We start from the raw sequence: 54,847 nt of genomic DNA, 5'->3' as shown, positions 1-54,847 counted from the left end.
GACCGTTCGCGACCACTGGCGGAATTCTTTGCTATCCATGTCTCACTCCCTTGTCGGCATTGGTTCTTCTCGGCGCTCGGCCGTCGATTTGCAATGCCCGTCAGGGGGCGATGATCGGTTGCGCCTTCAGGGGTGAATCCGTGACCTCGGTGCCGGCAAACAAGCTGCCATGTTCGAACCAGGATTTTGGCGCGGGCGAGCCCCACAGCGTCTGGCGCTGCGGGTCTTTCAGGTCCCATTTGATGGGTTCGAGGTCCGGGTCCACCGTCTGGTAATCCGAGCAGTAGATCTCGATGCGGTGGCCGTCCGGATCGAGGATGTAGAGAAAAAAGGCATTGGAAATGCCGTGCCGGCCGGGGCCGCGCTCGATGTTGGAGACCCAGCCGGTCGTCGCCATCAGGTCGAGCAGGTCGATGATGTTGAGCGGTGTGGGCACCCAGAAGGCGGTGTGGTGCAGGCGCGGGCCGCGGCCGTTTGTGAAGGCGATGTCGTGAACGCCGCCCTTGCGGTGCGTCCAGGCCGCCCAGAGCCGGCCCGACTCTGCGTCCTCGGTATATTCCGTCACGCGAAAACCGATCTCGTTGTAGAAGGCGACGCTGGCGTCGACATCCGGCGAGAAGCAGTTGAAATGGTCGATGCGCAGCGGTTTGACGCCGCGATAGAGCGCGTATTTCTGGTGGATCGGCGGCAGGCGGTCCATCTTCGTGTAGAATTCCAGCGGAATGCCCTGCGGATCGCGCGTGCGAAAGGTGCGGCCCTGGTAGGGGCGTTCGACCCATTCCACCGGCAGGCCCTTGCCCTCGAAGAAATGCACGGCCTTTTCGAGATCCTCCTCGTCAAACACCTTGAAGCCGAGGTCGCGGGCTTCCGGCTTGTCCGATTTTTTCAGCACGATGCAATGGTGGCCGCGCTCTTCCATCGCACGCAGATAGATCGTGTCCGCCGTCTCGTCGGTCACCTGCAGGCCGAGCGTATCGACATAGAAGGCGCGGGATTTTGCTAGGTCCGTCACGCCGAATTCGACATGGGAGAGCCGCACGATGTTGAACGGCGGGTAGAGGTTTGGCTGGGGTACGGGCATGGGGTCCTCCTCAAGCGCAGTCTTATCGGGCGGTCAGCCGCCGAGTTTCGGAATGGCGTGGGCGCCGGTGGCGAAGGCGATGTTCTTCGTCTCCATGTAGAAATCGAAGGACCAGTCGCCGCCATCGCGGCCGATGCCGGAATTCTTCACGCCGCCGAAGGGCGTCGGCAGGTGGCGCACGTTTTCCGAATTCACCCAGATCATGCCGGCCTCCAGATGATCGGTGAAGCGGAAGGCGCGGGTGACATCCGCCGTCCAGAGATAGCCGGTGAGGCCATACTGGACGTCGTTGGCAAGCGTCAGGGCTTCGGCTTCGTCCTTGAAGGGAATGGCGGTCAGTACCGGGCCGAAGATTTCCTCCTGTGCGATGCGCATGCCATTGTTCGCCTTCGTGAAAAGCGTTGGCGAGACGTAACATCCGCCGCCCGGCCCCTCGAATTTTTCGCCGCCGGCAGCGACCGTCGCGCCTTCGGATTTGCCGATCGCGATATAGTCCAGCACCTTTTTCTCATGCACCGGATGGATCAGCGGGCCGACGACGGTTTCGGGATCAAGGGGATGGCCGACCTTGATGCGCTTGGCCTTCTCCGCAACGAGGGCGGTGAAGCGCTCGTAGATGCTCTCCTCCACCAAGAGGCGCGAGGAGGAGGTGCAGCGCTCGCCGTTCAGCGAGTAGATCATGAAGACGGCGGCGTCGGCGGCGCGTTCGAGATCCGCATCGGCGAAGACGATGACGGGGTTCTTGCCGCCGAGTTCGAAATGCACGCGCTTCAGCGTGTCGGCGCCCTGTTTCATGATCATCGAGCCGGTGCGGCTTTCGCCGACGAAGCCGATCGCCCTGATCAGCGGATGTTCGGTGAGCGCCTTGCCGGCATCCTCGCCAAAGCCGTTGACGAGGTTCCACACCCCCTTCGGCAGGCCGGCCTCTTCGGCGATCTCGACAAGCAGCCGCGCCGTCAGCGGTGAAAATTCGGCCGGCTTGTGCACGATGGTGCAGCCGGCGGCAAGCGCCGGGGCGATCTTCCACGTGGAGAGCATGAAGGGCGTGTTCCACGGCGTGATGATGCCGACCGGGCCGATCGGCACGCGGGTCGTCATGTTGACCTGGCCCTCGGTGCGCAACGTCTTGCCGTCGCGCGCTTCCGGCGCGCGGTCGGCGAAGAAGCGGAAGTTTTCCGCCCCGCGCAATGCGGCCTTCGCCATGAAGCGCAGCGACTGGCCGGTATCCATGCATTCGACGAAGGCGATTTCCTCCGCCCGTGCCACGATGGCGTCGGCGATCTTGTGCAGCAGTTTTTTGCGCGCGTCGCCGGGCATCGCCGCCCAATCGGCGAAGGCGGCCTTGGCGGCTTTTGCGGCGCGGTCGATATCGGCGGCCCCGCCCTTCGCGACGGTTGCGAGCGGCTTCAGGTCGACGGGCGAAATGGTCTCGAAGGTCGCGCCGTCTTCGGCGGACAGGTCCTCGCCGCCGATGCGGTTCAAGACGCCCTTCTCCTTGAAGCGGGCGAGATAGGCCTCCGCCTTCGCGCTGTTTTCCTGCAGTTTCGACATGGGATTTCCTGTTACTTGCCGCGCAGGCGCGGATGGATGGCGTTCTTCTTCCAGCTCAGCTCCGCGTCGATCTCGCGAATTTCCAGCGAAAGCGCGAAGTGCGGCGTCTCGAAGAGGGGGGCGAGCAGCCGGCTCGCCGTGGCGAAAAGCGCCTCGCCGGTGTGCTTTTTCTCCTCTGCGCTGCGGCCCTTGCCGATGCGGAAGTTGAGGTCGACGAAGGCGTTTTCGGCCAAGCGGTCGGCAATCGCGTAGTGATCGGCCCGCAGCGCCCGCACGCGGACGGCGCCGACCTCGAAAAGGCCGGTTGCGAGCACCGTCTCCAGCAGCGCGGCGCAGAGCGCATCGAGATCGGTGCGGCCTTCCAGATTGGCCGAATATTCGACGGTCAGGTGCGGCATAGTTCCTCCCGGCGCAGCTTTTTATTTAACGTGTTAAATATAAGGCCGCTTGTCAAGAGGCATCAGCCGCCGAAACTGCCGGTCTGGGTCGGCACGTGCACATAGTTGCGGTCGAAATAGATCAGCGCATGCCCATCGCGCCGGCAGCGGATGTCCACGACCTCGCCGATGAGGATGTTGTGCGTGCCCACAAGCCGCGCCTCCGTCAGCCGGCAATCGAAGGAGACGATGGCGTCTGCGAGCGCCTGGTTGCCGGAGGGCAGGTCCGTCCAGGCGGCATCGGCATAACGCGCCTCCATGTCGGCTTCACGCCCGGCGAAGGAGGCGGCGAGTGCCTTGTGCTCCTGTGTCAGCACGTTGACGCAGAAGCGGCGGTTCTCGATGAAAAGCCCCGTCTGCGCCGAGCGGCTGTTCATGCAGACAAGCAGTGTCGGCGGCTCGTCGGTCACCGAGCACATGGCGGTGGCGGTAAAACCGCCGCGGCCGGCGGCTCCCTTGGTGGTGATCACGTTGACGGGCGCGCAGACCCGGGCCATCGCGTTGCGGAATTCGGTCTTCGAGACATTGAGGTCCATGACACGGCCCTCATTCGGCAGCATTGCTGAGGGCGTCGTCGTCCCGTGGCGGCAGCCAGGTGTCGCCCGTCCAGCCGGTCTCGTCATAGTCGGCCATGCACTGGTCGACCAGCGCTTCCATCTCCTTGAGGCGTCCGCCACGCTCCGCACCCTTCAGCACCTGGAGGCGGACTTCCTCCGGCGCGCCGGCATAGTTCAGTTCGTAAAGAGCATGGCGGCCGCCGAATTCCGTGCCGGTCGCATCCCAGAGCAGCTTCATGATCTTGATGCGCTCGATATGGCCCATGTCGTTCGAGCCGCGGACATATTGCGCGAGGTAGCGGTCGATCTCTGGGTTGGCGAAATCCTTGGTCGAGGAAGGCAGGTAGATGAGGCCGGAGGCGACGGTGCGGCGCACGATGTCGATCACCTTCGGATAGGCCTCCGACATGAAGGTGCGGTAGCAGAGCGCCGCTTCGAGGTTCGGCAGCACCGCGCCATTCGCCCAGGGGATCGGGTTGTAGGCCATGGCGTTGGAGAAGGACCAGAACTGGTGGCGGATGGCGATCACCTCGCCGAGCAGCGCCTGATTGCCGCGAAAGGCATCGCCGCCGGTGGCGCGCAGGGCTTTCGCCAGCAGGCCGGCCAGAAAATCCATCTTCACCGCTAGCCGCGTGCAGCCCTGGAAGCAGTAGCCGTGCATGAAACCTGACGCCGGATGAAAGGAGAGGATCTTTGCCGCATCGCGCAGCACCAGCACGTCCTCCCAGGGGATGAAAACATTGTCGAGTACGAGGATCGCGTCGTTCTCGTCGAAGCGGGAGGAGAGCGGGTAGTCGAAGGGATGAGCGGCGGTCGCCGCCGTCTGCTCATAGGAGGTGCGGCAGAACATTTTTACCCCCGGCGCATTCATCGGCACGATGAACATGACGGACAGCGACGGGTCTTCGGTGACGGTCGCCGAACTCTGGGCGAGGAAATTGTAATGTGTCAGCGCCGAGGAGGTGGCGACGACCTTGGCGCCCGAGACGTAGATGCCGGCATCCGTCTCCCTGGTGATATGCACGAAGACGTCCTTCACCGCATCGGCCGGCTTGTGGCGGTCGATCGGCGGGTTGACGATGGCGTGGTTCATGAAGAGCACGCTTTCCTGCGCGCGTTTGTGCCAGGCGAGCGCATTGGCCTTGAAGGGGCCGTACCAGTCGGCATTGGCGCCGAGCGTGTTCATCAGTGCCGCCTTGTAGTCGGCGGTGCGGCCCATCCAGCCGTAGGACATGCGCGCCCAGTCGGCGATGGCGCCCTGCTGGGCGACGAGATCTGCGGCGGAATGGGCGACGCGGAAATATTTGTGCGTGTAGCCGCCGGAGCCCGTATCGGTCGGCGATGTCAGTCGATCCTTACGCTTCGGGTCGTGCAGCGCATCGTACATGCGGGCAAGCGAGCGGGCCGAATTGCGCATCGCGGGATGGGTCGTCACGTCGGCGATGCGCTCGCCGTTGATATAGACCTCGCGCCCGTCGCGCAGGCTCGCGAGATATTCGGCGCCGGTGAACGGCCGTGTCTTGTCGCTGCGATGGTCTTCGGCGCGCATGGTGATCCTCCCAAAAAATCCTGACAAAGGCTAAGTCCGCCGGGTGGCGGGCGCCATGGACAAACCGGGCAATTCGCTGGTACTTTTTCCGGCCATGAGCGCACGCAACGATGTCCCCGCCTTCTTCGTCTACGGCGAGCCGAGCCGCGCGCTCGACGTCGGTTTCCTGCATGTCGAAACAGTGATGGAGCGCAAAAGCCTGCATTTCGGCCACGTCGCGCCGCACAAACATCCGCTGATGGGGCAGGTCACCTATTGGTTCAAGGGTGAGGGCCGCTACCGGATCGAGGATCGCACTTGGAATTTTTCGGCTCCGGCGATCAGCTTCGTGCCGAGCAATGTCGTGCATGGTTTCGATGTCGGCGAACAGTCGGATGCGATCGTCGTGTCGATCTCCGACGACCTGCTGAGGGCGATGGCGCCGCAGGTGGACCTGGCGCTCGATGCGCCGGTGCTGCTCGAAGGCGATGCGGAGGCGCCGGGCTGGATGCGGATCGGCACGCTGCTCGAGATGGTGATGGAGGATTATCGCGGCGGTGCTGCCGCAAGCGAGCGGGTGCTGGCGGGGCTGATCGGCGTGGTCCTGTCGCTGATGGCCCGGCTCGGCGGCAATGTCGGTTTCGAGGGCGCGTCGCCCGCAGTGGCGCTGGGGCTGGACCTACGGCGCGCGATCGACCGGCACTATCGCGAGGATTGGCCGGTAAGCCATTATGTCGAGCGTCTGGCGACGACGCCGCACCTGCTCGACAAGGCGGCGCGCACGGTGTTCGGCCAGACGGTGAAGGACATGGTGCTCGAGCGGCGCCTGCTGGAGGCAAAACGCCTGCTCCGCTTCACCATCCGCCCGGTGGAGGATATCGGCCGGGAGACCGGCTTCGAGGACCCGGCCTATTTTTCGCGTTTCTTCCGCAAGCGCACGGGTGTTTCGCCGACGGTTTGGCGCCGGCAGAATTCGGAAGCCGCCGGTGCCGGTTGATCATGTGTCGATCACGCCGCCCCGCAAGGGGACTACGAGACCGGGCCGGCTATATGTGCAAGAAGATCGACGATTAATCGTCGATCGCCACCATCACATCCGATGCCTTGATCACCGCATAGGCCTCGTGGCCGGCGGCAAGGCCGAGTTCGTTCACCGCGTCGTTGGTGATCGACGCGGTGATGACCTGCCCGCCGATATCGATGCGGACATGCGCCGTCGTGGCGCCGAGAACGACTTCGACGATCTTGCCCTTGAGGCGATTGCGTGCGCTGATCTTCATACATTTTCTCCTGTTGTTCGAAGGGAAACCTAGAGGGAAGGTCCCGAAATGGAAGGCGTGGCGGTGCGATGGCCTGAACGCAATTCGTATTTGAATGGGTCATTCTTCTGTGGCAGTGTCCGAACCGTCTGGAGGAGGCCCGCATGATCATCGACACGCACCTGCATCTCATCTACCGCGATCGGCTCTCCTATCCCTGGCTGTCGGGCGTGCCGGCGCTCGATGCGGATTTCACCCACGAGGCCTACGCGCGCGAAGCCCGCCGGCTCGGCATCGTCGCGGCGCTGCATATGGAAGTCGATGTTGCGGCGGCGGACATCGCCCGCGAGACGGCGATGATACAGGCGCTCGCCGGTGAGGAGGGCAGCCTGCTTGCCGGCGCCATCGCGTCGTGCCGTCCCGAATCGCCGAAGTTTCCCGCCTATCTCGAAAGCATACGCGTCAATTCCTTCGTGCGCGGTTTTCGCCGTGTGCTGCATGTCGTGCCGGACGATCTGTCCGAAGGTGTTCTCTTCCGGGAAAACATCAAGCGGCTCGCAGGCACCGGGCTCAATTTCGATCTCTGCGTGCTGCCGCACCAGATTAGCAAGGCGATCGCACTTGCCGATCTCGCGCCCGACGTCTCCTTCGTGCTCGACCATTGCGGCGTACCGGATATCAAGGGTGGCGGCTTCGATGTGTGGAAGGGGCCGGTCGCGGAGATCGCGCGCCGGCCGAATGTGACGGTGAAACTCTCCGGCATTCCGGCCTATGGGGCGGAAGACTGGACGCTGGAGGACCTGAAGCCCTATTTCGCCCATGTGGCCGAGAGTTTCGGTTTCGACCGCATGGTCTGGGGCAGCGACTGGCCGGTCTCAACGCTCGGCGGCGGGCTTTCCACCTGGATCGGCGCGACACAGGCCCTGCTCTCCGGCGTCAGCCTGGAGGACAAGACCCGCGTGTTTGCGGAAAACGCCCGTCGGCTGTGGAAGGTCTAACGCCAGCGCGCTGTGCGCTCGATCCATTCGCGCGTGCGCGCTTCCGGATCGGCATTCAGCGTGATGTCGGTCACCACGGCCGCGCTGTCGGCGCCGTTTTCGAAGACGGCCTCCAGGCGATCCGGGTTGAGGCCGCCGATTGCGACGAGGGGAATGGCGGCGATGCGCGCCTTCCAGTCGCGCAGCCGCTCGACACCCTGCGGCGCCCATTTCATCTTCTTCAGGATCGTCGGCCAGACCGGGCCGAGCGCCACATAGTCCGGTTTTTCCCTGAGGGCGATGTCAAGTTCGGCCTCGTCATGGGTGGAGAGGCCGAGTTTCATTCCGGCCGCGCGGATGGCGGCGACGTCGGCTTCTGCCAAATCCTCCTGGCCGAGATGCACGAAATCGCAACCTTCCTCGATGGCGATCTGCCAGTAGTCGTTGACGATGAGCTGGCAACCGTGCTCGGCACATACGGTTTTGGCGCGGCGGATTTCGGCGCGCAGCCGCTCGTCCGGCAAATCCTTCATGCGCAGTTGCACGAGCTTGACGCCGATCGGCACGAGGCGCTCGATCCAGTCGGCGCTGTCGACGATGAGATAGAAGGGATCGAGCCTCATGAGAAGACGGCCTTTCCGATGACGGGGGTGGAGGGAACGGCCATGTCGCGCGGCTCCAGCGGTACGGCCTCGTGCGCGAGGCGGCCGGCATCGATGGCGAGCGCAAAGGCCTCGGCCATCGCGGCCGGGTCGCCGGCGCCGGCGACGGCGGTGTTGAGCAGCACGGCGTCGTAGCCGAGTTCCATGACGCTGGCCGCATGCGAAGGCCGGCCGATGCCGGCGTCGACGATCAGGGGGGTATCCGGAAAATGCGTCCGGAAGGTGCGCAGCGCCATCGGGTTCACCGGCCCCATTGCGGAGCCGATCGGCGCGCACCAGGGCATCAGCACGCGGCAGCCCGCTTCGAGCAGCTTCTCTGCGACGATGAGGTCGTCGGTTGTATAGGGGAAGACCTGGAAGCCCTCGCCGGTCAGGATGTGCGCCGCCTCGACGAGGCCGAAGACATCGGGTTGCAGCGTATCGTGATGACCGATCACCTCCAGCTTGATCCAGTCGGTGCGAAAGACCTCTCGCGCCATCTTCGCCGTCAGCACGGCCTCCTGCACGCTGTGGCAGCCGGCGGTATTGGGCAGCACGCGCACGCCGAGCTCGCGGATCAGCTCGAAGAACGCGCCGCCGCCCTTGCCGCCGGCCGTCTCGCGCCGCAGCGACACGGTGACGATCTCCGCCTTCGAGCGCTGCACGGCTTCCGCGAGGATGGTGGGGGAGGGATAGCGGGCGGTGCCGAGAAGGAGGCGGGATTGCACTTCCACGTCGTAGAGCTTCAGCATCTCAGCCTCCCTGCATGGGCGAGAGGATTTCGATCCGGTCGCGCGCGCCGAGCGTGAAGGCGTCGCGGTCCTCGCGGTGCACCAGTTCGCCGTTCACCGCTGTCGCCAGCCAGTCGCCCTCGTAGTCGAGGGCGCAGAGCAGGTCGGCGAGCGTCGCGGCCGCGACGTCCTGCTCCTCGCCGTTGATGATGAAGGTCATGACGCCCTCCTTTCCGGTTGTTGCTGTTGCGCGACGAGCCGCCGCGCGACTTCTCCCGCCATGGCCGGCGCCAGCAGGAAGCCGTGGCGGTAGAGGCCGTTGACGTGGATGGTGTTGCCGTCCTCCGTCACGCGGGGAAGATTGTCGGGGAAGGCGGGGCGCACGCCGGCACCGGTTTCCGCAAGCCTCGCCTCACCGAAGGCGGGGTGCAGGGCGTAGGCGGCGTTCAGCAGTTCCATCAGTGAGCGGGCGGTGATCGGGCCGGCATCCTCGCTCTCGATCATCGTCGCGCCCACCATGAAGCGATTCTTCTCGCGCGGGACGATGTAGATCGGGTGGCGCGGATGCAGCAGGCGGACGGGACGGGAGAGTTTTATCTCGCCGGTTTCGAGAGTGAACATCTCGCCGCGCACGCCGCGCAGCTCCGGCATGTGGCCGATCCGCGAGGCGCCGGTGCAGTCGATCACCCGGTCATAGCGGCCCTCGTTCGGTTCCCCGGCCTGGCCGAAGAGGAACCGCATGCGACCGTCCTCAAGCCCGGCTGTCAGGGCGGAAAGCGCCTTTCGCGGATCGAGATGCGCCTCCTGCCGGAAGAACAGCGCCTTGCGGAAACGGCCGGCGAGATCCGGCTCCAGTGCCGAAATCCCCGCATCGTCCAGCCATTCCCAGCCGCTGGTGCGGCCGGCGAAACGGTCGAGCTCGCCGGCATCGCGCCCGCCGGCGACGACCAGCGTTCCCCGGCGGTGCACGTGGCCGGGGACTGCCGCCTCCCACCAGTCGGCGGCGAGCCGGCCGAGCGTCAGCACCGGCTCTTCCGCGCTTTCCCGCTCGCACCAGGGCGCCAGCATGCCGCCGGCAAAACCGGAGGCACCGGCGCCGGCCTTTTCGGCGCGCTCCCTGATGGTGACGTCGAAACCGTGGCGATAGAGCTGCCAGGCGACCGTGAGGCCGGCAACGCCGGCCCCCTTGACGAGGATGCGCATGGTCATTCTCCGGCTGTTGTTTCGAGCGGCATGTAGAGATCGCCGCCCTCGCGGAATTTTGCGGCCATCGCCTCCAGCCCCTCCTTCTGCGCCTCGGCGCGGATATCGTGCGAGATGCGCATGGAGCAGAATTTCGGGCCGCACATGGAGCAGAAATGCGCCACCTTGTGCGCCTCCTTGGGCAGCGTTTCGTCATGGAAGGAGCGCGCCGTCTCCGGGTCGAGCGAGAGGTTGAACTGGTCCTCCCAGCGGAACTCGAAACGGGCGCGCGACAGGGCGTCGTCGCGCAGTTTTGCCGCCGGATGGCCCTTGGCGAGATCGGCGGCGTGCGCCGCGATCTTGTAGGTAATGACGCCGACCTTCACGTCGTCGCGGTCGGGGAGACCCAGATGCTCCTTCGGCGTGACGTAGCAGAGCATGGCGGTGCCGAACCAGCCGATCATGGCAGCGCCGATGCCCGAGGTGATGTGGTCGTAGCCGGGCGCGATGTCGGTCGTCAGCGGCCCGAGCGTGTAGAACGGTGCCTCGCCGCAGACCTTCAGCTGCTTGTCCATATTTTCCTTGATCTTGTGCATCGGCACATGGCCGGGGCCTTCGATCATGACCTGGCAGTCCTTTGCCCAGGCGATCTTGGTGAGTTCGCCGAGCGTCTCGAGTTCGGCGAACTGCGCGGCGTCGTTGGCGTCCGCAATCGAGCCGGGGCGCAGCCCGTCGCCGAGCGAGAAGGTGACGTCATAGGCGCGCGCGATATCGCAGATTTCGTCGAAATGCTCGTAGAGGAAGCTTTCGCGGTGGTGATGAAGACACCACTTCGCCATGATCGAGCCGCCGCGCGAGACGATGCCCGTGACGCGGTTGACGGTGAGCGGGATATAGGCGAGCCGCACGCCGGCATGGATGGTGAAATAGTCGACGCCCTGTTCGGCCTGTTCGATCAGCGTGTCGCGATAGACCTCCCAGGTGAGGTCCTCGGCGATGCCGTTCACTTTCTCCAGCGCCTGGTAGAGCGGCACGGTGCCGATCGGGACCGGCGCATTGCGGATGATCCATTCGCGGATATTGTGGATGTTGCGGCCGGTCGACAGGTCCATGACCGTATCGGCACCCCAGCGGATCGCCCAGACCATCTTTTCCACTTCCTCGGCCATGGAGGAGGTAACGGCGGAATTGCCGATATTGGCGTTGATCTTCACCAGAAAATTCCGGCCGATGATCATCGGCTCGGCTTCCGGATGGTTGATGTTGGCGGGGATGACGGCGCGGCCGCTCGCGACCTCATTCCGCACGAATTCCGGCGTGACGAAATCCGGAATATGCGCGCCAAAGCTCTCGCCGTCGCGGACGAGCGCTTCCTTCACGGCCTTGCGGCCGAGGTTTTCACGGATGGCGATGAATTCCATCTCCGGCGTGACGATGCCCGCGCGAGCGTAGGCAAGCTGCGTCACCGCCTTGCCGTCCTTCGCCCGGCGCGGGTGGTTGCGGATGGGGAATTCCGGCGTCAGCCGTTCGCCGGTGGCAAAGCCGTTGTCCTCCGGGCGGATATGGCGGCCTTCGTAATCCTGCACGTCGCCCCGGGCGGCGACCCAGCTTTCGCGCAGCCGCGGCAGGCCGCTTTCGATGGAAACGACATGGGTGGGGTCGGTATAAGGGCCGGAGGCGTCGTAGACCACGACCGGCGGTTCTCCGGCAGTCGGGTGCAGGGCGATCTCTCGCATCGGCACGCGGATATCCGGGTGCTGTTCGCCGGGAATATGGATTTTCCGCGAGGCGGGCAGGGCACCGGTGGTGACGGTCGGGGTGAGCTTTTGGGCGGCAATATTCATCGTGAGGCTCCAAGGTTCAAAGTTGGAGACCCAGTCCTAGAGCCGGAATGATGGAAAGACGCCGACACGGAATCCGGGGAGCGGAATACGAGTCTACAGCGCTTGCACCGTCCCTACGCCAGTATGAACTGGATCAGGTTCAACGGGTCACTGCGCTGCGAAAGCCAGCAGTATCTCAGCCCCTTGTCGGGACCCCCCTGGTGAATGCTTTAAGCAAAGACGCTCGGGGATGATTTGTCAACATGGTAAAATGTGTAAGTGTATTCTTACCTTGTATTGTGCGGAAAACCTCTCGTCCGTCATCCTCGGGCTTGACCCAGGATGACGCCAGGGAAGGGGAGTGCAGGCTTCCGACAAACGAAAACGGCGGGGTTTTGCCCCGCCGTTCCCTTTGAAATCACTTGCGAAAACTATTCGCGTTCGCCGGTGAAGTTCAGCAGGAGCTGGAAGATGTTGACGAAGTTCAGGTAGAGCGAAAGCGCGCCGAACACGGCCATCTTCTGCTGCGATTCCTGGTCGATGTTTTCGGCATACTGTTCCTTGATGTTCTGCGTGTCCCAGGCGGTGAGGCCGACGAACACGACGATGCCGATCACGGAGATCGCGAACTGCAGCGCGCTGGAGCCGAGGAAGATGTTGACGATCGAGGCGATGACGACGCCGATCAGGCCCATGATCAGGAACGATCCGAACTTCGACAGGTCACGCTTCGTGACATAGCCGTAGAGGCTCGTCGTGCCGAACATCGTGGCGGCAATGAAGAAGGTGCGCGCGATGCTCATGCCGGTGAAGACGAGGAACACCGAGGCGAGCGACAGGCCCATGACGGCGCAGAAGGCCCAGAAGGTCATCTGTGCGGTGCTGGCCGACATCGTCTGGATCTTGAACGAGAAGAAGAAGACGAAGGCGAGCGGTGCCAGCATCACCACCCACTTGAGCGGGGAGGAGAAGATCGGCACGTAGAGCGCCGGCGTCGAGCCGACGAAGAAGGCGATGAGGCCGGTGATGACCAAGCCTGCGCCCATGTAGTTGTAGACGCGCAGCATGTGCTTGCGCAGGCCCTCGTCGAAGAGGGCGGCCGACTGCGCCTGTGCGCCGTAGCCAAATCGCTGTTGTACGGGTTCCATGGATGTCTCCTTTGTGGAAGCGGTTGATCAGTAAAGCGTGCGCGAGAGGTCTCGCGCGGTGTCCGTCAGGTCGTCGGCCTTGCGGCTTTCCGACACCAGCGCATAGGCGACATCGCCGATCTGCCAATAGGCGGCACGGGCATTGTCGGCGTGGAAGAGCAGCACGTGCTGCACGGAAAACGAGCCCGGCCGCACGGCGAAGAGCGACAGGCGTTCGTCCTTCTTCGGCTCCAGCACCAGCTCGACGCTCGGGCCATAGGCGGAGGGGAAGACCTGGGTGTCGACCACGGCCCAGCCCTTCGGCAGGTCCGGCAGGACGATCGCCGTCGCGGAGCGGATTTCGGCCGGGTCGAAGACGGCGGCCTCCGGCTGCGACGTCATCGCATCGCGGATGAGCGTGGTCTTGTGCGCCCGCACGGCCTCTTCCACGAAGGCCGGCGGCGGGGTGGAGGCCACGACTTCGGTCGCGCCGAACGGACCGAGCACGGCATGCGCCGTCCAGCCGGCGGCAACGAACAGGGCGATCGCCGCGGCGCGGCGGAAGACGGAGAAGATGCGGCGGCGGGAAAGCGAGCGCTCCAGCAGGCGCGCCGCCTCGCGCGTCGCCTGGCGGGTTACCGCGCGGTGGTCGGCCAGCGCCAGGCGCAACTCGTCGCGCACGCGCAGGTCCTTCATGATCTGGGCCGCGATCTCCGGCCGTTCCGAAAGATAGGCCTCGACCTCGATGCGCCGGCCGACGGCGAGCTGGTCGTCGACATAGGCGTTGAGATCGGATTCGAGGATCGGGTCATTGCTGGTCATCGCCAGTGCCTCCGACGATTCTGAGATGGGGGACGGGTGCGTTGGCGCCGTTCTCTTCGAAGGCGCGCAGGCGCTCCCGGGCGCGTGCGACACGCGACATCAGCGTGCCGACCGGAATACCGAGCGCATCGGCCGCCTCCTGATAGGAAAGTTCCTCGATCGCGACGAGGTGGAGTGCGGCGCGCTGCTCTTCCGAGAGCGCGAAGAAAGCGTTGCGCAGTTGCGTGAGGCGCACCGAATGGTCCTGGTTCGCCGGCACGGAGGTCTCGCCCAGCTCCGCCGCCGCGTCGTGGCGGCGCTGTTGGGAGCGGCGCTGGCGCAGGCGGTCGACATGGGCATTGTGCAGGATCGACATCAGCCAGTTGCGCACATTGGCGCCGGTGCGGAAGGTCGACTGACGCTCATAGGCTTTCACCAGCGCGTCATGCACGAGGTCTTCGGCATCGTCCGGATTGCGGACGAGCGACAGCGCATAGCGCCTGAGCGCTGCGAGTTGTCCGATCACGTTGAAGCCGGGTGTCTTTCCGTTCATGACCCAGTATACGAGAGCCGAACGATCCTCATTCCATCGCCCGCATAAAAAAGTTTACAGCCAGTGCAGCACGATGGCGGCCAGCGCGATGTAGCGGCCGAACTTGGCAATCGTGACGACGAGAAGGAAGCGCGGGAACGGCTCGCGCATGATGCCGGCGGCAACCGTCAACGGATCGCCGATGATCGGCATCCAGCTTAAAAGCAGGCTCCACCAGCCATATTTGCGATACCAGCGCCCGGCGCGGTCGAGGTTTTTGGCATTGACGGGAAACCAGCGGGCATCGCGAAAACGCTCGACGCCGCGGCCGAGCAGCCAGTTGATGACGGAGCCCAGTACATTGCCGATGCCGGCGACGATGATGAGCAGGACTGGCGAATAGGTTTCGGTTGCCAGCAGGCCGGCCAGTACCGCTTCCGACTGGGCGGGAAGGATGGTCGCGGCGATGAGCGCCGCCAGGAATAGGCCGCCATAGGCTGCGAGCGTGGTCATTGAATATGGGCTAGGGGCAAGGCAACCGGTCCGGAAGGTCAGGCGAAGGCACACGCATGTCGACGCCGAGGCCGGCGCCGCCGCTCGAAAGCGTGGTGATGATGCCGATCTTCACCGCTCGGCCTGCGCCGCGCCTGCGGTCAGCAACGCAAGGGCCGCCACGCCCGTCAAAATCGTCCGCATGCGGCTCTCCTCGCCCGGATTTTTCGCCCTGTTTGCCGGGCGTTTTCGGAAGGGAACTTTTCAGAGTTCCGCGATCAGCGCAACCGTGTGTTTTCGTTTCTCAATCGGAGAATTTCAAGACGATCGGCGGCGGCCCGCAGGTCCGGGCCGCACGCGCGATCAGCGCCGTGGAGGAGGACGGCGGCTACTGTTCGACAGGCCTGCCAGTGCGGCCGGTCGATCCCTCTCCGGTCAGCAGAGCGCCGACCGGTTCATCAGCATGATGTCGCTCGACGTCAGCGTCATGCGTGACGGTTCATCGATCTGGTCCAGCACGGCGCGCAGCGCCTTGTCCAGGCAGAATTCCACCACCTCGGCGTCCAGCGATTTGGCGGATTCCAGCGCGAAGGCGACGAGCCGTGCCAGCGCCATCATCTCCGTGCCGCGGTCTTCCATTTCCATGGTTTCTATTTTCATGTCCTATGCCCCCGGAGCAATGCTCACTCTCAGCCCCTGCTTCGCAGTATAGGCGCGACATTCGGATGGTGCGCGTGACTCCAGCGTGACACACGCGGAATGGGAAACTGCTCGTTTTATGAGGTTTCAGGTTGATCCGCGACGGAACGCCAGAGGCTCGTCGCCCGGAACGACCAGTTTCCCCGTTTTGCAGGGCTTTGCGGCGTGAAGTCGGTCAGGATGCGCACCAGCATGAGGGCGTCCTCGCGCTTCCGGTTCACGCTCGTTGCGTGGAGAAGTTGCAGCAGTTGTGGCCGCTCCGCGGCCTTGCCGGCCGCTTCAATGATCGCGGACCACGTCCGGTCCTTGTAGAAGAGCTGCCGGGCGACATCTCGAAAGCGCGATAGCGTCGGTTTATCAAGGGCCTCGTCGGCCTCCAGCCGGTCGAGCGCCGCATCGACATTGACGAGCGGCAGCGAGAGGGCGGGATAGCCGAGTTCGGCCGGGCCATGCAGCAGGGCGACGTCGGAATCGTCGACGCGGCGGCCGCTGGCATAATCCTCATAGATGCGGCCGATGCCGACCATGCCGAACGCGTCGCATTCGGCGGCGCGCAACGCACCCATGCTGGCCGCGCCGAAAACCGCCACGCCCTGGTCGAGCGCATGGAGGATTTCCTTGTGCCAGACGGGCGCCACATGCTCGAAATTGCCGTCGATGATGCCGATCGCAATGGCACCGTCGCGCACCGCGGCCAGCACGTCACCATGTGCAGCCGGCGGGCGCACGCGCATGGCGTCGCCGCAAAGCCTGGCGGCATCGGGCAGGCTGGGTCCGGCGAAGAGGATTTTCATGAGGTTCCGAACAGCATGCGGGAGAGCGCGCGGGAGCCGACGGCATGGCGACGCGCGCCCTCGGGGTTTTCCAGGGCGGGCACGACCATCTTGACCACCGAGACGGGCAGCGACGCATCGGTCAGCGGCACCGCGACGATGGGTGTGATGCCGGACGCGGCGAGCGCCTCCAGGCAATGGGCGAGCAGGGCCGCGGCGTCTCCCGACGGTGCGGCATAGGCTTTTGGCGTTGTCGGCAATGCCTCGAAGAGGGCGCGCGTTTCCGGTGCCAGCGGTCGGATGAAGCTTTCGGCAAAAAGATCGTCCCGCGCGCCGCTGATATAGGTGAGGCGCGATTGCGCGACTTCGGTCAGCGCGCGGATGACGGCGCGCGCGGCGACGGGATGGGTGCCGTAGCCGACCGTCGCATCGTGGAAGAGCGGCGCCTTCTTGTCGAGGATGCCCGCATCACCGAGCACCGCGGCATAGGTCGGGATGGCGAGGTCGCTTGTAATATCGAAGAGACGCAGGGCGAGCCCCGCGTCGCGAAAACGGCCGACGAGCGCATTGATGACCGGATCGCCGAAGCCTGTCGGGTCGATGGCGGTCGCGAGGCGTTTTTCACGCGGCAGCAGGCGCCAGAGCCGGTCGGCATCCCGCTCGATGCGCTCCAGCAGGCCATGCAGGATCGCCTCGGTCTCGGAATTGCCGGAGGCGAGACCATCGGAAGACTGCCAGAAGCGTGGCGCACGATCGGTCCTGTCGAGGCAGATTGCGTCGCGCGGCACCCAGACGCGGTCGCCGCTCACGAGGTCGTGGCCCGTGAGCCAGCCGAGCTTCTCCTCCTCGGCGAGAAACGCCTGGCCGGCCGCAACGAAAATGTCGAGCGGCAGGCAGGTTTCGCCGGCCTCCGTGAAATCGCGCCGCGATGCGTGACGCGTCACAACCAGCGGTTCGCCGGCCACGGCCCGCTCGAGCGCCTCCATGGCGGCGGAGACCTTTGCGTCGATATCGGTGATGCCCTTGCCCTGATTGATGACGATCGAGCGGGCATTGGGGCTGACGGCATTCCAGACCGGAATGCCGATGCGGTCGAGCCCCGTCAGCCGCGAGAGCCGTGTGATGCCGAACCGAGGCAAAAGCGCCTCGATCCGGCTCCAGGTCTGTTCTGGGCCGCAGATGCGGTCCGAATAGGCGGTCATGGGTTGAGCCGCCAGGCGGTCACTTGTCCAGGAAGCCGCCGGAGAGCGGCTCTGCTGTTTTAGCGATCGCGGCAAAACTGACGCCGCGCGATGTAATGTCGCCCGCTTTGCGCAGGCCATCTGCAACATCGGCTGCAACCGCCGTAACGGTGCCCGCTTCCAGATCGGCGACCCAAAGACCATTTTCACCTTCGAGTCCGAGAACGACGATTTTCGACATTTCACTTCTCCTCTGGTTGAAGATTCTTGACCTGAATGAACGTTTACTTGTCCATGTATCCGCCATCGGCATCCATATAGCCGCCACTGGCATCCATGTAGCCACCGGAAGCGGCATCTATCGATGTAGCGAGTGCTGCGAGATTGACGCCTTTCGTGATGGTAGCACCGGCTTTGCGGAGATCATCCGCCGTCTTTAGCGCCCCGGTTGATGGCACGGGAAGTGCTGCCACGGTGCCTGCATCAAGATCGGCTATCCACAAGCCGTCTTCACCTTGCACGCCCAGCACAACTATTCTTGCCATGTCGTCATTCCTTTCGATGGAGAGTTGATGATCAGAAACCGGCCTTCTTCAATCCCTCATAATAATGCTGACGCTGCCATTCCTCCTTGAAGGGGACAATCGCCATCCAGCTATCAAGATCGAAGTTGGGATGGACGTCGTAGGTGCGGCGGATGAACTGCCGAGCCTTCTTGGTATCGCCCAGCATGCCCCAACTCGCCGCCGCTAGGCGATCTGTCGGAAGGCGGTCTTTCATGCGCGCGATATAGTCTAGTGCCTGTTCGTATTGGCCTATGGAGTAGCTGGCGCCGGCAGCGATCCAGAAATAATCGTCCGGTGGCAGAGGATTGAGATCGATCGCGCGCTGGATTTTCTGAAGACCAAGATCCGGTCGTGAGCCCTGAACCAGCGTATCGGCATAGCTCGCGACAACATTTGCATGGTTCGGGCTCAAAGTTTCGGCCCGTTCCAAATGTTCGGCGCTTTCGTCGAATTGGCGGGAATAGAGCTTTGCGACGCCCAGTTCGCGATGGCCGGAGGCAAGGTGGTCGTCCGTGCGAATTGTTTCTTCCGCCTTTTGCTCCGCCTTTCTTAGAAGGTCTGCGTCACCGCGTGCCGTCACCAGCCACTCGAGGAAATAGCTGCGCGAGAGCCCGCTCATGCTTGGCGCGAAATCGGCTCTCAGTTGTAAGGAATCGCGGAAGCTTTTGCGGGCGCGGCGGATGTCGCGCAAGTCGAGTTTTTTGAGGAGACTCTGGCCGATCAGGAAGCTGTGATAGGAGCCGGCGTCGCGCTCGTAGTCGCCGCGCACCAGTTCGTTGCGCTCGACCTCGGTGGCGATGGCGCCGGCGATCTGGTGGGCGATCATCTGGCGCGAACGCGCGAGCCCTTCGGCCGACAGCGGGAAACGCTCGGCCCAGATCACCTCGTCGCTGCCGAAGAAGATGAGCTGGGCGAACAGCGTATGGCTGGCGCCTTCGTCGCGCAGCCTCGTTTCGAGGATATAGCTGATCTTGTGGCGCTCGTAGGTCGTGGCCCGGTCGGCCTGGAGCGAAATCTGCGCTGCGGTGTGCGGGGCGATGATCGAGATGGAGCGTAACGCGCAGAGCCCGATCGTTACGTCCTCGATCAACGCTTCGGTAAAACGCGCGGCGTTGCGCTGGGTGAGTGTGGTGACCGGCGGCAAGAGCACGACACGCGGCGGGTTCTGCCGCGCCGGCGCGATATCCACCTCTTCCGGCATCAGCAGCCGGGCGGGTGGACGGAGGGTCATCAGGCTGGTGGTCGCTGCGGCGCGGCCGGTCAGCACGGCGCGCACCTCGTCGTCCTCGGGGGCGCTTTCGAGCAGGCGAAGGGCGGCTGTGGCACGGGCCGCCCGCGTGCTGCCATCCGTCGTCCGGCTTTCCAGCAGGGAGCGGCGCAACAGGGCGGCATGCGCCGACCGCTGCAGCGTGATCCAGCTCGAAAGCGCGCGGTTGCCGGGCTTGACGTGTTTCAGGAAATCGTCGGTCAACAGATCGGCGAGCACATCGAGGCTCGCGCCGTCGCGCACCTTGTCGACGTCGCTGTCGATGGGCTCCGGCCCGCGCGCAATCGTCGTGTCGGTGAAGGTGAGGTAGGTCCGGTCGAGTTCCCGCTGGCGTTTTTGCACGCGGGAGACCGTCTGGCGCAGGCTCGCGAAGGAGGCCGTGCTGTTGGCGTCGTCCCAGAAGAGGCTCGCCGCATCGGCACGCGGCATGTCCGGCACGCCACGTGTCTGGAGATAACAAAGGATCAGCAGCGCCTTTTCGGGAAAGACGATTTCGTCACCGCCCTCGTCGAGCAGGCGCAGATGGCCAAGCGTCTGCAGCCGTGCCGGCATTTGGGGTCAGATCCGTAGTTCCGGTGCGTTGTCTGCGCGTTCGTTCGCCTCTGCGGCGGCTGCACTTGCCTTGGAAAGCGCGGTCGCAAGCGAGATGATCGACTTGCGAACGCCCGCATCCTCGATCTTCAGGAAGGCGCGGTTGAGGTCGAGACCTTCCTTGGAGGACACGAAGGTGGAGACGTCGCCCGTCTCATGGCCGGCACCGGCGGACGGCATGGCGCTTTCTTCGTCCTGGAAGAAGAAGCTCGGCGGCACGCGGAAGACTTCCGAGATCGCCTGGAGGCGGCTCGCGCTGATGCGGTTGGTGCCCTTTTCGTATTTCTGCACCTGCTGGAAGGTGACGCCCAGCCGATCGGCGAGTGCCTCCTGGCTCATGCCGACCATCAGCCTGCGCAGGCGGACGCGGGAACCGACGAAGACGTCGATCGGATTCGGTGTTTTCTTGATCATGAGGCTTTCTCCCCTATAGGACATGCCGGGGCATGGCGAGGCACTGGTATCTCCTCACTTTGCTTGAATCGCCGGTGCTATGCAACTGCCGGGGGACACATTTCATCGCTACCGTAGCGTGAACCGGGGGGTATTCCGCGGGTATTCTAGATATCGTAGCTGTGCGGTGCGCTGAGCGAGGCGATGAATTTCTTCGTGCGCTCCCGCTCCGGCGTCGAGAAGATGGCGCGCGGCGGCCCCTGTTCGACGACCACGCCGCCGTCGAGGAAGACGACGGTGTCTGCGACGCGCGAGGCGAGACGCAGGTCGTGCGTCGCCATCACCATGGTCGTGCCCTCGCGGGCAAGCCGGCTCAGCACCTCGACCACCTCTTCGGCAAGCTCGGGGTCGAGTGCGGAAGTCGGCTCGTCGCAGAGCAGCACGCGGGGCGAGGGGGCGAGTGCCCGGGCGATCGCCACGCGCTGCTGCTGGCCGCCGGAAAGCGTCGCCGGCCAGGCATCGGCCTTGTGCGCCATGCCGACCTTTTCGAGCAGTTCCAGCGCGCGGGCACGCGCCTTGTCGGCCGGCCATTTCAGCACGGTGACCAGGCCTTCCATGACGTTGGCGATGGCCGTCTGATGCGGGAAAAGCTGAAAGTTCTGGAAGACCATGCCGGTTTGGCGGCGCAGTTTCTGGATCGCCGGCCAGCCGACCTTGCGGCCGGGCGCGAAGTCGATCTTTTCGTCGCCGAGCTTGATCGTGCCGGATGTCGGCGTCTCCAAGAGGTTGATGCAGCGCAGAAGCGTGCTCTTGCCGCCGCCGGAGGGGCCGACCAGCGCCGTCACGGTGCCTTCGGCGAGCGTCAGGCTGATATCGCGCAGCACGTGATTGTCGCCGAAGCGCTTTTCGATATGGCTGAGCTCGATCATGTACGGGCCTCCAGGAAGCCGCCATAGCGGGCGAAGCGCTTTTCGAGCCGGACCTGCAACGCGGAGAGCACCGAACTCAGCGCCAGATAGATCAGCGCCGCCTCGATATAGAGGATCAGCGGCTCGTAGGTCGTGGCGACGATGCGCTGCGCGGTCTGGAACAGTTCCGGCACGGTGACGGCGGCGGCAAGCGAGGTGTCTTTCACCAGCGAGATGAAGGTGTTGGAGAGCGGCGGCACGGCGACGCGGGACGCCTGCGGCAGGATGGTGCGGCGCATGGCCTGCGACCAGCTCATGCCGATCGAATAGGCCGCCTCCCATTGCCCGCGCGGCACGGAGGCGATGACGGCGCGGATGATCTCGGACGTGTAGGCGCCGACATTCAGCGTGAAGCCGATGAGGGCGGCGGGGAAGGCATCGAGCAGGATGCCGAGGCTGGGCAGGCCGTAGAAGATGACGAAGAGCTGCACCAGCAAGGGCGTGCCGCGGATCACCCAGACGTAGAAGCGCGCGATGGCGACGAGCGGTCGCGGGCCGAACAGCCGCACGACGGCGGTAACAAGGCCGAGTGCCAGGCCGAGCGCGAAGGACATGAGGGTGAGCGGAATGGTGAAGACGAGTGCTGCCCAGAGGAGCGGCACGAGCGAGTCCAGCATCAATTGAAGCCACGGCGGCACGGGAAAACCTCCGGAAATGCGGCTGGCCGGGGCGATCCCCGGCCAGTTGATGCGTTTATCTATATGCGAGGAACGGGCCGCCGCGAAGCGGCCCCCGGCCAAGAATTACTTCGAGACGTCCTGTCCGAAATACTTGTCCGCGATCGTCTTGTAGGTGCCGTCGGCCTTGATCTCGGTCAGCGCCTTGTTGATCGCTTCCAGCAGTTCCGGCTCGCCCTTGCGGATGATGACGCCGGAATAGTCGGCGTCGGCCTGCTCGGCGGCGATCTTCACGTTGGCGTCCGGCTTGTGCTTCTTGAAGTCGAGGAAGGACAGGCTGTCATTGATCGTAGCGTCGGCGCGGCCGGTCAGGACGAGCTGGATCGACTGGTCGAAACCATCCGTGCCGACGAGTTCGGCGCCGGCGCCTTCCGCGATCTTGCCGAAATTGCTGGTCAGCGACTGGGCGGATTTCTTGCCCTTGAGGTCGGCGAAACCCTTGATGCTGTCATCGTCGGCGCGAACGATCAGCACGGCCTTCGACGCGATGTAGGGCTCGGAGAAGTCGTACTTCTGCTTGCGCGCATCGGTAATGCCGACCTGGTTGATCACGGCGTCGTAGCGGTTGGCGTCGAGACCGGCGATCAGGCCGTCCCACTTGCCTTCCAGGAACTCGGCCTTGACGCCGAGCTTCTTGGCGATCGCTTCGCCGATCTCGACGTCGAAGCCGACGAGCTTGCCGTCGGTATCGTGGAAGGTGAAGGGTGCGTAGGTGCCTTCGGTGCCGATCTTCAGCGCGCCGGCCGATTGCACGGCGGCGAGGTTTTCGCCGGCATGCGCGGGGGCAAGGGCGGCGACCTGGAGAGCCGCGGCGGCGGCGAGGGTTTTCAACCAGTTCATCTTGGGACTCCGTTTCTGGCGTGAATTCGATCGGGCGATTGATCGCAGAAATAGGTGCAAAACGATGGGCAGAAAACTGCGAATATACTTGATGAATTGAAATATTCTTCTCGTTTCTATCGGCCAATTTGCTCCAAGCGCCTTGTTTTCAACGGTTTCGCGGGCCGCGCGAGAGTTGAGCCGCGTGTGTGGATTTCCTGTTTTTGGGGACTTGCCAAGCGCGAAAACAGGGACAATTGATTGGGCACCCAAAAAAACAACGGGGAAGGACAACAAAAAATGGCAAACAAACTGACTGGCTTTCGTGCAGCGCTTCTGGCCGGTGCAATCCTCTTCGGAGCAGGCCCGGCATTCGCAGAAGCGGTGCTTCACCGCGGCAATGCCGGCGAGCCGCAGACGCTCGACCAGGCGCACACCTCCATCAATATCGAGGAATTCATCCTCAAGGACCTCTACGAGGGCCTGACGATTTATGACGCTGCCGGGAAGATCGTTCCCGGTGCCGCCGAAAGCTGGACCGTTTCCGACGACGGCACGGTCTACACCTTCAAACTGCGCGAAAACGCGAATTGGTCGGACGGTTCGCCGGTAACCGCGGAAGACTTCGTCTTCTCGTTTGCCCGCGTCGAAGACCCGAAGACGGCGGCCGGCTACGCCAACATTCTCTATCCGATCAAGAATGCCGAAAAGGCCAACAAGGGCGAGGTCGGTCTCGATCAGCTCGGCCTCAAGGCCGTCGACGCCAAGACGCTGGAAGTGACGCTGGAGCGCCCGACGCCCTTCTTCCTCGAATTGCTCGCGCACCAGACGGCGCTGCCGGTCTCCAAGGCCAGCGTCGAAAAGAACGGCGCGGACTTCGTCAAGCCCGGCACGATGGTCTCGAACGGCGCCTTCAAGCTCGTCAGCCACGTGCCGAACGACAACCTCGTCGTCGAGAAGAACGCGGAATATTGGGATGCTGCCAACGTCAAGCTCGACAAGGTGATCTTCTACCCGATCGACGACCAGGCCGCTTCCGTCCGCCGCTTCGAAGCGAAGGAAATGGACCTCGTCTACAACTTCTCGGCCGACCAGATCGACCGCCTGAAGACGAGCTATGGCGAACAGGTCCACGTCTCGCCGACGCTTGCCACCTATTACTACGCCTTCGACACCCGCCAGGAGCCCTATAGCGACGTCAACGTGCGCCGCGCGCTCTCCATGGCCGTCGACCGCGACTTCCTGGCCAAGGAAATCTACTCCGGTTCGCAGCTTCCGGCCTATTCCATGGTGCCCCCGGGCATGGAAGGCTACGAGCCGGCAATGGCCGATTTCGGCGCGCTCTCGCAGCTCGACCGCGAGGACAAGGCGCTCGAACTGATGAAGGCCGCCGGCTACGGCGAGGGCGGCAAGCCGCTCAAGATCGAAATCCGCTACAACACCAACCCGAACCACGAGCGCGTGGCGACGGCGGTGGCCGACATGTGGAAGAACACGTTCGGCGCCGAGGTCTCGATGGTGAACCTCGACGTGTCCTCGCACTATGCCTACCTGCAGGAAGGCGGCGCGTTCAACGTGGCGCGTGCGGGCTGGGTCGCCGACTATGCGGATGCCGAGAACTTCCTGGCGCTCAGCGTCAGCACCAACAAGACGTTCAACTACGGCAAGTTCAACAATGCCGACTACGACGCGCTGATGAAGAAGTCGTATGAAGAACGTGACCAGGCGGCCCGCGCCAAGGTCCTTCATGAGGCGGAAGCCCTTCTCATGAAGGAACAGCCGATCGCGCCGTTCCTGACCCAGGCCGACCTGTGGCTCGTTTCGACCAAGGTGCAGGGTTGGCAGGACAATGCCGCCAACCAGCACCTGAGCCGCTTCCTCAGCGTTTCGGAATGATCCGCTGACGGTGCGTGGCCTTTCGGGCCGCGCACCGTTGCTCAGGAGTCTTGGTCATGTTTGCTTTCGTTCTGCGGCGCCTCGCAAGCGCCGTGCCGACGCTATTCATCGTCGTCACAATTTCGTTCTTCCTGATGCGCTTTGCGCCCGGCGGACCGTTCAACCTCGAACGCCCCCTTCCGCCCGCCACGATGGAAAACCTGATGCGGGCCTATCAGCTCGATCAGCCGCTCTGGCGACAATATCTCACCTATATGGGCAATGCCGTCACCGGCGATTTCGGGCCGAGCTACATCTACAAGGATAATTCCGTCGCCGAGCTCATCGGCAAGGGGCTGCCCTATTCGGTGGAACTCGGCTTCTACGCGCTGTTGCTGGCGCTCGTCGGCGGTGTCATCGTCGGGACGTTCGCGGCGCTGCGCCAGAACAGCGCGCTCGACTTCGCGGTCATGTCGGTCGCCACCATCGGCGTCACCGTGCCGAACTTCGTCGTCGGTCCCGTGTTGACGCTGATCTTCGCCATCGTGCTCGCGTGGCTGCCGGCCGGCGGCTGGGGCGACGGGTCGCTGCGCTTCCTCATCCTGCCGACGATCGCGCTGGCGCTTCCACAGCTCGCCGTCTTCGCGCGGCTCACCCGCGGCTCGATGATCGAGGCCTTGCGCACCGACCACATCCGTACCGCGAGGGCCTACGGCCTGCCGGCGAAATCGGTGGTGGTCACGCACGCCATGCGCGGCGCCATGCTGCCGGTCGTCTCCTATCTGGCGCCCTGTGCGGCGGCACTGTTGACCGGCTCGGCGGTCGTCGAGACGATCTTCACCATTCCCGGCGTCGGGCGCTATTTCGTGCTTGGCGCGATCAACCGCGACTATACGCTCGTCATGGGCACGGTCGTGCTGATCGCGATCTTCGTCATCGTCTTCAACCTGGCTGTCGACATCCTCTATGGCCTGCTCGATCCGAGGGTTCGCCATGACTGATGCCGTCGTTTCCCCTGTTTCCGACGGCCAGGTGAAGGGCCGCAGCCTCTTCCAGCTCGCCGTCATGCGTTTCCGCCGCAACCGTCCCGCCATGGCCGGCTGCGTCATGCTGGTGCTGATCGCCTGCTTCTCCTATTTCGGGCCGTTCTTCATCAGCCACAGTTATGATCAGGTCTTCTCCTCCTACGTCACCATCCCGCCAAGCCTCGAGCCGCGGCCGGGCGAGGATTCGCTGGAGGAGGCGATGAAGGGTGTCGCGACACGCGCCCGCGTCGAGCTGCAATCCTTCTCCGTCGAGGGCGAGACCTTCACGGCTGTCGTGACGTCGGATGCCGAGATCGATCCGCGCACCACGCGCTATTTCGACCGCGCCAACGAGTTCGACAAGACCACGGTCGTTTCGACGGAGGACGATGGCCGCAAGCTGACCCTGACCGGCGTCGTCGACCGGGAATATTTCCCGTTCGGCACGGACACCAACGGCCGCGACCTGATGGCGCGCGTCATGCTCGGCGGGCAGATTTCCATCGCCGTCGGGTTGCTCGCCAGTCTCGTCTCCCTCGGCATCGGCGTCGTCTACGGCGCGATCTCGGGCTATATGGGCGGTCGGGTCGACAATGTGATGATGCGCTTCGTCGAGATTTTGTACTCGCTGCCCTTCGTCTTCCTCGTCGTGGTGCTCGTCGTGTTCTTCGGCCGCAGCTTCATCCTGATCTTCCTCGTCATCGGGGCGGTCGAATGGCTCGACATGGCCCGCATCGTGCGCGGCCAGACGTTGTCGCTGAAACGGCGGGAATTCATCGGCGCGGCGGAAGCTTTGGGCATGACCGACTGGCAGATCATCCGCCGGCACGTCATCCCCAACACGATCGGTCCGGTCGTCATCTTCGTCACCGTTATCGTGCCGAAGGTCATCCTGCTCGAAAGCTTCCTCTCCTTCCTCGGCCTCGGCGTTCAGGCACCCTTGACGAGCTGGGGGTCGCTGATCGCGGAAGGCGCCAACAACATCCAGTCGGCGCCGTGGCTGCTCATCTTCCCCGCCATCTTCTTCGTCCTCACGCTCTTCTCGCTGAATTTCGTCGGCGATGGCCTGCGCGACGCATTCGACCCGAAGGATCGCTGACATGGCAGAGATACAAAAAACCATGGAGCCGGTTCTGGCCGTGCGCGGCCTGAAAGTCTCCTTCACGACGCCGGATGGCGATGTGAACGCGGTCAAGGGCATCGATCTCGACGTGCGCCCCGGCGAGACGTTGGCGGTCGTCGGCGAATCCGGCTCCGGCAAGAGCCAGACCATGATGGGCATCATGGGCCTGCTCGCCTCCAATGGAAGGGTCTCCGGTTCGGCGAAATATCGTGGCCGCGAGATGGTCGGCCTGCCGCCCAAGGGGTTGAACGAGATCCGCGGCGCCAAGATCACCATGATCTTCCAGGAACCGATGACCTCGCTCGATCCGCTCTACCCGGTCGGCAAGCAGGTCGCCGAGGTGATTGCGCAGCACCGCGGCGGCTCGCGACGGGCGGCGAGGCCACGCGTCTTGGAACTGTTGAAGCTCGTCGGCATTCCGGAGCCGGAACGCCGTATCGACAGCTATCCGCACGAGCTGTCCGGTGGCCAGCGCCAGCGCGTGATGATCGCCATGGCGCTTGCCAACGAACCGGACATCCTGATCGCTGACGAACCGACGACGGCGCTCGACGTGACGATCCAGGCGCAGATCCTGAAACTGCTGCGCGATCTCCAGACGCGCTTCGACATGGCGATCGTGCTCATCACGCACGACCTCGGCATCGTCCGGCATTTTGCCGAGCGCGTCGCTGTCATGCGGCGCGGCGAGATCGTCGAGCAAGGTGCGACGGCCGATATCTTCGAGAACCCGCAGGCCGATTATACACGCATGCTGATCGAGGCGGAGCCGCACGGCCGCAAGCTGCCGCCGGCGGACGACGCGCCGATCATCCTCGAAGGCCGCAATGTCGTCGTCGACTACAAGATCGACGGTGGCCTGCTCAAGAAGCGCGCCTCGACCTTCCGCGCCGTCGACAATGTCAGCATCAGCCTGCATGAGGGCCAGACGATCGGTGTGGTCGGCGAATCCGGTTCCGGCAAATCGACGCTCGGCCGGGCGCTGCTGCGCCTCATCTCCAGCAAGGGAGCCTATCGTTTCGGCAGGACGGATATTTCCGGCCTCGACCGCAACGGCATGCGGCCGCTGCGCCACAGCATGCAGGTCGTCTTCCAGGATCCCTACGGGTCGCTCTCGCCGCGCCAGACGGTGGGCGAGATCATCACCGAGGGGCTTTACGTGCACGAGCCGCAGCTTTCGCGGGCCGACCGCGACAAGCGGGCGATCGAGGCGCTGAAGGAGGTGGGGCTCGATCCTGCGGCGCGCAACCGCTATCCGCACGAGTTCTCCGGCGGCCAGCGCCAGCGCATTGCCATTGCGCGCGCGATGATCCTGAAACCGCAGGCCGTCATCCTCGACGAACCGACCTCGGCGCTCGACCGTTCCGTGCAGGGCCAGGTGATCGAGCTTCTGCGCGATCTCCAGGCCAAACACGGGCTATCCTACGTCTTCATCAGCCATGACCTTTCGGTGGTGCGCGCCATGTCCGACTATGTCGTGGTGATGAAGGACGGCAAGATCGTCGAGGAGGGACCGACGGACGCCATTTTCAGCGCGCCGCGGGCGGACTATACAAAGACCCTGATCGGCGCCGCTTACAACATTGGGCCGTAGTCCAGGGGGATAGATGGCCGAAAGCCGCTTGCCGCATATCGTGCTCTTTTCGGGCGGCACCGCGTGCCGCTCGACCAATCTGGCGCTGCTGTCCAAGCCGGTGCGGCTGACGCGCATCGTGCCGGCCTGGGACAGCGGCGGCAGTTCCAAGGTCATCCGCGAGAGCCTCGGCGTGCTCGCCGTCGGCGATATCCGCCAGGCGCTGATGACCATGGCGCATGGCGAGGGCCGGGCGGGCGACGTGGTGAAGGTCTGCAACGCCCGCATGACCAGCGGGGCGGAGGAGGATGCCCGCACGGAATTCGCGCTCTATGCCGAGGGCGTGCATCCGCTGCTGGAACGCATGGAGCCGGGCCTGCGCGGCGCGATCCTCAACTATCTGCGCACGTTCCGCGCGGCGATCGGGCCGGATTTCGATTTCCGCAACGGCAGCATCGGCAATTTCATCCTGACGGGCGCGCATCTCGCTCATAACAGCGACATCAACACCGCGATCTTCGTCTTCCGCAAACTCTGCGACATAGCGGGCCACGTCTGGCCGTCGACGGCGGCCGATGGTGTGGATCTTTCGGCCGTGCTGAACGACGGCACCAGCGTCGAGGGGCAGCATCGGGTGACGGCGCTCGATGATACGGAAAGCGACATCGGCGTTCGCGAGATCATGCTTTCCGGCAAGGATGGCGCGAATGTGCCGGCGAACGAAGCGGTGATCGAGAGCCTGGAAAGTGCCGATGCCATCGTCTTCGGCCCGGGCAGCTTCTTCACCAGCGTGCTGCCGCATTTCTTCGTGGAAGGCATCGTTCCGGCCATGGCGCGCAACGTCCATGCCCGCCGGATTTTCATCGGCAACATCCTGCAATGCCGTGAAACGCGCGGGATGGACGTCGCCCGCATGCTGGAGGCGGCGGCGGAGGTTTGGCGTGCGCGTGGCGGCGCGGATGTGCGGCCGTTCACCCATGTGCTGGCGAACCGCCAGCTTCTGCCCTTCGAAAAGACCGTCGGTCCCTTCGCCTATCTCGGCAACGGTGCGCTGGAGGATGTCGGCTCCCGGCTCGGTGCCGAGGTGCTGATCGGGGAATTCGAGGATCCATGGCAACGCGGCCAGCACGATGGCCGCACGGTGGCGGACGTGCTCAGCTCGCTTTTGCCGCCGTCGGCTTAGCTTTCGGCATCCATGCGCGCCCCTTGGCGAAGGTTAGGAAATCCTCCGCCCCCATCGGCCGCGCGAAGGCGTAACCCTGGAGCGTATGGCAGCCGAGGTGGCGCAGCAGCTCGGCATGGGCGAGCGTCTCGACACCTTCCGCCACCGTCTCGATATCGCGCACCTTGCCGATCTCGATGATCGAGCGCACCAGGCTCTGCTGCGCGGTCGATTCCAGGAGCGGCTGCACCAGCCGGCGATCGATCTTCAGCCGCTTCGGCGACAGTTCGAGCAGACTGATGATGGAGGCATGGCCGGTGCCGAAATCGTCGATCTCGATCTCGATGCCGAGCGCCTTGATCTCCTCGATCGCCTGTTTCAGTCCGTCGTCGGCCGTATCGAAGGAGATCGATTCCAGGAGTTCGAAGGTCAGCGCCCCCGGCTTGATGTTCATCGCCTTGAGCTTGCCGATAAGGTTTTCGTCGCGCAGGCGCTGGCAGGAGACGTTGACCGAGACGCGCGGGATGCCGAGCCCCTGGCCCTCCCAGCGCGTCGCCTGGAACAGCGCCTGGTCGAGGATCGCCTCGTCGATCCGGGCGACGACGTTGAGGCTTTCGGCGACCGGCAGGAAGGTATCCGGCGCGATGAAGCCGCGCGTCGGATGGTTCCAGCGCGCCAGCGCCTCGACGCCGACGATCCCCAGCGTTTCGGCATCGAACTGCGGCTGGAAGAACGGATGGAATTCACCGCGCTCCAGACCGCGCAGGATATCGTCGCTGAGCCGCTTCACCTCCACGGTGCGCAGGCGCAGCTCGTCGTTGAAGGCCTCGACGCGGTTGCGGCCGCGGCGCTTGGCCTCGTAGAGCGCGATATCGGCATTGACGAGCAGCTGTTCGGCGGATTCCTCCGCCTCGTTGCGCGTGGCGATGCCGATGCTCGCGCCGATGCGACAATCATGGCCCTCGATCGTCATCGGCTCGCTGATCGCCTCGATCAGGCGGGCGGACAGCGCGCTGAAATCGGCGTCCGCCGGGTCTCGGCGCGACAGCAGAACGAACTCGTCGCCGCCGATGCGGGCGATGAAATCCGCTGCCGGAACATGGGCGCGCAGCACGCCGGCCGCCTGTTTCAGCACCTCGTCGCCGGCGGCATGGCCGAGCGTGTCGTTGATGTCCTTGAAGCGGTCGAGGTCGATGTGGAGCAGGGTCAGCGGGCGTTTGTCGTCGACGGCACCGGCGAGCGCGAGCTGCTGGTCGAGGAAGCGCCGGTTGGGAAGCCGCGTCAGCGCGTCGTGCAGCGAATTGTGCTCCAGCACCAGGCGGGCGTCTTCGAGCGCGCGATTCTGCGCCTCGGCGGTTAGCTTGGCCTGCAGCAGCTCGGCCTGCAACCGGATGTCTTCGGTCACGTCCCAGTTGGCGCCGACGATGCGTTTTGCGCCGGAGGAGGCGTGGTAGGTCATGCCGTGCGCACGAATGTGGCGTGCCGCACCACTCTGTGTCAGCACACGAAACTCGGTGATATAGGGCTCTTCGGTTTCGATGGCGCTTGCGAAGACCCGTTCGGCTTCCGCGATGTCGTCGGGATGCAGGGCCTTGCGCCAATCCGCGTAGCCGCAGATCAGCTGCTGCGGCGATACGTTGTAGATCTCGCGCATCCGCGCATCCCAGGTGAGCGTGTCATGCTGCGTGTCGTATTCCCACACGCCGACCCGCGAGGCATCGAGCGCCAGTTGCAGGCGTTGCGAGACGATTTCGAGCCGGTCTTCCCGATCCTGCAGCGCCAGGATATGCCGGTGGCGGTCCTTCATGAGATAGCCGGCCCAGAAGATCGGCACGACGATGATAAGGGCAATCGCCAGAAGCTCGCCGCGAAAGAGGCCAAGATCGGCGGAGGGCTGCTGCCAGCCTTTCAGCGGCGCGGCCGACATGGTCCAGATCTCGTGGCCGATGTCGATGGTCATCACTACCGGGTCGGTGTCGACGGCCATGGCGGTGTTGAAAAAGGTTTTCGCCTCGCCGCCGACATGGGGGCGGCTCGATAGCGATACGGCGATCCTGAGGTCGTCCTTGAAGCCGCTGCTCGAAAGAAGCCGGTCGAGGTCGATCACCGCAGAGGCGATGCCGATGAAGGCGTTGTCGCTGCCGGCGCGTACCGGATAGCGGGCGATGAGGCCGCGCCCGCCCTGGACGAGATCGACCGGGCCGGTGACCACCAGCCGGCCGAGTGCCTTCACCTGGAGGGCGGCGGCGCGCTGGCGTTCGTTCTTGCGGTAGTCGAGGCCGACGCTGCGTTCGTTGCCCTTCAGCGGATAGACGAGGCTGACGACGAAATCCGGCGCGATGGCGAGGCTGCGGAGCTGGTTGTCCTCGTCGAAGATGCGCCCGGCGAGATCGTCGAAGCGGGCGGATGGCATGTCCGGTTCGGTCGAAAGCGTCGCGACGAAGCCCTGCACCAGCTTGATGTTGCCGAGGATATTGCCTTGCAGGCGGGAGCGCAGCAGGCCGAGCTGCTCCGTGGTGAAGGAGCGCAGATATTCCTCCTCCAGCCGGCGCTTCTGCGCATCGGCCAGCAGGACGGCGATCAACACGGCGAACGCAACGATGATGGCGGGGACGTAGTATCCCAACCCCCGGAAGGAGAATTGCACATTCCGGTCGTTCATCGCGTTCCGTTCGTCTCCATTCGGGGTTTTCGGGCGGGGTTTTCGCTATCGGGAGACCATTGCAGATGCAGCTTAACATTTACTGACGGGAGGCATGCCTCTCCTGCCGGGTTACCGGATGACCCTATCTTGTCCAGCGGGCTTTGCGGACAGCACGATTCTGGGCTAGTCCTCAGCGCAATCGAAGCGACAGGGGGCAGGTTTGCCGGCGGACAACGACAGGGCGGCGGGTGTGTTCGGCGCACTCTTCAAGGCGATCATCGAAGAAAGCCCGCTGAAGGCCGCCGGCTTCATCGTCACCATCTATGGCGACGTGGTGGAGCCGCGCGGCGGTGTCGTGTGGACCGGCAACCTGATCGACACCTGCGCCGATGTCGGCATCAGCGAGACGCTGGTGCGCACCGCCGTCTCGCGTCTTGTCGCCGCCGGGCAATTGTCCGGCGAGCGCGAAGGGCGCCGCAGCTTCTACCGGCTGGCCGCGCCGGCGCGCACCGAATTTGCCGCCGCCGCCCGCATGCTGTTCGGCCCGCCGGAGGTAGCGGACTGGCATTTCGTACAGTTGACGGGTGCGGCGCCGGATGAGGCGATGCAGGTGCTGGAGCGCGCCGGCCATGCGCGGCTGGGGCCAAGGCTTGCCGTCGGCGCGCGGCCCATGCCGTCCTTGAAACAGCCGGCCGTGCTCTTCCGGGCGGAGGTCGTGAGCGGTGAAGGCGGCCTCGGCGCCTTTGCGGCCGATCACTGGAACCTTGCGCAGCACGCGGATTCCTATCGCGGCTTTATCGGGCGGTTCGGGCGGCTTGCCGATCTGCTCGCTGGCGGCGCGCGATTGAGCGCTGCCGAAAGCCTCGCCGCCCGGCTGGTGCTGGTCCACCAGTTCCGCCTCGTCGTGCTGCGCGATCCGCGCCTGCCGCAGGCGGCACTGCCTACGGACTGGCCGGGCGAGGAAGCGCGGCGGCTGTTCAACGATCTCTATCTTCGTCTCTCGCCCGAGGCGGACCAGCATGTCGCGCGCCATTTCGTGACGGCGGACGGTGCATTGCCGGAGGCCAGCGAGGCGACACTGCGCCGCCTTTCGCTGTTGCGCGACGCCATCTGAGGCACTTTTCACACGGAAAAATGCCGTTTGTGCTATGATATCGACTGTTGGAATAAAACGTCACAAAATTTGGAGAAAGTGCCATTGATTTGTGACGTATTGGATGATAAATAACCAACCGATCGGTCGGCGAATGTTTCGGGAGAGGCAAGCCGGCCTTCGGTACAGGGAGGAAACCGAGTGTCCGAAGCCTTCATCTGCGATGCTGTCCGTACGCCCATCGGCCGCTATGGCGGCCTGTTGTCGTCGGTCCGTGCCGACGATCTGGCGGCCCTGCCGCTTTCCGGCTTTGCCGTTTCGATTCCCGCCACCATCGTCAACCGCCTCTGTGGCTCCGGCATGGACGTCGTGGGTATGGCTGCGTAAGCACAGGAGAAAGACCATGTATGCCCAGATGGTAAAGACCGATGCGGCCCACGTCCGGTCCCTCGACGAGATGGATCCTGTCGAACGTGCCTTCCAGGAACGCGTCGACGCCGGCCAGAAGATCGAGCCGAAGGAATGGATGCCGGAAGGCTATCGCAAGACATTGGTGCGCCAGATCAGCCAGCACGCCCATTCCGAAATCGTCGGCCAGCTTCCCGAGGGCAACTGGATTTCCCGCGCGCCGACGCTGGAGCGCAAGGCCATCCTGCTCGCCAAGGTGCAGGACGAGGCTGGCCATGGCCTCTATCTCTATTGTGCCGCCGAAACGCTCGGCATCAGCCGCGACCAGATGTACGAGCAGCTGCATTCCGGCAAGGCCAAATATTCCTCGATCTTCAACTATCCGACGCTGACCTGGGCCGATATCGGCGCGATCGGCTGGCTGGTCGATGGCGCGGCCATCATGAACCAGGTGCCGTTGCAGCGCTGTTCCTACGGCCCCTATGCGCGGGCCATGGTGCGCATCTGCAAGGAGGAAAGCTTCCACCAGCGCCAGGGTTTTGACGCCCTGACACGCATGGTGAAGGGCACGCCGGCGCAGAAAGCCATGGTGCAGGATGCGCTGAACCGCTGGTGGTGGCCGTCGCTGATGATGTTCGGTCCCTCGGACGATGCTTCCGTGCATTCGGCGCAGTCGATGGCCTGGAAGATCAAGCAGAATTCCAACGACGAGCTGCGCCAGAAATTCGTCGACCAGACCGTGCCGCAGGCAAAGTATCTCGGCCTCACCGTGCCGGACCCGGACCTCAAGTGGAACGAGGAAAAAGGCGGCTACGATTTCGGCGAGCCGGACTGGGAGGAATTCTTCAACGTGATCGCCGGCAACGGTCCCTGCAATGCGGAGCGCCTAAACGCCCGCAAGAAGGCCTGGAGCGAAGGCGCGTGGTTCCGCGACGGCCTGACGGCGCATGCCGAAAAGGCAGCCGAGCGCCGCGCCGCAGCCAAGATCGCCGCCGAGTAAGGGAGAGAGCACGATGTCCAGCGAATGGCCGCTTTGGGAAGTTTTCATCCGGGGTCAGCACGGCCTCAACCATCGCCATGTCGGCAGCCTGCACGCGCCCGACGCCGAGATGGCGATCAACAATGCCCGCGACGTCTATACGCGCCGCAACGAGGGTGTCAGCATCTGGGTGGTGCGGTCCGCCGAGATCACCGCCAGTGCGCCCTCGGAAAAGGGGCCGCTGTTCGACCCGTCGAACTCCAAGGTCTACCGTCACCCGACCTTCTTCGACATTCCGGATGAAGTGGGGCACATGTGATGGCGGCCGCGGCACTTGAACCGGCGGTCGATCAGGCCGCACTCCTCGAATTCCTGCTGCGCATCGGCGACAACGCGCTGATCCTCGGCCATCGCGTTTCCGAATGGTGCGGTCATGCGCCGGCATTGGAGGAGGATATCGCGCTCGCCAACACCGCGCTCGACCTGATCGGCCAGACGCAGCTCTGGCTCGGCCTTGCCGGCGAAGTGGAGGGTAAGGGGCGTTCGGCCGATGACCTTGCCTATCTGCGCGACGGTTACGACTTCCGCAACATCCTGCTGGTCGAGCGCCCGAACGGCGATTTCGGCAAGACGCTGATGCGGCAGTTCCTGTTCGATGCCTGGCACTACCTGCTCTTGAAGGCGCTGAAAGGCTCGACCGAGAAGCGCATCGCCGAGATTGCGGAAAAGGCCTTCAAGGAGGTCTCCTACCATCTCGATCGCAGCCGCGACCTCGTCATCCGCCTCGGCGACGGCACCGCCGAAAGCCATCGCCGCATGCAGGAGGCGCTGGACGACCTCTGGCCCTATACCGGCGAGATGTTTGCCGGCGATGCGGTGGATGCGGCACTCGTGCAAGCCGGCGTCATCCCGGAGCCGCAGAGCCTCAAGGCCGGCTGGGACGAGATCGTGGCCGAAGCGCTTACCGAAGGCACGCTGAAGAAGCCCGCCGACGGCTACATGCACAAGGGCGGCCGGCGCGGCGTGCACACCGAGCATCTCGGTTTCATCCTGTCGGAGATGCAGTTCCTCCAGCGCGCCTATCCGGGCGCCACCTGGTAGGAGGCGGTCATGGACCCGGCGCTGCGTCCCTCGATCGATGAGGTCTGGCACTGGCTGGCTGAGGTGCCGGATCCGGAAATCCCCGTGATCTCGCTCACCGACCTCGGCATCATCCGCAATGTTGCCTGGCGGGGCGATACGCTGGTGGTGACGGTGACGCCGACCTATTCCGGCTGCCCCGCCACGACGATCATCAACCTCGATATCGAGACGGCGCTGGCGGACAAGGGGCTTTCCAAGGTGAGACTGGAACGCCAGCTTTCGCCCGCCTGGACGACGGACTGGATCAGCGCCGAGGGCCGCGAGAAGCTGCGCGACTACGGCATCGCCCCGCCGATCGACGGCACGGCTGTCGATGGCGTGCTGATGAAACGCATCGACCGGCTTTCGGGTCGCTCGAACCTGACGATTGCCTGTCCGCGCTGCGGATCGACGAACACCGAAAAGATCAGCCAGTTCGGCTCGACGCCCTGCAAGGCGAGCTATCGCTGCACCGACTGCCTGGAACCGTTCGATTATTTCAAGTGCATCTAACCCATTAGGGAGAGGCCCGCGCATGGCACGTTTTCATCCCCTGACCGTGACCGATATTCGCCGCGAGACGCGCGACGCGGTCGTGGTCACGCTCCGGCCCGCTGACGAGGACCGCGCCGTCTTCGATTTCACGCAAGGGCAGTACCTGACCTTTCGCCGCAAATTCGAGGACGAAGAGCTGCGCCGCTCCTATTCGATCTGCGCCGGCAAGGACGAGGGTGTGCTGAAGGTCGGCATCAAGCGCGTCGATGGCGGGTGCTTTTCCACCTGGGTCAACGAGAACCTGAAGGCCGGCGACACGCTGGAGGCCATGCCGCCGATGGGCGCCTTCTTCACGGCGCTCGAGCCGGACGTGTCAAAACACTATCTCGGCTTTGCCGGCGGCAGCGGCATCACACCGGTGCTTTCGATCATCAAGACGGTGCTGTCCCGCGAGCCGCGCGCCCGCTTCACGCTGGTCTATGCCAACCGGCAGATCAGCTCGATCATGTTTCGCGAGGAGCTGGAGGACCTGAAGAACGTCTATCTCGGCCGGCTCTCCGTGCTGCATGTGCTGGAGAGCGAGGCGCAGGATATCGACCTCTTCACCGGCCGCATCGACGGCGCGAAATGCGCGGCGCTGTTCAAGAACTGGATCGACCCGAAGTCGGTGACGACGGCCTTCATCTGCGGCCCGGAGCCGATGATGCTGGCCATCGCTGCAGCGCTGCGCGAGCACGGGCTTCGCGATGACCAGATCAAGTTCGAGCTTTTTGCTTCCTCGCAGCCCGGCCGGGCGCGTCGCAAGGTGGAGCAGGCCAACGGCGCCGATCACGCGGCCGCCTGCGAGGCGACCGTCACGCTCGACGGCGCGACGCGCATGTTCAAGTTCCCCAAGCACGGCCAGAGCCTGCTCGATGCCGCGCTCGAAAATGCCATGGACGCGCCTTACGCCTGCAAGGCGGGTGTCTGTTCCACCTGCCGCGCCAAGGTTCTGGAAGGGGAAGTCGAGATGGAAACCAACCACGCGCTGGAAGATTACGAGGTGCGCCAGGGCTATGTCCTGACCTGCCAGTGCTACCCGCTCACCGACCGCATCGTCGTCAGCTACGACCAGTAGGGGGAACGCGCATGTCCGATACGATGCCGATCGAGGATTATCTTGTGCAAGGCGGCGTGCTCACGTCGCCGGCCAATGTGCCGCCGCGCTATCGTGGAGAGTTGCTGCGCCTGATGGCGAGCTTCGTGGATAGCGAGCTTGCCGGTTCCGCCGGTTTTGCCGATGTGATCAACGATGCGCCGGGCATTCAGGAGCGTATCTCCGCCGCCCGCATCGTGCTGGAAAAGGCCGATCACGCCGGCAAGGTGCTGGCGATCATGGAAACCTTCGGCGCGGATGGTGGACGCTACGCCGTGCATCATCCCTGGGCCGCGCGGCTTTCCCGCGAGGCGGATATCGGCGCGGCCCGGCAGGGTGGCGACATGCGGCTTTCCGTCTTCCACTATCCGCTGGAAGGCTGGGTGGATGCCGTGGTCATGAACGTGCTGATGGGCCGGGCGAGCGTCGTGCAGATAAAGGAGTTTGCGCGCGTTTCCTATCAGCCGCTCGCCGAGGTTTTCCGCGCCATCCTGCCGCGCGAGACGCGGCACGCCGAACTCGGCCTCGCTGGTCTCGTCCGCATCGTCGATGATGCGGAAGGCCATGCGAAGGCCAAAAGCTCCGTCGCTTACTGGTATCCCCGTGTTGCCGCGAGCTTCGGCCATTCGGGTTCGGCCCGCTTCGAGACGCTGTCGCGCTTCGGGCTGCGGCATACGCAAAACGAGACCCTGCTTGCCGAATGGCGGGCGGAGGTCGATGCGCAGCTTTCTGCGCTTGCCTTAAAAGGACAGTGAGATGAACATCATGGCAAACCGGCCGCGCCGGCTTGAAAGCTATGTCGGCGGCCAGTGGGTCGCTGGCGCCCGGGAAGGTGTGCCGCTGCTCGACGCCTCGACGGGTGCGCCGGTCGCCTTCATCGATTCCACCGGCGTGGACTTCAGGGCAGCGCTCGCCTATGGCCGCGAAAAGGGTGGCCCGGCGCTGCGCCGTCTGTCCTTCCACGAACGCGCCGCCATGCTGAAGGCAATCGGCCAGGCGCTGATGGAACGCAAGGAAGAGTTTTATGCGCTTTCGACCGCGACCGGCGCCACCCGCGCCGATAGCTGGGTCGATATCGAAGGCGGTATCGGCACGCTGCTCTCCTATGCTTCCAAGGGCCGGCGCGAGCTGCCGAACACCCGCGTGCTGCTCGATGGCGACGTGGAACTGCTCTCCAAGGACGGTACCTTTTCCGCGCAGCATATCCTGAGCCCGTTGCAGGGAGTCGCGGTCCATATCAATGCCTTCAACTTCCCCTGCTGGGGCATGCTGGAAAAGTTGGCGCCGACATTGCTGGCCGGCGTTCCGGCCATCGTCAAGCCGGCGAGCCAGACGGCCTATCTCACCGAACTCATGGTCCGCCGTATCGTGGAAACCGGCATCCTGCCGGAGGGTGCGGTGCAGCTCGTCTGCGGCTCGGTCGGTGATCTGCTCGACCATGTCGAAGGCCAGGATGCCGTAACCTTCACCGGCTCGGCCTCGACTGGCCGGCGGCTCAAGACGCACAAGGCGATCGTCGAAAACTCCGTGCGCTTCACCATGGAGGCCGACAGTCTCAACGCCGCCGTGCTCGGCCTCGATGCCGCGCCCGGCACGGAAGAGTTCGACCTCTTCGTCAAGGAAGTTGCCCGCGAGATGACGGTGAAGGCCGGGCAGAAGTGCACCGCGATCCGCCGCGTCATCGCGCCGCGCGCCTTTAGCGAGGCACTGATCGAGAGCCTGCGCGCCCGCCTCGGCAAGACGGCGCTCGGCAATCCGGCCGATGAAGCCGTCCGCATGGGCCCGCTCGCCAGCCTCGACCAGCGCGAGGAGGTTCGCGCGCGCATTCGCGATCTTTCTGCGGATGCGAAAATCGTCGCCGGCGACCCTGATAGTCCGAGCGTCCAGTCCGGCGACGCCGTGGCAGGGGCCTTCCTCAATCCGGTGCTGCTCTATTGCGACAAGCCGGGTTCTGCTCGCGCGGTGCACGATGTCGAGGCCTTCGGCCCGGTCAGCACCGTGATGCCCTATGACACGGCGGAAGAGGCGGTCGACCTTGCGATGCGCGGCAAGGGCAGCCTCGTCGCCTCGGTTTTCACCAACGATCCGGCTTTTGCTGAAGAGGTTGTGCTCGGCCTTGCGCCGTTCCACGGCCGCGTGATGATCGGCAACCGCGTCAGCGCCAAATCCTCCACCGGCCATGGTTCGCCGTTGCCCGGCCTCGTGCACGGCGGTCCCGGCCGTGCCGGGGGCGGCGAGGAACTTGGGGGCATGCGCGGCGTCAAACATTACATGCAGCGCACCGCCATCCAGGGCGCGCCGACCCTGCTTTCCGCTGTCACCGGCCGCTGGATGCAGGGTGCCGAGGCGCGGGCGGGCGGCGAGCATCCGTTCCGCAAGTCGCTGGCGGAACTCCGGATCGGCGACCAGCTCATCACGGCGACGCGCACGGTGACGCTTGACGATATCGAACATTTCGCCAACTTCACCGGCGATACCTTCTACGCCCACATGGATGAGGAAGCCGCCAAGGCCAACCCGTTCTTCGACGGACGCGTGGCACATGGCTATCTCATCGTGTCGTTTGCCGCCGGCCTCTTCGTCGACCCGGCGCCGGGTCCGGTGCTTGCCAATTACGGCGTCGACAACCTGCGCTTCCTGACACCGGTCAATCCGGGTGATACGCTGAAGGTGCAGCTCACCTGCAAGGAGATCAATCCGCGCGCCAATGCCGAGCACGGCGAGGTGCGCTGGGATTGCCAGGTGACCAATCAAACCGGTGCCACGGTCGCGCAGTACGACGTTCTGACGATGGTGGCCAAAACGAGAGAGTGACCATATGGACCCGCGCCGCCTGGAAATGACCGTGCTGATGACGCCCGACATGGCGAATTTTTCCGGTAAGGTCCACGGCGGTGCGCTGCTCAACTTGCTCGATCGCGTCGCCTTTTCCTGCGCCTCGCGCTATTCGCAGCAATATGCGGTGACGCTGTCGGTCGATCAGGTGATGTTCAAGGAGCCGATCCATGTCGGCGAACTCGTCACCTTCCGCGCTTCGGTCAACCATACCGGGCGCACCTCCATGGAGATCGGCATCCGCGTCGAGGCGGAAAACATCCGCTCCGGCCAGCGCCGGCACACCAATTCCTGTTATTTCACGATGGTCGCCGTGGACGACGCAGGAAAGCCGGTGCGCGTGCCGGAACTGCAGCCGAAAGATGCCACGGATCTCAGGCGCTACAAGGCTGCTGAATTGCGCCGCACACTGCGGCGCGAGTTTGCCGAGCGGCTGGAGTCGGTCGCGGCGACGGGCAAGGATGTGGAGAAGGATGGCGAATAAGAGTTCCAGCGCTGTGTCCGGCTTATCGCCGCACGCCTGGCAGCCACTTTGACGATATTGTCGTCGAGGTGTATTCTGTCAGCCTTCATCCGGAGCATCGGCCATGCATATTGGAGTGCTCATACCCGGTCTGGCTTTGGCCCTGATCCCCGCCCTGGCGGATGCTCACAACTGCAAATGCCGAAATCGCGGTGTCATGTTCGAACTCGGGCAGACGTCCTGCTTGAGGGTCGATGGCGGTTCCTATCTCGCGCGTTGCGAGATGAAGCTCAATGTCTCGTCCTGGACCAGGATCCAAGACGGTTGCCCGGTGACGGAACGTACACTGCCGCGGCCGACGCGCGCCAATTAGGATGTGTAAGTCTTAGCTTACAGCCTTGACGCCCTCAAGGATGAGCGTCGTTGCGATATCCGCATATTCGTCGCGCGTGATCGGCCCGTTCGGGCGGAACCACATATAGACCCAGTTCATCATGCCGAAGAGCGACATGGTGACGGGCATCAGGAGCGGGCGGTCCTTGTTGAGGTCCGGGTTGATGTCGCGGATGACGCCGGAGAAGCGCTTGACGATCTGCCGCTCGATCGCCTGCAATTCGGCGAGCTGCGTCTCGGACAACGCGCTGGTGCCGTTGAGCTGCACCTTGTGCTCGTTGTCGCGGCCCTCGTAATTCGCCAGCACGGCCTTCACCAGCAGGCGCAGCCGCTCCTGCGGCGCGACGTCGGGGCGGTCGGCGGCTTCGATTGCGCTTTCCAGCTCCGACAGATGCGTGCGCACGATGTCGAAGATCAGCGCGTCCTTGCTCGGGTAGTAGTGGTAGAGCAGGGCCTTGGAGACATTGCTGTGCGAGGCGATCAGCGACATGGAGGCTTTCTCCATGCCCATCTCGGCGAACACCGCCGCGGCACTTGAGAGAATGCCCCGCTGTTTTTCCTCGAAATCCACTGCGCGTGTGCGTGCCATGTCGTTCTGCTCTGCTCATTGCGGGCTGATCGGGTCGCGGGGAGGGCGGCCGCCCTCCCTATACACAGTCAATCCGGTGCCGGGCTATCCCGACACTTCGTAGATTCATTCTTTCGGGCGGTTGTCGACCACCCGCTTTGCCTTGCCCTCGGAGCGCGCCACGCCGCCTGGCTCGTGCACGAGAATCCTGGTGGAGACGCCGACCACGCTCTTGATGTGGTGGGCGAGTTCCTTGGCCGATCCCGCGCGTGCGCCCTCATCGGTGGCTTCCAGCGTACATTCGACATGGACCGTCATGTTGTCCATGCGGCCGGCGCGCGTCAGTTCGATCTGGAAATGCGGCGCCAGCCCGCGACATTTCAGGATCTGCTCCTCGATCTGCGTCGGGAAGACGTTGACGCCGCGGAGAATCATCATGTCGTCGGAGCGGCCGGTGATCTTTTCCATGCGGCGCATGGCGCGGGCGGTGCCGGGCAAGAGCCGCGTCAGGTCGCGCGTGCGGTAGCGGATGATCGGCAGGCCTTCCTTGGTGAGCGTGGTGAAGACCAGTTCGCCCATCTCGCCATCCGGCAGCACGTCGCCCGTCACCGGGTCGATGATCTCGGGATAGAAATGGTCTTCCCAGATGTGCAGCCCGTCCTTCGTCTCGACGCATTCGTTGGCGACGCCCGGGCCCATGACTTCCGACAGGCCGTAGATATCGACGGCGTGCATGTCAAAGGCCTGCTCGATCTCTTCGCGCATGGCGTTGGTCCAGGGCTCCGCACCGAAAATGCCGACGGCGAGCGAGCTTTCGCGCGGGTCGATGCCGTGCTTGCGGAATTCGTCGAGGATGGAGAGCATGTAGGAGGGGGTGACCATGATGATGCGCGGCTTGAAATCCTGCATCAGCGTGACCTGTCGCTCGGTCATGCCGCCGGAGATCGGCACCACGGTGCAGCCGAGTTTCTCCGCGCCATAGTGGGCGCCGAGGCCGCCGGTGAAGAGGCCGTAGCCATAGGCGACATGCACGATATCGCCGGCCCGGCCACCGGAGGCGCGGATCGAGCGGGCGACGACGGTCGCCCAGGTGTCGATGTCGTTCTTCGTGTAGCCGACGACGGTCGGCTTGCCGGTCGTGCCCGAGGAGGCGTGGATGCGCGCGAGCTTTTCGCGCGGCACGGCGAACATGCCGAAGGGATAGGTATCGCGCAGGTCCTTCTTGGTGGTGAAGGGGAATTTCGCGAGGTCCGACAGGGTCTTGAGGTCGGAGGGGTGCACGCCGGCCTCGTCGAAGCGCTGGCGGTAAAAGGGGGAATTCTCGTAGGCGTGGCTCAGCGACCATTTCATGCGCTCGAGCTGCAGCGCGGAAATCTCGTCGCGCGACGCCGTCTCGATCGCTTCGAGCTCGCCGGGGCGGGGGGACAGGTCTTCCATAAAATCTCCTCCGAGAATGCGGGATGGTCTGCCTCACTCCGGCAGATGGGTGCCCTTGACCGTTCGCGAGTGGCCGCGGAATTCCGCGACATGCTCGCCCTCCTGATTGGTGATGCGGATATCGTAGATGCCGCCCCGCCCGCGGCGCGAGACTTCCCGCGCCGTCGCCGTCAACCGGTCGCCCCGGAAAGCCGGCGCGAGGAACGTCACCGAACAGTGCCGGGCGACGGTGCGCTGGTTGTAGGTGTTGCAGGCAAATGCGAAGGTGGAATCCGCCAGCGTGAACATGTAGCCGCCATGGCAGGTGCCGTGGCCGTTGGTCATGGTTTCCGCAATCGTCATCGTGATCGTCGCCTCGCCGGGGGCGACGGAGATCAGCTCCATGCCGAGATGGCGGGTGGCATTGTCGTCGTCCCACATGGCTTTGGCGCAGGCTTCGGCCAACGTCTGGGGAGAAAGGCTCGCGGCACTCATTTGCCCTTGAACTCCGGCTTGCGCTTTTCGAGGAAGGCGGCGACACCCTCCGCATAGTCGGCGCTGCGGCCCGCCTCGCGTTGCAGGTCGCGTTCGAGGTCGAGCTGTTCGTCGAGCGAATTGGTGGCAGCGGCCTGGATGGCGCGCTTGGTCATGCCGAGACCCTTGGTCGGGCCGGCGGCGAGGCGGGTGGCGAGCGCCGTCGCCTCTTCCATCAGCGTGTCGTCATCGACGGCGCGCCAGATGAGGCCCCAGTCGGCGGCGGTTTGCGCTCCGAGCGGTTCGGCGGTCAGCGTCAGCGCCTTGGCGCGCGCCTCGCCGATGAGGCGCGGCAGGCTCCAGGTGCCGCCGGAATCCGGCACGAGGCCGATCTTGGCAAAGGCCTGGATGAAACGGGCGGAGCGGGCGGCGAGCGTGATATCGCAGGCGAAGGCGATGTTGGCGCCGGCCCCGGCGGCGACGCCGTTGACGGCGCAGAGCACCGGTTTTTCAAGGCTGCGGATGAGGCGCAGCAGCGGATTGTAATAGGTCTCGATCGTATGGCCGAGATCCGACACGCCCTTCTTCGGGTCGCGGTCGCCGAGATCCTGCCCCGCGCAAAAACCGCGGCCGGAACCGGTCAGCAGCACGGCGCGCACGCTCTCGTCGGCATGCGCGCGCTCGAAGCCGGCGCGCAGCGCCAGATGCATTTCTTCGTTGAAGGCGTTGAGCTTGTCCGGGCGGTTCAGCGTGAGGCTGAGGACACCGTTGGCAAGCGCCGACAGAATGGTGTCGGATGTGGACATTTTTCCTCCCTGTCACCCTTCCCAGCGGCGACCGTAAAAAAACTCTTGCATAAACCGAACGGTCGGTCAATTATAAATTCACTGACTGGGAGGAGCCAGAGATGACCGGACTTTTCGAGCGCCATCGCCCGACGCTGCAAGCGGCCCTTGCTGCCGCCGCCAAGCGTGACTACTGGTCCGCCTATCCCGAAGTGCCGAGCGGCAAGATCTACGGCGAAACCGCCAAGGACGACGGCATCGCTGCCTATGAGGCGCGGCGCGGCAGGGCCTTCGACCTGCCCGACCATCCGTCGGACGGCACGGTCGGTGCGGAAGTCTCGCCTTACGGATCGTCCCTCGGCATCAGCTATCCCGCCGCATCCGCCGACATGCTGATCATGGCCTCGCGCGCCGCTGCGCCGCAATGGGCCGCTGCCGCGCCGGAGGTGCGCACCGGCATCTGTCTCGAAATCCTCGCCCGTCTCAATGCCCGCAGTTTCGAGATGGCGAACGCCGTCATGCACACGACCGGTCAATCCTTCGCCATGGCCTTCCAGGCGGGCGGTCCGCATGCGCAGGACCGCGGCCTCGAAGCCGTGGCCTATGCTTATGCCGAGATGAGCCGCATACCGGCGCAGGCGGCCTGGACCAAGCCGCAGGGCAAGGGCGCGCCGATCGTCATGGAAAAACACTGGCGCATCCTGCCGCGCGGCGTTTCCCTTGTCATCGGCTGCAACACCTTCCCGACTTGGAATAGCTATCCGGGCCTTTTTGCGAGCCTCGCGACCGGTAACACCATCATCGTCAAGCCGCATCCGGCGGCGATCCTGCCGCTCGCCATCACCGTCGAGATCGCCCGCCAGGTGCTGGTGGAGGAAGGTTTTACGGCCGATATCGTGCTGCTCGCCGCTGACGCGCCCGGCGCCGAGATCACCAAGGATCTCGTGCAGCATCCGGCGGTCGCCATCATCGACTATACCGGCTCCAACAGTTTTGGCAGCTGGGTGCGTGAAAATGCGGGCAATGCCGATGTCTACACCGAAGAGGCGGGCGTCAATTCCATCGTCATCGGCGCCACCGACGATTTCGCGGGCATGTGCGGCAATATCGCTTTCTCGCTGTCGCTCTATTCCGGCCAGATGTGCACCGCGCCGCAGGATATTTTCGTGCCGCGCGACGGCATCGAGACGGATGAGGGCCACAAGAGTTTTGACGAGGTCGCGGCCGGCATCGCCGCCGCCGCCGATGGCCTGCTGGCCGATCCGGCGCGCGCCGCCGGTGTCTGCGGCGCCATCGCCAATCCGGCGACGCTCGCCCGCATTGCCACGAGCCGGCCGCTCGGCCGCGTCGTGCGTGACTCCGTGCCCATCGAGGGCCTGGACGATGCGCGCACTGCGACCCCGCTGATTCTCGCCGTCGATGCGGCGGATGCGGAGGCCTATGGGGAAGAGCGTTTCGGGCCGATTACCTTCGTCGTCGCGGTCGATGACGTGACCGACGGCGTGAACCGCGCTGCCGATCTTGCCGAGCGCAAGGGCGCCATCACCGCCGCTCTCTACGAAACCGACGAGGCGCGTATCCTTGCCGCCGCCGATCGTTTCGCGACGGCAGGCGTCAATCTTTCGGTCAACCTGACCGGCGGCATCTATGTGAACCAGAGCGCCGCCTTCAGCGATTTCCACGTCACCGGTGCGAACCCCGCGGGCAATGCCAGCCTGACGGACACGGCTTTCGTCGCGAACCGGTTCCGCGTGGTGATGTGGCGCCGCCCCGTGGCGGCGTGAGAGGAGCTTCGACTTAAACCCTTTGTCTTTGTTGGGAGGAGAAACCGACATGAAATTTTCGCTTACCACCACGGCGCTCGCGCTGGTCCTCGGCCTTGCAGCACCCGCCTTTGCCGATATCAAGATCGGCGCCACGATTTCGGAAACCGGTCCCGCCTCCTTCCTTGGCGATCCGGAAGCGAAAACGCTGAAAATGCTGGTCGAGGAGATCAATGCGGCGGGCGGCGTCAATGGCGAGCAGCTCCAGCTCATCATGTATGACGATGGCGGCGACCCGAACAAGGCGCGCACCTTCGCGACCCGCCTCCTCGAGGACGACGAAGTGGTCGCCGTGATCGGCGGCACGACGACCGGCACCTCCATGGCGATCATCCCCGTTTTCGAGGATGCCGAAGTGCCATTCATCTCGCTTGCCGGCGCCATCGAGATCATCGATCCCGTCCAGCCTCATACCTTCAAGACGCCGCACACCGACCGCATGGCCTGCGCCAAGATCTTCGAGGACATGAAGAAGAACGGCTTTACCAAGATCGGCCTGATCTCCGGTTCCGACGGTTTTGGCGCCTCGATGCGTAAGCAGTGCCTTGCGATCATCGGCGACTACGGGATCGAAGTTCTGGCCGACGAGACCTACGGCCCGACCGATGCCGACATGACGCCGCAGCTCACCAACATCAAGGGCAAGGGCGGCATCCAGGCGGTGCTGAACCCCGGCTTCGGCCAGGGGCCGGCGATCGTGACGCGCAACTACGCGCAGCTTGCCGTCGGCCTGCCGCTCTACCAGTCGCATGGCGTCGCCTCGGACAGTTTCATCGAGCTGGCCGGCGCGGAAGCCGCGGAAGGCGTGCGCCTGCCGGGCACGGCGCTGCTCGTCGCCGGTCTGCTGCCGGAAAACGATCCGCAGCGCGCCGTGGTCGTCGCCTACAAGGAAGCCTATGAGAAGGCCACCGGCAAGCCGGTCTCGACCTTCGGCGGGTATGCCCATGACGCGCTGCGCATCCTCGTCGATGCGATCAAGCGGGCAGGCAGCGCCGAGCCGTCGGCGATCCGCGATGCGATCGAGGGCACGTCCGGCCTCGTCGGCACGACGGGCACGGTGACCATGTCGGCGGAAGATCACCTTGGCCTCGATCTGTCGGCGTTCCGCATGTTGCAGATCGAAAAGGGCAGCTGGAAGATCGTCGAATAACCCCCTCGTGCCGCCGGCCTGCGCCATGCGGTGCGGGCCAGCGGAACCATCGCGCGGCTCGCGGAGGCATCCATGCCCGAACTCACGCAATTCCTTCTGTCCGGGATCACGGTCGGCGCCGTCTATGCGCTGGTCGCCCTCGGCTTCACGATCATCTACAACGCCTCCGACGTCGTGAACTTCGCCCAGGGCGAGTTCGTCATGCTCGGCGGCATGATCACCGTCTTCGCCTCCGCCGCCGGCCTGCCGCTGCCGCTTGCCGCCCTCATCGCCATCATCGCGACGGCGGGTGTCGGCGTGGCGCTGAACAAGCTGGCGATCGAACCTGCGCGTGGCGCCCCGGTCGTCTCGCTGATCATCATCACCATCGGCGCTTCCATCTTCATCCGCGGGGCGGCCCAGCTCGTCTTCGACAAGCAGATTCACCGCTTCCCGGCCTTTTCCGGCGACCAGCCGATCGCCATCGGCGGCGCGACCATCCTGCCGCAAAGCCTCTGGGTCATTGCCGGGGCGCTTGCCGTCTTCTTCTGTCTCTGGCTGTTCTTCACGCGCACGCTGATCGGCCGCGCGGTGCTGGCGACCGCCAACAACCGCGTCGCGGCCCAGCTCGTCGGCATCAACACCAATTATGTGATGACTCTCTCCTTCGCCATGTCCGCCGCCATCGGCGCGCTCGCCGGCGTGCTGGTGACGCCGATCACGCTGACGAGCTACGATGTCGGCCTTGCGCTGGCGCTGAAGGGTTTTGCCGCCGCCATGCTCGGCGGCATGGGCAACCCCAAGGGCGCGCTCGTCGGCGGCCTGCTGCTCGGCATTCTTGAGGCAATGACGGCCGGTTATGTCAGCTCGCAATACAAGGATGCGGCGGCTTTCGTCGTCATCCTCGCGGTGCTTTTCGCCATGCCGCAGGGCCTGTTCGGCCGCAAGTCGACGGACCGGGTGTGACCATGCGGCTGTCCAGCAAGGCGACCACGCTCCTCATCCTCGCCGCGGTCATCGCGATCGCGCCGGTCTTCTTTCCGTCCTCCTACTATTTCCGAGTCGGCTCGCTGATCTTCGTCAATGGCCTGGCGGTGACGGGGCTCGTCATCCTTATCGGCTATGCCGGCCAGATCAGCCTCGGCCATGCCGGTTTCGCCGGCATCGGCGCCTATGCCTGCGCATTGGCGCCGGTTCATCTCGGCCTGCATCCGGCGCTTGCCGCCGTGCTCGGTGCGCTTGTCTCGGCGGCCATCGCCTTCCTCGTCGGCCGGCCGATCCTGCGCCTCAAGGGTTATTACCTCGCCGTCGCCAGCCTCGGCTTCGGCATTCTCGTCTCCATGGTGCTGTCGAACGAGGCGCAACTGACCGGCGGGCCGGATGGCATGGCGGTGCCGGAACTCGGCCTGCGCGCCGTGCTGAAGTCGATCGGCATCGATCTGCCGAATACCGAATTCTGGTACGCCTTTTCCGGCCTCGTTTTGGTGATCGGTGCGTGGCTGGCGCTCAACCTCTACCACAGCCCGACCGGCCGGGCGCTGCGTGCGCTGCATGGGTCGGAAGTGGCGGCCCGCACGGTTGGCGTGGATGTGGCGCATTACAAGCTCGTCGCCTTCGTCATCTCGGCGGTCTATGCCTCGGTGTCAGGCTCGCTCCTGGCGTTGCAGAACAAGTTCATCACGCCGGATGTCGCGGGCTTCATGCATTCGATCGAGATGGTCACGATGACCGTGCTCGGCGGAGCCGGTTCGGTGCTCGGCGCCATCCTGGGGGCGGCGATCCTCACCACGCTGCCGCAGGTGCTGACGGTTTTCCAGGAATACGAACAGCTCATGCTCGGTCTCGTGATGATGCTGGTCATGATCTTCCTGCGCGAGGGCCTGCTGCCCTCCATCGCGCGCCGCATCCGGGGGAGGGCAGAATGAGCCTGCTTCAGATCGACGGTCTCGGCATCGATTTCGGCGGCCTGCGCGCCGTCCACGATGTGAGCTTCTCCTTGAAACCCGGCGAGATCGTCTCCGTCATCGGCCCGAACGGTGCCGGCAAGACGACGCTGTTCAACATGATCTCCGGCGTCTATGCGCCGGCGCGCGGCCGTGTTGTGCTGGATGGCGAGGATGTCACCCGCATGCCGCCGCATCTGCTGGCCCGGCGCGGCCTGTCGCGCACCTTCCAGAATTTGCAGATTTTCCAGTCGATGAGCGTTCTGGAAAACGCCGTCGCCGGTCATCACCTGCATGAGCGCGGCTCGGTCTTTGCCGATCTCTTCTCGCTGCCCGCCGCGCGTCGCCGCAGCCACGCATCGGAGGTAAGCGCTCGCGCCCTGCTCGACCGTGTCGGCCTCGGCCGTGCCGCGGAGCAGGAGGCAGGTTCGCTCTCCTATGGGGCATTGAAGCGGCTGGAAATCGCCCGTGCGCTGGCGCTGAAACCGCGCGTGCTACTGCTCGACGAACCGGCGGCCGGCTGCAACGCGGTCGAGACGGAGGAGATCGATCACCTCATTGCCCAGGTCGCGGCCGAGGGCGTGTCGATCCTGCTGGTGGAGCACGATATGAAGATGGTCATGCGCATTTCCAACCATATCGTGGTGCTTGATCACGGCGAGAAGATCGCCGAGGGCGAACCCACGGCGATATCGCGCAATCCACGCGTCATCGAAGCCTATCTCGGCGCGCAAGCGACGGAGGTGCAGAATGCTGAGAGTTGAGGGGCTGCGCTCGCGCTACGGCCGCATCGAGGTGCTGCACGGCATCGACCTCGAGGTGGCCTCCGGCGAGATCGTCACCGTGGTCGGCGCGAATGGGGCCGGCAAGACGACTTTGCTCAAATGCCTCTCCGGCATCCAGCCGGTCTCGTCGGGCTCCATCCTCTTCCGTGGCGAGGCGCTGACATCCGTGCCGGCGCATGCCCGCGTGAAACGCGGCCTTGCCCAGTCGCCGGAGGGCCGGCAGATTTTCACCAACCTGACGGTGGAGGAGAACCTTCGCCTCGGTGCCTATCTCTTCGCTGATGACAAGGTGGACCGGGACATGCAGGATGCCTTCGTGCTGTTCCCGATCCTCAAGGAAAAACGCAACCTTGCGGCGGGCGGCCTTTCCGGCGGGCAGCAGCAGATGCTGGCGATCGCCCGGGCGCTGATGGCGCGTCCCTCCTGCCTGCTGCTTGACGAGCCGAGCATGGGTCTTGCACCTATCCTCGTTGCGCAGATCTTCGATGTGGTGAAAAGCCTGAAGGCGCTGGATGTCACCGTGCTTTTGGTCGAGCAGAACGCTTTTGGCGCGCTTTCTGTCGCGGATCGGGGTTATGTCATGGAAACGGGGCGCATCACCATGTCCGGCCCCGCGGCCGAATTGATCGCGGACGAACGCATCCGCGCCGCTTATCTGGGAATATGAGAGCATGACCGTCACCATCGCCCGCGAAAACGCCATTGCCGTCGTCACCGTCGACAACCCGCCCGTCAACGCGCTGTCGCAGGCGCTGCGCCGGGCGCTCGTCGAGGCAGTGGCGGAGTTGGATGCGGATGCGGCGGTGAAGGTCGTCGTGCTGATCTGCGCCGGCCGCACCTTCATCGCCGGTGCGGATGTCAGCGAATTCGGCAAGCCGCCGCAGCCACCGCATCTGCCGGATGTGGTCGCGGGCATCGAGAGCGCGAAGAAGCCCTGGGTCGCGGCGATCCATGGCAGCGCGCTCGGCGGCGGGCTCGAAGTGGCGCTCGGCTGTGCCTATCGGGTGGCGGTTGCGTCCGCCAGCCTAGGCCTGCCGGAAGTCAAGCTCGGCATTATCCCCGGCGCCGGCGGCACGGTGCGCCTACCACGGCTGATCGGCGCTGCGGCGGCGGTCGAGTTGGTGGCGGGCGGCAGTCCGGTCGGGGCGAAGAAGGCGCAAGCGCTCGGCCTCGTCGATGCGGTGATCGATGGTGACCTGCGCGCCGGTGCGATCGCCTTCGCAAACGAGATTGCCGGAAAGCCCCTGCCGCAGCCGATCTCTGGCCGCGCCGTCCCCGCGGTCGAGGCCGGGTTCTGGGAGGGCGCGGAAAAGGCCGTCGCGGCAAAGGCGAAACGCGAAGCCGCTCCGCTCCGCGCGCTCGCCTCCGTCCGCAAGGCCAGCGAAACGGATTTTGCGAGCGCCATGGCCTTCGAGCGCGAGACCTTTCTGGCGCTCCGCGGCTCGGAGCAAGCGGCTGCATTGCGCCATGTCTTCTTCGCCGAGCGCGCGGCACCCCGCCCGCCCGAGCTTGCCGGTGTCACGACGCGTGACCTGCGCTCCGCCGCCGTCATTGGTGGGGGCACGATGGGTGCGGGCATCGCCGCGGCACTGCGCGATGCCGGCCTGCCGGTCGTGCTCGTCGAGCGGGACGATGCCGCAGTCGAGCGCGGGCTTGCCAATATCCGCGCGATCTTCGACGGCTCCGTGAAGCGTGGCCGGATCACGCCCGAGGTCGCGGCGGAGCGAATGGCCGGCGTCACCGGCAGTGACGATTATGGCCTGCTTGCCGATACGGATCTCGTCATCGAGGCGGTCTTCGAGGACCTTGCCGTGAAGCGCGCCGTCTTCGAAAAACTGTCGGCGATCTGCCGCCCGGATGCGGTGCTCGCCACCAACACCTCCTATCTCGATCCGAGCCTGATCAGCGAAGGTGTTGCGCGGCCGGAGCGTTTCCTTGGCCTGCATTTCTTCAGCCCCGCCCATGTCATGAAGCTTTTGGAGATCGTGCCGACTGAGGCGACGGCGCCGGAGGTTCTGGCGACCGGCTTTGCGCTCGCCCGCCAGCTCGGGAAAATCCCGGTTCGCGCCGGCATCTGCGATGGCTTCATCGGCAACCGCATCCTGAAGGTGACGCGGGCGCAGGCCGAGCGATTGCTCCTGTCGGGTGCGACGCCATCCGCCGTCGACGCCGCGATGCGCGCCTTCGGCCTGCCGATGGGACCTTTCGAGGCGCAGGATCTCGGCGGCCTCGACATCGCCGCCTTCCAGCGCAAGGCCGCCCGCGAACGCGGCGAAACGGCCTTCGCGCCCGTCGCCGAGCGGCTTTGCGCCATGGAGCGCTTCGGTCAGAAAACCGGCGGCGGCTGGTACGACTATGTGCCGGGCGACCGCGCACCAAAACCGTCCGAAGCCGTGGCGGCGGTCATCGCCGAAGAGGCTGCCGGTCGGCCACAACAGGCGTGGGATGAGGCGTCGATTATAGATGCTGTCATCCTCCCAATGGTCAACGAGGCAACGCGTATTCTGGAAGAGCGCGTGGCGCTGCGCTCCGCCGATATCGACCTCGTGAAAATCCACGGCTACGGTTTTCCGCGATGGCGCGGCGGGCCGATGCATTATGCCGAAGCGCGCGGGCTTGCCGGGGTTGTGGCGGTGCTCGACCGGCTCGCTTCGGAAGGCCTTGCCGAGCCGCCTTGCGGTGGCCTGCGCCGGGCGGCGGAAGCCGGCAGTTTTTCCGTGCTTGCGAAAGAGTGACGATAGGCAAGCGCTGCGGACTGTGATGAGATAGTTTTTTGGGAGAATGGGCATTCTGCTGGAGCCGGGGAGGGCGCGATGCAGTCGCTGATGACGCCGGGACACAAACCGGTCCCTGTCGAAATTCTGGAAGCCGAGATCCGCCGGGTCTGCGGCTCGTTCGATCTGGAACCGATGCGGCGGGGCGGTTTGGTCAATGGCGACGTCACCACGCGGCGCGTCGGGCCATTCGATACGGCGATCGTGGCGCTGGACGCCTCCGAAGTCGCGCGCAACACCCGCTCCATCCGGCAGGATCCCGGCGAATATTTCTTCCTGCTGGTGCAGGATGCCGGCCAGTGTCGCGTCGAGCAGGGCGATCATGTTGCGGAGCTCTCGCCCGGCGACATGTTCCTCGTCGACTCCGTAAAGCCCTCCACCTTCCTTTATCGCGGCGAACGCTCGAACCAGGTGTCGCTGCATATTCCGCGCGACGAGATCGTCCACCGCTTCGGCACGCTATGCACCGGCGGGCTTTCGATCTCGCGCGACGATCCGCTTTGGCTCGCCATGCGCGCGGTCATCGCCAAGATGCTGATGGAGGAGGGCGCGCAGGCGCAGCTTGGGGAAGCCTTCCTCTGCCTGATGGGCGCCTACCTGCATTCGACGCGCGTGATGGGCGCCGCCAGCCCGGCCGAGACACTGCTGTCACGAGCGCTCGCGATGATCGACCGCCATCGCGCGGACCCCACCTTTGGCCCGCGCGAACTGGCCTCCCGCCTCAACGTGCCGGAGCGCACCTTGCAGCGGCATTTCCGGCCGCTGGGCGAAACGCCCGGCCACCGGCTGCTGAACCGCCGGCTGGAGCTTGCCCATGCACGGCTTTCCGCCCGCAAGGGGGACCAGCCCGCGGAAGGCGTCACCGCCGTCGCCTTCGACTGCGGCTTCAACGACCTTTCCTATTTCTACCGCGAGTTCCGCAAGAAATACGGCACGACGCCGGGGGCGGTCGCGCGCTGCCATTGACGCTTTTGTCCAAGAGGCGGGACGGCGCCGTCCAAGTCTGATGCTCCGCCAACGCCTATTCTCTGCCACCAGATGCGTCCGCCGGAGGTGGACCGTTCCTTGGAGGAGGCGGAAATGATGGAATTCAAGGCAACCATCGGCGGCAAGCCGGCCAGTGTCGGCTCGGACTTTGCCGTGCTCAATCCGGCGACGGGCGAGGAAGTCGGTCGCGCGCCGAACATGGGCGGTGCCGAACTCGATGCCGCCGTCGCCGTCGCCAAGGCGGCGTTCGTCTCCTGGTCGGCGCAGGGTGACGAGGCCTTGCAGGCCGCGTGCGCCGCCGTGACGGCGAAGATCGAGGAACATGCGGCAGAGCTTGCCGAGATCATCACGCTGGAGCAGGGCAAGCCGCTGAACGGTCTCGGCTCGCGCTGGGAAGTGGGCGGTGCCGTCGCCTGGGCGGGTTACACGACCGGGCTTTCGTTGCCAGTTAAAGTGTTGCAGGACAACGAGCAGGGCCGGATCGAACTCACCCGCAAGCCGCTCGGCGTCGTCGGCTCCATCACGCCGTGGAATTTCCCGGTGATGATCGCCGTCTGGCATATTCTTCCCGCGCTACGCACGGGCAATACGGTCGTCGTGAAACCGTCGCCCCATACACCGCTTTCGACGCTGCGCCTCGTCGAGATCATGAACGAAGTGCTGCCGCCGGGTGTCGTCAATGTGGTGACGGGCGACGACAAGGCCTTCAATCTCGGCGGCGCCATGTCGGCGCATCCGGATATAAGCAAGATCGTCTTCACCGGCTCCTGCGCCACGGGGCAGAAGGTCATGCAGTCCGCCGCCGAGACGATGAAGCGGCTGACGCTCGAACTCGGCGGCAACGACGCTGGCATCGTGCTGCCGGATGCCGATCCGGAGAAGATTGCCGAGGGCCTTTTCTGGGGCGCCTTCATCAACAACGGCCAGACCTGCGCGGCGATGAAGCGGCTCTATGTGCATGAGTCGATCCACGACGCCGTCTGCGATGCGCTCGTTGCCTATGCGAAGAACATTCCGGTTGGCAACGGCATGGAGGAGGCGAGCATTCTCGGGCCGATCCAGAACCGTATGCAGTTCGACAAGGTTTCGCGGCTCGTCGCAGATGCCAAGGGGCGCGGCAAGGTGCTGCTCGGCGGCGAGCCGGGCGAGGGCCTGTTCTTCCCGCCGACCATCGTTGCCGGGCTT

Annotated in this window: 57 protein-coding genes, 1 pseudogene and 1 riboswitch (2 of these 59 running past the window's edge); of the genes and pseudogenes, 27 read left to right on the top strand and 31 right to left on the bottom strand. The window is 64.6% G+C overall.

The window, feature by feature from the left end:
- From VGN93_RS19885 to VGN93_RS19860, 6 genes are all read right to left on the bottom strand, one after another.
- A protein-coding gene (locus VGN93_RS19885; RefSeq protein WP_327508785.1) for a pyridoxal phosphate-dependent decarboxylase family protein crosses the window boundary here: on the bottom strand, window positions 1-39 show its start. It extends 1,362 nt beyond the left edge of the window; the window shows 39 of its 1,401 coding nt (coding positions 1-39); the start codon lies at window positions 37-39; its stop codon lies beyond the left edge, outside the window.
- A 61-nt stretch (window positions 40-100) separates the two neighbouring features.
- Window positions 101-1,081, bottom strand: coding sequence for a 3,4-dihydroxyphenylacetate 2,3-dioxygenase (gene hpaD, locus VGN93_RS19880; RefSeq protein ID WP_327508784.1), 981 nt, complete (start codon window positions 1,079-1,081; stop codon window positions 101-103).
- Window positions 1,082-1,114: 33 nt separating this feature from the next.
- Window positions 1,115-2,632, bottom strand: a complete 1,518-nt coding sequence (gene hpaE / locus VGN93_RS19875) for a 5-carboxymethyl-2-hydroxymuconate semialdehyde dehydrogenase (RefSeq protein WP_327508783.1) — start codon at window positions 2,630-2,632, stop codon at window positions 1,115-1,117.
- Window positions 2,633-2,643: 11 nt separating this feature from the next.
- Entirely contained in the window at window positions 2,644-3,030 is a 387-nt protein-coding gene (locus tag VGN93_RS19870) for a 5-carboxymethyl-2-hydroxymuconate Delta-isomerase (RefSeq protein ID WP_319319848.1), read from the bottom strand.
- A 62-nt stretch (window positions 3,031-3,092) separates the two neighbouring features.
- The gene (locus VGN93_RS19865; protein WP_327508782.1) at window positions 3,093-3,605 is read right to left on the bottom strand and encodes a flavin reductase; all 513 of its coding nucleotides are present in this window, start codon (window positions 3,603-3,605) and stop codon (window positions 3,093-3,095) included.
- Window positions 3,606-3,615: 10 nt separating this feature from the next.
- Window positions 3,616-5,175 (bottom strand): 4-hydroxyphenylacetate 3-hydroxylase N-terminal domain-containing protein, encoded by a 1,560-nt coding sequence (locus tag VGN93_RS19860; protein WP_327508781.1) that lies wholly within the window; start codon window positions 5,173-5,175, stop codon window positions 3,616-3,618.
- A 94-nt stretch (window positions 5,176-5,269) separates the two neighbouring features.
- Between VGN93_RS19860 and VGN93_RS19855 the strand changes: the two genes are divergently transcribed.
- Window positions 5,270-6,151: a helix-turn-helix domain-containing protein gene (locus VGN93_RS19855; RefSeq protein ID WP_327508780.1), complete on the top strand. Its 882-nt coding sequence runs from the start codon at window positions 5,270-5,272 to the stop codon at window positions 6,149-6,151.
- 73 nt (window positions 6,152-6,224) lie between these two features.
- Here the strand turns inward: VGN93_RS19855 and VGN93_RS19850 are convergent, their stop codons facing one another.
- Complete coding sequence (locus tag VGN93_RS19850; protein WP_256119745.1) at window positions 6,225-6,434, bottom strand: TOBE domain-containing protein; 210 nt, start codon at window positions 6,432-6,434, stop codon at window positions 6,225-6,227.
- A 143-nt stretch (window positions 6,435-6,577) separates the two neighbouring features.
- Between VGN93_RS19850 and VGN93_RS19845 the strand changes: the two genes are divergently transcribed.
- Entirely contained in the window at window positions 6,578-7,411 is an 834-nt protein-coding gene (locus VGN93_RS19845; protein WP_327508779.1) for an amidohydrolase, read from the top strand.
- Here the strand turns inward: VGN93_RS19845 and VGN93_RS19840 are convergent.
- From VGN93_RS19840 to VGN93_RS19750, 19 genes are all read right to left on the bottom strand, one after another.
- Complete coding sequence (locus VGN93_RS19840) at window positions 7,408-8,013, bottom strand: thiamine phosphate synthase (RefSeq protein ID WP_327508778.1); 606 nt, start codon at window positions 8,011-8,013, stop codon at window positions 7,408-7,410. The genes VGN93_RS19845 and VGN93_RS19840 overlap by 4 nt on opposite strands.
- Window positions 8,010-8,783 carry a thiazole synthase gene (locus tag VGN93_RS19835; RefSeq protein ID WP_327508777.1) on the bottom strand — a complete coding sequence of 258 codons (774 nt, stop codon included), beginning with the start codon at window positions 8,781-8,783 and terminating at the stop codon, window positions 8,010-8,012. Before VGN93_RS19835 ends, VGN93_RS19840 begins: the two co-directional genes overlap by 4 nt.
- Window position 8,784: 1 nt before the next feature.
- Window positions 8,785-8,982: a sulfur carrier protein ThiS gene (gene thiS / locus VGN93_RS19830; protein WP_327508776.1), complete on the bottom strand. Its 198-nt coding sequence runs from the start codon at window positions 8,980-8,982 to the stop codon at window positions 8,785-8,787.
- Window positions 8,979-9,965, bottom strand: coding sequence for a glycine oxidase ThiO (gene thiO, locus VGN93_RS19825; protein WP_327508775.1), 987 nt, complete (start codon window positions 9,963-9,965; stop codon window positions 8,979-8,981). The genes thiS and thiO overlap by 4 nt, the downstream gene beginning before the upstream one ends.
- A 2-nt stretch (window positions 9,966-9,967) precedes the next feature.
- Complete coding sequence (gene thiC, locus VGN93_RS19820; protein WP_327508774.1) at window positions 9,968-11,788, bottom strand: phosphomethylpyrimidine synthase ThiC; 1,821 nt, start codon at window positions 11,786-11,788, stop codon at window positions 9,968-9,970.
- Between the two features lie 92 nt (window positions 11,789-11,880).
- Window positions 11,881-11,997: riboswitch (TPP riboswitch) on the bottom strand.
- A 201-nt stretch (window positions 11,998-12,198) separates the two neighbouring features.
- The gene (locus VGN93_RS19815) at window positions 12,199-12,915 is read right to left on the bottom strand and encodes a Bax inhibitor-1/YccA family protein (RefSeq protein ID WP_319320281.1); all 717 of its coding nucleotides are present in this window, start codon (window positions 12,913-12,915) and stop codon (window positions 12,199-12,201) included.
- A 27-nt stretch (window positions 12,916-12,942) separates the two neighbouring features.
- On the bottom strand, window positions 12,943-13,716 hold the full coding sequence (locus VGN93_RS19810; protein WP_319320284.1) for an anti-sigma factor: 774 nt from the start codon (window positions 13,714-13,716) through the stop codon (window positions 12,943-12,945).
- Window positions 13,703-14,248: a sigma-70 family RNA polymerase sigma factor gene (locus tag VGN93_RS19805; protein WP_319320287.1), complete on the bottom strand. Its 546-nt coding sequence runs from the start codon at window positions 14,246-14,248 to the stop codon at window positions 13,703-13,705. Before VGN93_RS19805 ends, VGN93_RS19810 begins: the two co-directional genes overlap by 14 nt.
- A 54-nt stretch (window positions 14,249-14,302) precedes the next feature.
- On the bottom strand, window positions 14,303-14,740 hold the full coding sequence (locus VGN93_RS19800; RefSeq protein WP_327508773.1) for a YqaA family protein: 438 nt from the start codon (window positions 14,738-14,740) through the stop codon (window positions 14,303-14,305).
- A gap of 414 nt (window positions 14,741-15,154) precedes the next feature.
- Entirely contained in the window at window positions 15,155-15,379 is a 225-nt protein-coding gene (locus tag VGN93_RS19795) for a hypothetical protein (RefSeq protein WP_319320295.1), read from the bottom strand.
- 116 nt (window positions 15,380-15,495) lie between these two features.
- Window positions 15,496-16,212 (bottom strand): TfuA-like protein, encoded by a 717-nt coding sequence (locus VGN93_RS19790; protein WP_327508772.1) that lies wholly within the window; start codon window positions 16,210-16,212, stop codon window positions 15,496-15,498.
- Window positions 16,209-17,393 (bottom strand): YcaO-like family protein, encoded by a 1,185-nt coding sequence (locus VGN93_RS19785; RefSeq protein WP_327508771.1) that lies wholly within the window; start codon window positions 17,391-17,393, stop codon window positions 16,209-16,211. Before VGN93_RS19785 ends, VGN93_RS19790 begins: the two co-directional genes overlap by 4 nt.
- Before the next feature lie 19 nt (window positions 17,394-17,412).
- A complete protein-coding gene (locus tag VGN93_RS19780) occupies window positions 17,413-17,613 on the bottom strand; it encodes a hypothetical protein (protein ID WP_319320302.1) in 201 nt (66 codons plus the stop codon).
- A 43-nt stretch (window positions 17,614-17,656) separates the two neighbouring features.
- On the bottom strand, window positions 17,657-17,917 hold the full coding sequence (locus VGN93_RS19775) for a hypothetical protein (RefSeq protein ID WP_327508770.1): 261 nt from the start codon (window positions 17,915-17,917) through the stop codon (window positions 17,657-17,659).
- Window positions 17,918-17,948: 31 nt separating this feature from the next.
- Window positions 17,949-19,757, bottom strand: coding sequence for a hypothetical protein (locus tag VGN93_RS19770; protein WP_327508769.1), 1,809 nt, complete (start codon window positions 19,755-19,757; stop codon window positions 17,949-17,951).
- A 6-nt stretch (window positions 19,758-19,763) separates the two neighbouring features.
- A complete protein-coding gene (locus VGN93_RS19765) occupies window positions 19,764-20,210 on the bottom strand; it encodes a helix-turn-helix transcriptional regulator (protein WP_319320311.1) in 447 nt (148 codons plus the stop codon).
- 146 nt (window positions 20,211-20,356) lie between these two features.
- A complete protein-coding gene (locus VGN93_RS19760) occupies window positions 20,357-21,118 on the bottom strand; it encodes an amino acid ABC transporter ATP-binding protein (RefSeq protein ID WP_319320313.1) in 762 nt (253 codons plus the stop codon).
- Window positions 21,115-21,795, bottom strand: a complete 681-nt coding sequence (locus tag VGN93_RS19755) for an amino acid ABC transporter permease (RefSeq protein WP_319320315.1) — start codon at window positions 21,793-21,795, stop codon at window positions 21,115-21,117. The genes VGN93_RS19760 and VGN93_RS19755 overlap by 4 nt, the downstream gene beginning before the upstream one ends.
- 105 nt (window positions 21,796-21,900) lie before the next feature.
- Window positions 21,901-22,674, bottom strand: a complete 774-nt coding sequence (locus tag VGN93_RS19750; RefSeq protein ID WP_327508768.1) for an amino acid ABC transporter substrate-binding protein — start codon at window positions 22,672-22,674, stop codon at window positions 21,901-21,903.
- Between the two features lie 279 nt (window positions 22,675-22,953).
- Between VGN93_RS19750 and VGN93_RS19745 the strand changes: the two genes are divergently transcribed.
- Genes VGN93_RS19745 through VGN93_RS19725 form a run of 5 tightly spaced genes read left to right on the top strand, consistent with a single transcriptional unit; the run spans window position 22,954 to window position 29,432 of the window.
- Complete coding sequence (locus VGN93_RS19745) at window positions 22,954-24,549, top strand: peptide ABC transporter substrate-binding protein (RefSeq protein ID WP_327508767.1); 1,596 nt, start codon at window positions 22,954-22,956, stop codon at window positions 24,547-24,549.
- 56 nt (window positions 24,550-24,605) lie between these two features.
- Entirely contained in the window at window positions 24,606-25,529 is a 924-nt protein-coding gene (oppB, locus tag VGN93_RS19740; protein ID WP_319320325.1) for an oligopeptide ABC transporter permease OppB, read from the top strand.
- Window positions 25,522-26,652, top strand: coding sequence for an ABC transporter permease (locus tag VGN93_RS19735; RefSeq protein ID WP_319320329.1), 1,131 nt, complete (start codon window positions 25,522-25,524; stop codon window positions 26,650-26,652). Before oppB ends, VGN93_RS19735 begins: the two co-directional genes overlap by 8 nt.
- A 1-nt stretch (window position 26,653) precedes the next feature.
- Window positions 26,654-28,270: an ABC transporter ATP-binding protein gene (locus VGN93_RS19730; protein ID WP_327508766.1), complete on the top strand. Its 1,617-nt coding sequence runs from the start codon at window positions 26,654-26,656 to the stop codon at window positions 28,268-28,270.
- A 13-nt stretch (window positions 28,271-28,283) separates the two neighbouring features.
- Complete coding sequence (locus tag VGN93_RS19725) at window positions 28,284-29,432, top strand: gluconeogenesis factor YvcK family protein (RefSeq protein ID WP_327508765.1); 1,149 nt, start codon at window positions 28,284-28,286, stop codon at window positions 29,430-29,432.
- Here VGN93_RS19725 and VGN93_RS19720 read toward each other — a convergent pair.
- Window positions 29,404-32,073, bottom strand: coding sequence for a bifunctional diguanylate cyclase/phosphodiesterase (locus VGN93_RS19720; RefSeq protein ID WP_327508764.1), 2,670 nt, complete (start codon window positions 32,071-32,073; stop codon window positions 29,404-29,406). The genes VGN93_RS19725 and VGN93_RS19720 overlap by 29 nt on opposite strands.
- Before the next feature lie 202 nt (window positions 32,074-32,275).
- Between VGN93_RS19720 and paaX the strand changes: the two genes are divergently transcribed.
- From paaX to VGN93_RS19665, 11 genes and pseudogenes are all read left to right on the top strand, one after another.
- A complete protein-coding gene (gene paaX / locus VGN93_RS19715) occupies window positions 32,276-33,169 on the top strand; it encodes a phenylacetic acid degradation operon negative regulatory protein PaaX (protein ID WP_327508763.1) in 894 nt (297 codons plus the stop codon).
- 180 nt (window positions 33,170-33,349) lie between these two features.
- Window positions 33,350-33,532: pseudogene (locus VGN93_RS19710) on the top strand (3-oxoadipyl-CoA thiolase); the annotation flags it as partial.
- A gap of 19 nt (window positions 33,533-33,551) precedes the next feature.
- The gene (paaA, locus tag VGN93_RS19705) at window positions 33,552-34,556 is read left to right on the top strand and encodes a 1,2-phenylacetyl-CoA epoxidase subunit PaaA (protein ID WP_327508762.1); all 1,005 of its coding nucleotides are present in this window, start codon (window positions 33,552-33,554) and stop codon (window positions 34,554-34,556) included.
- Window positions 34,557-34,569: 13 nt separating this feature from the next.
- Window positions 34,570-34,854 carry a 1,2-phenylacetyl-CoA epoxidase subunit PaaB gene (paaB, locus tag VGN93_RS19700; RefSeq protein ID WP_168844029.1) on the top strand — a complete coding sequence of 95 codons (285 nt, stop codon included), beginning with the start codon at window positions 34,570-34,572 and terminating at the stop codon, window positions 34,852-34,854.
- Window positions 34,854-35,636, top strand: coding sequence for a 1,2-phenylacetyl-CoA epoxidase subunit PaaC (gene paaC, locus VGN93_RS19695; protein ID WP_414714114.1), 783 nt, complete (start codon window positions 34,854-34,856; stop codon window positions 35,634-35,636). Before paaB ends, paaC begins: the two co-directional genes overlap by 1 nt.
- Window positions 35,637-35,645: 9 nt before the next feature.
- Window positions 35,646-36,170, top strand: coding sequence for a 1,2-phenylacetyl-CoA epoxidase subunit PaaD (paaD, locus tag VGN93_RS19690; protein ID WP_327508760.1), 525 nt, complete (start codon window positions 35,646-35,648; stop codon window positions 36,168-36,170).
- A 22-nt stretch (window positions 36,171-36,192) separates the two neighbouring features.
- A complete protein-coding gene (gene paaE, locus VGN93_RS19685; RefSeq protein ID WP_327508759.1) occupies window positions 36,193-37,269 on the top strand; it encodes a 1,2-phenylacetyl-CoA epoxidase subunit PaaE in 1,077 nt (358 codons plus the stop codon).
- An 11-nt stretch (window positions 37,270-37,280) separates the two neighbouring features.
- Window positions 37,281-38,042, top strand: a complete 762-nt coding sequence (locus tag VGN93_RS19680; RefSeq protein WP_327508758.1) for a Phenylacetic acid catabolic protein — start codon at window positions 37,281-37,283, stop codon at window positions 38,040-38,042.
- Between the two features lies 1 nt (window position 38,043).
- The gene (paaZ, locus tag VGN93_RS19675) at window positions 38,044-40,101 is read left to right on the top strand and encodes a phenylacetic acid degradation bifunctional protein PaaZ (protein WP_327508757.1); all 2,058 of its coding nucleotides are present in this window, start codon (window positions 38,044-38,046) and stop codon (window positions 40,099-40,101) included.
- Between the two features lie 4 nt (window positions 40,102-40,105).
- Window positions 40,106-40,606 carry an acyl-CoA thioesterase gene (locus tag VGN93_RS19670; RefSeq protein WP_319320367.1) on the top strand — a complete coding sequence of 167 codons (501 nt, stop codon included), beginning with the start codon at window positions 40,106-40,108 and terminating at the stop codon, window positions 40,604-40,606.
- Between the two features lie 103 nt (window positions 40,607-40,709).
- The gene (locus tag VGN93_RS19665; protein WP_327508756.1) at window positions 40,710-40,958 is read left to right on the top strand and encodes a hypothetical protein; all 249 of its coding nucleotides are present in this window, start codon (window positions 40,710-40,712) and stop codon (window positions 40,956-40,958) included.
- A gap of 12 nt (window positions 40,959-40,970) precedes the next feature.
- On the opposite strand, the gene VGN93_RS19660 is transcribed toward VGN93_RS19665, so the two are convergent.
- The 4 genes from VGN93_RS19660 to paaG form a co-directional block, all read right to left on the bottom strand.
- Window positions 40,971-41,567, bottom strand: a complete 597-nt coding sequence (locus VGN93_RS19660) for a TetR/AcrR family transcriptional regulator (RefSeq protein WP_319320373.1) — start codon at window positions 41,565-41,567, stop codon at window positions 40,971-40,973.
- A gap of 105 nt (window positions 41,568-41,672) precedes the next feature.
- Window positions 41,673-42,983 carry a phenylacetate--CoA ligase PaaK gene (paaK, locus tag VGN93_RS19655; protein WP_327508755.1) on the bottom strand — a complete coding sequence of 437 codons (1,311 nt, stop codon included), beginning with the start codon at window positions 42,981-42,983 and terminating at the stop codon, window positions 41,673-41,675.
- Window positions 42,984-43,016: 33 nt separating this feature from the next.
- A complete protein-coding gene (gene paaI / locus VGN93_RS19650; protein WP_327508754.1) occupies window positions 43,017-43,457 on the bottom strand; it encodes a hydroxyphenylacetyl-CoA thioesterase PaaI in 441 nt (146 codons plus the stop codon).
- Window positions 43,454-44,242, bottom strand: coding sequence for a 2-(1,2-epoxy-1,2-dihydrophenyl)acetyl-CoA isomerase PaaG (gene paaG, locus VGN93_RS19645; RefSeq protein WP_327508753.1), 789 nt, complete (start codon window positions 44,240-44,242; stop codon window positions 43,454-43,456). Before paaG ends, paaI begins: the two co-directional genes overlap by 4 nt.
- Before the next feature lie 101 nt (window positions 44,243-44,343).
- On the opposite strand from paaG, the gene paaN reads away from it, so the two are divergent.
- The 9 genes from paaN to VGN93_RS19600 all read left to right on the top strand — a co-directional run.
- Window positions 44,344-46,005 carry a phenylacetic acid degradation protein PaaN gene (paaN, locus tag VGN93_RS19640; RefSeq protein WP_327508752.1) on the top strand — a complete coding sequence of 554 codons (1,662 nt, stop codon included), beginning with the start codon at window positions 44,344-44,346 and terminating at the stop codon, window positions 46,003-46,005.
- 49 nt (window positions 46,006-46,054) lie between these two features.
- Window positions 46,055-47,194, top strand: coding sequence for an ABC transporter substrate-binding protein (locus VGN93_RS19635; protein ID WP_327508751.1), 1,140 nt, complete (start codon window positions 46,055-46,057; stop codon window positions 47,192-47,194).
- Window positions 47,195-47,266: 72 nt separating this feature from the next.
- Window positions 47,267-48,139, top strand: coding sequence for a branched-chain amino acid ABC transporter permease (locus tag VGN93_RS19630; protein ID WP_319320393.1), 873 nt, complete (start codon window positions 47,267-47,269; stop codon window positions 48,137-48,139).
- A gap of 2 nt (window positions 48,140-48,141) precedes the next feature.
- Entirely contained in the window at window positions 48,142-49,098 is a 957-nt protein-coding gene (locus VGN93_RS19625) for a branched-chain amino acid ABC transporter permease (protein ID WP_327508750.1), read from the top strand.
- On the top strand, window positions 49,095-49,880 hold the full coding sequence (locus tag VGN93_RS19620; protein ID WP_327508749.1) for an ABC transporter ATP-binding protein: 786 nt from the start codon (window positions 49,095-49,097) through the stop codon (window positions 49,878-49,880). The genes VGN93_RS19625 and VGN93_RS19620 overlap by 4 nt, the downstream gene beginning before the upstream one ends.
- Window positions 49,867-50,568, top strand: coding sequence for an ABC transporter ATP-binding protein (locus tag VGN93_RS19615; RefSeq protein WP_327508748.1), 702 nt, complete (start codon window positions 49,867-49,869; stop codon window positions 50,566-50,568). The genes VGN93_RS19620 and VGN93_RS19615 overlap by 14 nt, the downstream gene beginning before the upstream one ends.
- 4 nt (window positions 50,569-50,572) lie before the next feature.
- On the top strand, window positions 50,573-52,636 hold the full coding sequence (locus tag VGN93_RS19610; protein WP_327508747.1) for a 3-hydroxyacyl-CoA dehydrogenase NAD-binding domain-containing protein: 2,064 nt from the start codon (window positions 50,573-50,575) through the stop codon (window positions 52,634-52,636).
- A gap of 78 nt (window positions 52,637-52,714) precedes the next feature.
- A complete protein-coding gene (locus VGN93_RS19605) occupies window positions 52,715-53,641 on the top strand; it encodes a helix-turn-helix domain-containing protein (RefSeq protein WP_327508746.1) in 927 nt (308 codons plus the stop codon).
- A 114-nt stretch (window positions 53,642-53,755) separates the two neighbouring features.
- Window positions 53,756-54,847 carry the 5' portion of an aldehyde dehydrogenase family protein gene (locus VGN93_RS19600; protein ID WP_319320411.1) on the top strand. 315 nt of this gene lie beyond the right edge of the window, so 1,092 of the gene's 1,407 nt are visible here — the first part of the coding sequence; its start codon is at window positions 53,756-53,758; its stop codon lies beyond the right edge, outside the window.

The organism is Shinella sp., assembly GCF_035998705.1.
Lineage (GTDB): Bacteria > Pseudomonadota > Alphaproteobacteria > Rhizobiales > Rhizobiaceae > Shinella.
The sequence above is the reverse complement of the archived record's forward strand: the minus strand, read 5'-3'. Positions and strand labels throughout refer to the sequence as shown.

What these genes read in the sequence shown, in the direction of transcription:
- hpaD (WP_327508784.1), bottom strand. Translation starts at nt 1,081, where the DNA reads ATGCCCGTACCCCAGCCAAACCTCTACCCGCCGTTCAACATCGTGCGG.
- hpaE (WP_327508783.1), bottom strand. Translation starts at nt 2,632, where the DNA reads ATGTCGAAACTGCAGGAAAACAGCGCGAAGGCGGAGGCCTATCTCGCC.
- VGN93_RS19870 (WP_319319848.1), bottom strand. Translation starts at nt 3,030, where the DNA reads ATGCCGCACCTGACCGTCGAATATTCGGCCAATCTGGAAGGCCGCACC.
- VGN93_RS19865 (WP_327508782.1), bottom strand. Translation starts at nt 3,605, where the DNA reads ATGGACCTCAATGTCTCGAAGACCGAATTCCGCAACGCGATGGCCCGG.
- VGN93_RS19860 (WP_327508781.1), bottom strand. Translation starts at nt 5,175, where the DNA reads ATGCGCGCCGAAGACCATCGCAGCGACAAGACACGGCCGTTCACCGGC.
- VGN93_RS19855 (WP_327508780.1), top strand. Translation starts at nt 5,270, where the DNA reads ATGAGCGCACGCAACGATGTCCCCGCCTTCTTCGTCTACGGCGAGCCG.
- VGN93_RS19850 (WP_256119745.1), bottom strand. Translation starts at nt 6,434, where the DNA reads ATGAAGATCAGCGCACGCAATCGCCTCAAGGGCAAGATCGTCGAAGTC.
- VGN93_RS19845 (WP_327508779.1), top strand. Translation starts at nt 6,578, where the DNA reads ATGATCATCGACACGCACCTGCATCTCATCTACCGCGATCGGCTCTCC.
- VGN93_RS19840 (WP_327508778.1), bottom strand. Translation starts at nt 8,013, where the DNA reads ATGAGGCTCGATCCCTTCTATCTCATCGTCGACAGCGCCGACTGGATC.
- VGN93_RS19835 (WP_327508777.1), bottom strand. Translation starts at nt 8,783, where the DNA reads ATGCTGAAGCTCTACGACGTGGAAGTGCAATCCCGCCTCCTTCTCGGC.
- thiS (WP_327508776.1), bottom strand. Translation starts at nt 8,982, where the DNA reads ATGACCTTCATCATCAACGGCGAGGAGCAGGACGTCGCGGCCGCGACG.
- thiO (WP_327508775.1), bottom strand. Translation starts at nt 9,965, where the DNA reads ATGCGCATCCTCGTCAAGGGGGCCGGCGTTGCCGGCCTCACGGTCGCC.
- thiC (WP_327508774.1), bottom strand. Translation starts at nt 11,788, where the DNA reads ATGAATATTGCCGCCCAAAAGCTCACCCCGACCGTCACCACCGGTGCC.
- VGN93_RS19815 (WP_319320281.1), bottom strand. Translation starts at nt 12,915, where the DNA reads ATGGAACCCGTACAACAGCGATTTGGCTACGGCGCACAGGCGCAGTCG.
- VGN93_RS19810 (WP_319320284.1), bottom strand. Translation starts at nt 13,716, where the DNA reads ATGACCAGCAATGACCCGATCCTCGAATCCGATCTCAACGCCTATGTC.
- VGN93_RS19805 (WP_319320287.1), bottom strand. Translation starts at nt 14,248, where the DNA reads ATGAACGGAAAGACACCCGGCTTCAACGTGATCGGACAACTCGCAGCG.
- VGN93_RS19800 (WP_327508773.1), bottom strand. Translation starts at nt 14,740, where the DNA reads ATGACCACGCTCGCAGCCTATGGCGGCCTATTCCTGGCGGCGCTCATC.
- VGN93_RS19795 (WP_319320295.1), bottom strand. Translation starts at nt 15,379, where the DNA reads ATGAAAATAGAAACCATGGAAATGGAAGACCGCGGCACGGAGATGATG.
- VGN93_RS19790 (WP_327508772.1), bottom strand. Translation starts at nt 16,212, where the DNA reads ATGAAAATCCTCTTCGCCGGACCCAGCCTGCCCGATGCCGCCAGGCTT.
- VGN93_RS19785 (WP_327508771.1), bottom strand. Translation starts at nt 17,393, where the DNA reads ATGACCGCCTATTCGGACCGCATCTGCGGCCCAGAACAGACCTGGAGC.
- VGN93_RS19780 (WP_319320302.1), bottom strand. Translation starts at nt 17,613, where the DNA reads ATGTCGAAAATCGTCGTTCTCGGACTCGAAGGTGAAAATGGTCTTTGG.
- VGN93_RS19775 (WP_327508770.1), bottom strand. Translation starts at nt 17,917, where the DNA reads ATGGCAAGAATAGTTGTGCTGGGCGTGCAAGGTGAAGACGGCTTGTGG.
- VGN93_RS19770 (WP_327508769.1), bottom strand. Translation starts at nt 19,757, where the DNA reads ATGCCGGCACGGCTGCAGACGCTTGGCCATCTGCGCCTGCTCGACGAG.
- VGN93_RS19765 (WP_319320311.1), bottom strand. Translation starts at nt 20,210, where the DNA reads ATGATCAAGAAAACACCGAATCCGATCGACGTCTTCGTCGGTTCCCGC.
- VGN93_RS19760 (WP_319320313.1), bottom strand. Translation starts at nt 21,118, where the DNA reads ATGATCGAGCTCAGCCATATCGAAAAGCGCTTCGGCGACAATCACGTG.
- VGN93_RS19750 (WP_327508768.1), bottom strand. Translation starts at nt 22,674, where the DNA reads ATGAACTGGTTGAAAACCCTCGCCGCCGCCGCGGCTCTCCAGGTCGCC.
- VGN93_RS19745 (WP_327508767.1), top strand. Translation starts at nt 22,954, where the DNA reads ATGGCAAACAAACTGACTGGCTTTCGTGCAGCGCTTCTGGCCGGTGCA.
- oppB (WP_319320325.1), top strand. Translation starts at nt 24,606, where the DNA reads ATGTTTGCTTTCGTTCTGCGGCGCCTCGCAAGCGCCGTGCCGACGCTA.
- VGN93_RS19735 (WP_319320329.1), top strand. Translation starts at nt 25,522, where the DNA reads ATGACTGATGCCGTCGTTTCCCCTGTTTCCGACGGCCAGGTGAAGGGC.
- VGN93_RS19730 (WP_327508766.1), top strand. Translation starts at nt 26,654, where the DNA reads ATGGCAGAGATACAAAAAACCATGGAGCCGGTTCTGGCCGTGCGCGGC.
- VGN93_RS19725 (WP_327508765.1), top strand. Translation starts at nt 28,284, where the DNA reads ATGGCCGAAAGCCGCTTGCCGCATATCGTGCTCTTTTCGGGCGGCACC.
- VGN93_RS19720 (WP_327508764.1), bottom strand. Translation starts at nt 32,073, where the DNA reads ATGAACGACCGGAATGTGCAATTCTCCTTCCGGGGGTTGGGATACTAC.
- paaA (WP_327508762.1), top strand. Translation starts at nt 33,552, where the DNA reads ATGTATGCCCAGATGGTAAAGACCGATGCGGCCCACGTCCGGTCCCTC.
- paaB (WP_168844029.1), top strand. Translation starts at nt 34,570, where the DNA reads ATGTCCAGCGAATGGCCGCTTTGGGAAGTTTTCATCCGGGGTCAGCAC.
- paaC (WP_414714114.1), top strand. Translation starts at nt 34,854, where the DNA reads ATGGCGGCCGCGGCACTTGAACCGGCGGTCGATCAGGCCGCACTCCTC.
- paaD (WP_327508760.1), top strand. Translation starts at nt 35,646, where the DNA reads ATGGACCCGGCGCTGCGTCCCTCGATCGATGAGGTCTGGCACTGGCTG.
- paaE (WP_327508759.1), top strand. Translation starts at nt 36,193, where the DNA reads ATGGCACGTTTTCATCCCCTGACCGTGACCGATATTCGCCGCGAGACG.
- VGN93_RS19680 (WP_327508758.1), top strand. Translation starts at nt 37,281, where the DNA reads ATGTCCGATACGATGCCGATCGAGGATTATCTTGTGCAAGGCGGCGTG.
- paaZ (WP_327508757.1), top strand. Translation starts at nt 38,044, where the DNA reads ATGAACATCATGGCAAACCGGCCGCGCCGGCTTGAAAGCTATGTCGGC.
- VGN93_RS19670 (WP_319320367.1), top strand. Translation starts at nt 40,106, where the DNA reads ATGGACCCGCGCCGCCTGGAAATGACCGTGCTGATGACGCCCGACATG.
- VGN93_RS19665 (WP_327508756.1), top strand. Translation starts at nt 40,710, where the DNA reads ATGCATATTGGAGTGCTCATACCCGGTCTGGCTTTGGCCCTGATCCCC.
- VGN93_RS19660 (WP_319320373.1), bottom strand. Translation starts at nt 41,567, where the DNA reads ATGGCACGCACACGCGCAGTGGATTTCGAGGAAAAACAGCGGGGCATT.
- paaK (WP_327508755.1), bottom strand. Translation starts at nt 42,983, where the DNA reads ATGGAAGACCTGTCCCCCCGCCCCGGCGAGCTCGAAGCGATCGAGACG.
- paaI (WP_327508754.1), bottom strand. Translation starts at nt 43,457, where the DNA reads ATGAGTGCCGCGAGCCTTTCTCCCCAGACGTTGGCCGAAGCCTGCGCC.
- paaG (WP_327508753.1), bottom strand. Translation starts at nt 44,242, where the DNA reads ATGTCCACATCCGACACCATTCTGTCGGCGCTTGCCAACGGTGTCCTC.
- paaN (WP_327508752.1), top strand. Translation starts at nt 44,344, where the DNA reads ATGACCGGACTTTTCGAGCGCCATCGCCCGACGCTGCAAGCGGCCCTT.
- VGN93_RS19635 (WP_327508751.1), top strand. Translation starts at nt 46,055, where the DNA reads ATGAAATTTTCGCTTACCACCACGGCGCTCGCGCTGGTCCTCGGCCTT.
- VGN93_RS19630 (WP_319320393.1), top strand. Translation starts at nt 47,267, where the DNA reads ATGCCCGAACTCACGCAATTCCTTCTGTCCGGGATCACGGTCGGCGCC.
- VGN93_RS19625 (WP_327508750.1), top strand. Translation starts at nt 48,142, where the DNA reads ATGCGGCTGTCCAGCAAGGCGACCACGCTCCTCATCCTCGCCGCGGTC.
- VGN93_RS19620 (WP_327508749.1), top strand. Translation starts at nt 49,095, where the DNA reads ATGAGCCTGCTTCAGATCGACGGTCTCGGCATCGATTTCGGCGGCCTG.
- VGN93_RS19615 (WP_327508748.1), top strand. Translation starts at nt 49,867, where the DNA reads ATGCTGAGAGTTGAGGGGCTGCGCTCGCGCTACGGCCGCATCGAGGTG.
- VGN93_RS19610 (WP_327508747.1), top strand. Translation starts at nt 50,573, where the DNA reads ATGACCGTCACCATCGCCCGCGAAAACGCCATTGCCGTCGTCACCGTC.
- VGN93_RS19605 (WP_327508746.1), top strand. Translation starts at nt 52,715, where the DNA reads ATGCAGTCGCTGATGACGCCGGGACACAAACCGGTCCCTGTCGAAATT.